The sequence below is a fragment of the Synechococcus sp. MIT S9507 genome (assembly GCF_047304715.1).
GTDB lineage: Bacteria > Cyanobacteriota > Cyanobacteriia > PCC-6307 > Cyanobiaceae > Synechococcus_C.
The window spans coordinates 2088694-2143092 of the sequence record NZ_CP138970.1 but is presented as its reverse complement, the minus strand read 5'-3'; the positions used below and the strand labels follow the sequence as shown (position 1 = coordinate 2143092).

Annotated in this window: 68 protein-coding genes, 2 tRNA genes and 2 pseudogenes (1 of these 72 only partly in view); 56 read left to right on the top strand and 16 right to left on the bottom strand. The window is 52.6% G+C overall.

Translation table 11 applies throughout. The annotated features are described in order from the left end of the window. From SIB83_RS11360 to SIB83_RS11330, 7 genes are all read left to right on the top strand, one after another. Window positions 1–287, top strand: the 3' portion of a protein-coding gene (locus tag SIB83_RS11360; protein WP_413405910.1) for a YceD family protein. The gene continues 262 nt to the left of window position 1, outside the view; 287 of the gene's 549 nt are visible here — the last part of the coding sequence; the start codon falls outside the window, past its left edge; the stop codon is at window positions 285–287. Then, on the top strand, window positions 280–1779 hold the full coding sequence (locus tag SIB83_RS11355; RefSeq protein ID WP_413405908.1) for an AAA family ATPase: 1500 nt from the start codon (window positions 280–282) through the stop codon (window positions 1777–1779). The genes SIB83_RS11360 and SIB83_RS11355 overlap by 8 nt, the downstream gene beginning before the upstream one ends. Before the next feature lie 72 nt (window positions 1780–1851). Next, on the top strand, window positions 1852–2013 hold the full coding sequence (locus tag SIB83_RS11350; protein ID WP_413405906.1) for a hypothetical protein: 162 nt from the start codon (window positions 1852–1854) through the stop codon (window positions 2011–2013). 59 nt (window positions 2014–2072) lie between these two features. After that, window positions 2073–3350 (top strand): serine--tRNA ligase, encoded by a 1278-nt coding sequence (gene serS, locus SIB83_RS11345; protein ID WP_413405904.1) that lies wholly within the window; start codon window positions 2073–2075, stop codon window positions 3348–3350. A 19-nt stretch (window positions 3351–3369) separates the two neighbouring features. Continuing rightward, window positions 3370–4452 (top strand): RIP metalloprotease RseP, encoded by a 1083-nt coding sequence (gene rseP / locus SIB83_RS11340; RefSeq protein WP_413745881.1) that lies wholly within the window; start codon window positions 3370–3372, stop codon window positions 4450–4452. A gap of 43 nt (window positions 4453–4495) precedes the next feature. Then, complete coding sequence (rpsN, locus tag SIB83_RS11335) at window positions 4496–4798, top strand: uS14 family ribosomal protein (RefSeq protein ID WP_413405900.1); 303 nt, start codon at window positions 4496–4498, stop codon at window positions 4796–4798. A 160-nt stretch (window positions 4799–4958) separates the two neighbouring features. Continuing rightward, window positions 4959–7124: a polyribonucleotide nucleotidyltransferase gene (locus SIB83_RS11330; protein ID WP_413745880.1), complete on the top strand. Its 2166-nt coding sequence runs from the start codon at window positions 4959–4961 to the stop codon at window positions 7122–7124. A gap of 9 nt (window positions 7125–7133) precedes the next feature. Here the strand turns inward: SIB83_RS11330 and SIB83_RS11325 are convergent, their stop codons facing one another. Continuing rightward, a complete protein-coding gene (locus tag SIB83_RS11325; protein WP_413745879.1) occupies window positions 7134–8051 on the bottom strand; it encodes a 3'(2'),5'-bisphosphate nucleotidase CysQ family protein in 918 nt (305 codons plus the stop codon). 24 nt (window positions 8052–8075) lie between these two features. Here SIB83_RS11325 and rsmI point away from each other — a divergent pair, with 24 nt between their 5' ends. Both rsmI and SIB83_RS11315 read left to right on the top strand, forming a co-directional pair. Next, entirely contained in the window at window positions 8076–8942 is an 867-nt protein-coding gene (gene rsmI / locus SIB83_RS11320) for a 16S rRNA (cytidine(1402)-2'-O)-methyltransferase (RefSeq protein WP_413745878.1), read from the top strand. Window positions 8943–8966: 24 nt separating this feature from the next. Continuing rightward, the gene (locus tag SIB83_RS11315) at window positions 8967–9194 is read left to right on the top strand and encodes a hypothetical protein (RefSeq protein WP_413405892.1); all 228 of its coding nucleotides are present in this window, start codon (window positions 8967–8969) and stop codon (window positions 9192–9194) included. 1 nt (window position 9195) lies between these two features. On the opposite strand, the gene SIB83_RS11310 is transcribed toward SIB83_RS11315, so the two are convergent. Continuing rightward, window positions 9196–9960: a helix-turn-helix domain-containing protein gene (locus tag SIB83_RS11310; RefSeq protein ID WP_413745877.1), complete on the bottom strand. Its 765-nt coding sequence runs from the start codon at window positions 9958–9960 to the stop codon at window positions 9196–9198. Between the two features lie 67 nt (window positions 9961–10027). On the opposite strand from SIB83_RS11310, the gene SIB83_RS11305 reads away from it, so the two are divergent. The 21 genes from SIB83_RS11305 to SIB83_RS11205 all read left to right on the top strand — a co-directional run bounded on the left by SIB83_RS11305 (window position 10028) and on the right by SIB83_RS11205 (window position 23690). After that, window positions 10028–10101 (top strand) — tRNA-Arg (locus SIB83_RS11305). Window positions 10102–10225: 124 nt separating this feature from the next. Next, window positions 10226–11494, top strand: coding sequence for a hypothetical protein (locus tag SIB83_RS11300; protein WP_413745876.1), 1269 nt, complete (start codon window positions 10226–10228; stop codon window positions 11492–11494). A 215-nt stretch (window positions 11495–11709) separates the two neighbouring features. Then, window positions 11710–12129: a hypothetical protein gene (locus SIB83_RS11295; RefSeq protein ID WP_413745875.1), complete on the top strand. Its 420-nt coding sequence runs from the start codon at window positions 11710–11712 to the stop codon at window positions 12127–12129. 17 nt (window positions 12130–12146) lie between these two features. Next, a complete protein-coding gene (locus tag SIB83_RS11290) occupies window positions 12147–12404 on the top strand; it encodes a hypothetical protein (protein WP_413745874.1) in 258 nt (85 codons plus the stop codon). Next, the gene (locus SIB83_RS11285; protein WP_413745873.1) at window positions 12401–12703 is read left to right on the top strand and encodes a hypothetical protein; all 303 of its coding nucleotides are present in this window, start codon (window positions 12401–12403) and stop codon (window positions 12701–12703) included. The genes SIB83_RS11290 and SIB83_RS11285 overlap by 4 nt, the downstream gene beginning before the upstream one ends. After that, window positions 12700–12942 carry a hypothetical protein gene (locus SIB83_RS11280; protein ID WP_413745872.1) on the top strand — a complete coding sequence of 81 codons (243 nt, stop codon included), beginning with the start codon at window positions 12700–12702 and terminating at the stop codon, window positions 12940–12942. The genes SIB83_RS11285 and SIB83_RS11280 overlap by 4 nt, the downstream gene beginning before the upstream one ends. Beyond that, window positions 12939–13235, top strand: coding sequence for a hypothetical protein (locus SIB83_RS11275; RefSeq protein WP_413745871.1), 297 nt, complete (start codon window positions 12939–12941; stop codon window positions 13233–13235). Before SIB83_RS11280 ends, SIB83_RS11275 begins: the two co-directional genes overlap by 4 nt. Then, window positions 13232–13549 carry a hypothetical protein gene (locus tag SIB83_RS11270; protein WP_413745870.1) on the top strand — a complete coding sequence of 106 codons (318 nt, stop codon included), beginning with the start codon at window positions 13232–13234 and terminating at the stop codon, window positions 13547–13549. The genes SIB83_RS11275 and SIB83_RS11270 overlap by 4 nt, the downstream gene beginning before the upstream one ends. Then, entirely contained in the window at window positions 13546–13839 is a 294-nt protein-coding gene (locus tag SIB83_RS11265) for a hypothetical protein (protein ID WP_413745869.1), read from the top strand. Before SIB83_RS11270 ends, SIB83_RS11265 begins: the two co-directional genes overlap by 4 nt. After that, window positions 13836–14255 (top strand): hypothetical protein, encoded by a 420-nt coding sequence (locus SIB83_RS11260; protein ID WP_413745868.1) that lies wholly within the window; start codon window positions 13836–13838, stop codon window positions 14253–14255. The genes SIB83_RS11265 and SIB83_RS11260 overlap by 4 nt, the downstream gene beginning before the upstream one ends. A gap of 385 nt (window positions 14256–14640) precedes the next feature. Beyond that, entirely contained in the window at window positions 14641–14829 is a 189-nt protein-coding gene (locus SIB83_RS11255) for a hypothetical protein (RefSeq protein WP_066912193.1), read from the top strand. An 80-nt stretch (window positions 14830–14909) separates the two neighbouring features. Continuing rightward, window positions 14910–16415 carry an ATP-dependent DNA helicase gene (locus SIB83_RS11250; protein WP_413745867.1) on the top strand — a complete coding sequence of 502 codons (1506 nt, stop codon included), beginning with the start codon at window positions 14910–14912 and terminating at the stop codon, window positions 16413–16415. Continuing rightward, window positions 16412–18727: a VapE domain-containing protein gene (locus SIB83_RS11245; RefSeq protein WP_413745866.1), complete on the top strand. Its 2316-nt coding sequence runs from the start codon at window positions 16412–16414 to the stop codon at window positions 18725–18727. Before SIB83_RS11250 ends, SIB83_RS11245 begins: the two co-directional genes overlap by 4 nt. 391 nt (window positions 18728–19118) lie before the next feature. Continuing rightward, a complete protein-coding gene (locus SIB83_RS11240; protein WP_413745865.1) occupies window positions 19119–19682 on the top strand; it encodes a hypothetical protein in 564 nt (187 codons plus the stop codon). Window positions 19683–19696: 14 nt separating this feature from the next. After that, window positions 19697–19990 (top strand): hypothetical protein, encoded by a 294-nt coding sequence (locus SIB83_RS11235; RefSeq protein WP_413745864.1) that lies wholly within the window; start codon window positions 19697–19699, stop codon window positions 19988–19990. Further along, the gene (locus SIB83_RS11230; protein WP_413745863.1) at window positions 19987–21465 is read left to right on the top strand and encodes a hypothetical protein; all 1479 of its coding nucleotides are present in this window, start codon (window positions 19987–19989) and stop codon (window positions 21463–21465) included. The genes SIB83_RS11235 and SIB83_RS11230 overlap by 4 nt, the downstream gene beginning before the upstream one ends. 56 nt (window positions 21466–21521) lie before the next feature. Then, the gene (locus SIB83_RS11225; RefSeq protein ID WP_413745862.1) at window positions 21522–21878 is read left to right on the top strand and encodes a hypothetical protein; all 357 of its coding nucleotides are present in this window, start codon (window positions 21522–21524) and stop codon (window positions 21876–21878) included. Then, the gene (locus SIB83_RS11220) at window positions 21875–22246 is read left to right on the top strand and encodes a hypothetical protein (RefSeq protein ID WP_413745861.1); all 372 of its coding nucleotides are present in this window, start codon (window positions 21875–21877) and stop codon (window positions 22244–22246) included. The genes SIB83_RS11225 and SIB83_RS11220 overlap by 4 nt, the downstream gene beginning before the upstream one ends. 130 nt (window positions 22247–22376) lie before the next feature. Then, window positions 22377–22841 carry a hypothetical protein gene (locus SIB83_RS11215; protein ID WP_413745860.1) on the top strand — a complete coding sequence of 155 codons (465 nt, stop codon included), beginning with the start codon at window positions 22377–22379 and terminating at the stop codon, window positions 22839–22841. Continuing rightward, complete coding sequence (locus SIB83_RS11210; RefSeq protein ID WP_413745859.1) at window positions 22838–23317, top strand: hypothetical protein; 480 nt, start codon at window positions 22838–22840, stop codon at window positions 23315–23317. The genes SIB83_RS11215 and SIB83_RS11210 overlap by 4 nt, the downstream gene beginning before the upstream one ends. Window positions 23318–23510: 193 nt before the next feature. After that, entirely contained in the window at window positions 23511–23690 is a 180-nt protein-coding gene (locus tag SIB83_RS11205) for a hypothetical protein (RefSeq protein ID WP_413745858.1), read from the top strand. 163 nt (window positions 23691–23853) lie between these two features. Here the strand turns inward: SIB83_RS11205 and SIB83_RS11200 are convergent, their stop codons facing one another. Further along, on the bottom strand, window positions 23854–24333 hold the full coding sequence (locus SIB83_RS11200; protein WP_413745857.1) for a VapA/VapB family virulence-associated protein: 480 nt from the start codon (window positions 24331–24333) through the stop codon (window positions 23854–23856). A gap of 195 nt (window positions 24334–24528) precedes the next feature. On the opposite strand from SIB83_RS11200, the pseudogene SIB83_RS11195 reads away from it, so the two are divergent. The 6 genes and pseudogenes from SIB83_RS11195 to SIB83_RS11170 form a co-directional block, all read left to right on the top strand. Further along, a pseudogene (locus tag SIB83_RS11195) lies at window positions 24529–25427 on the top strand (IS5 family transposase); the annotation flags it as partial. Between the two features lie 1028 nt (window positions 25428–26455). After that, window positions 26456–26587, top strand: a complete 132-nt coding sequence (locus SIB83_RS11190) for a hypothetical protein (RefSeq protein ID WP_413745856.1) — start codon at window positions 26456–26458, stop codon at window positions 26585–26587. A 308-nt stretch (window positions 26588–26895) separates the two neighbouring features. After that, entirely contained in the window at window positions 26896–27321 is a 426-nt protein-coding gene (locus tag SIB83_RS11185; RefSeq protein WP_413745855.1) for a hypothetical protein, read from the top strand. Window positions 27322–27357: 36 nt separating this feature from the next. Then, on the top strand, window positions 27358–28365 hold the full coding sequence (locus tag SIB83_RS11180) for a hypothetical protein (RefSeq protein WP_413745854.1): 1008 nt from the start codon (window positions 27358–27360) through the stop codon (window positions 28363–28365). Further along, window positions 28365–28607 (top strand): hypothetical protein, encoded by a 243-nt coding sequence (locus SIB83_RS11175; protein ID WP_413745853.1) that lies wholly within the window; start codon window positions 28365–28367, stop codon window positions 28605–28607. The genes SIB83_RS11180 and SIB83_RS11175 overlap by 1 nt, the downstream gene beginning before the upstream one ends. 276 nt (window positions 28608–28883) lie before the next feature. After that, window positions 28884–29036, top strand: a complete 153-nt coding sequence (locus tag SIB83_RS11170; protein ID WP_413745852.1) for a hypothetical protein — start codon at window positions 28884–28886, stop codon at window positions 29034–29036. Between the two features lie 61 nt (window positions 29037–29097). Here SIB83_RS11170 and SIB83_RS11165 read toward each other — a convergent pair whose 3' ends face one another. Continuing rightward, on the bottom strand, window positions 29098–29361 hold the full coding sequence (locus tag SIB83_RS11165; RefSeq protein WP_413745851.1) for a hypothetical protein: 264 nt from the start codon (window positions 29359–29361) through the stop codon (window positions 29098–29100). 59 nt (window positions 29362–29420) lie between these two features. Here SIB83_RS11165 and SIB83_RS11160 point away from each other — a divergent pair, with 59 nt between their 5' ends. Next, window positions 29421–29861, top strand: coding sequence for a hypothetical protein (locus SIB83_RS11160; protein ID WP_413745850.1), 441 nt, complete (start codon window positions 29421–29423; stop codon window positions 29859–29861). 333 nt (window positions 29862–30194) lie between these two features. Here SIB83_RS11160 and SIB83_RS11155 read toward each other — a convergent pair whose 3' ends face one another. Both SIB83_RS11155 and SIB83_RS11150 read right to left on the bottom strand, forming a co-directional pair. Next, window positions 30195–30629 carry a hypothetical protein gene (locus tag SIB83_RS11155; protein WP_413745849.1) on the bottom strand — a complete coding sequence of 145 codons (435 nt, stop codon included), beginning with the start codon at window positions 30627–30629 and terminating at the stop codon, window positions 30195–30197. Continuing rightward, window positions 30626–31360 (bottom strand): DUF1036 domain-containing protein, encoded by a 735-nt coding sequence (locus tag SIB83_RS11150; RefSeq protein WP_413745848.1) that lies wholly within the window; start codon window positions 31358–31360, stop codon window positions 30626–30628. Before SIB83_RS11150 ends, SIB83_RS11155 begins: the two co-directional genes overlap by 4 nt. Before the next feature lie 594 nt (window positions 31361–31954). On the opposite strand from SIB83_RS11150, the gene SIB83_RS11145 reads away from it, so the two are divergent. From SIB83_RS11145 to SIB83_RS11120, 6 genes are all read left to right on the top strand, one after another. Beyond that, the gene (locus SIB83_RS11145; RefSeq protein ID WP_413745847.1) at window positions 31955–32566 is read left to right on the top strand and encodes a cation transporter; all 612 of its coding nucleotides are present in this window, start codon (window positions 31955–31957) and stop codon (window positions 32564–32566) included. A 7-nt stretch (window positions 32567–32573) separates the two neighbouring features. Beyond that, entirely contained in the window at window positions 32574–32843 is a 270-nt protein-coding gene (locus tag SIB83_RS11140; protein WP_413745846.1) for a hypothetical protein, read from the top strand. 115 nt (window positions 32844–32958) lie between these two features. Further along, a tRNA-Ser gene (locus SIB83_RS11135) sits at window positions 32959–33027 on the top strand. 664 nt (window positions 33028–33691) lie between these two features. Continuing rightward, a complete protein-coding gene (locus tag SIB83_RS11130) occupies window positions 33692–34753 on the top strand; it encodes a DUF1800 family protein (protein WP_413745845.1) in 1062 nt (353 codons plus the stop codon). After that, window positions 34753–35868 carry a DUF1501 domain-containing protein gene (locus tag SIB83_RS11125; RefSeq protein ID WP_413745844.1) on the top strand — a complete coding sequence of 372 codons (1116 nt, stop codon included), beginning with the start codon at window positions 34753–34755 and terminating at the stop codon, window positions 35866–35868. Before SIB83_RS11130 ends, SIB83_RS11125 begins: the two co-directional genes overlap by 1 nt. Before the next feature lie 579 nt (window positions 35869–36447). Then, window positions 36448–36891 carry a hypothetical protein gene (locus SIB83_RS11120; RefSeq protein ID WP_413745843.1) on the top strand — a complete coding sequence of 148 codons (444 nt, stop codon included), beginning with the start codon at window positions 36448–36450 and terminating at the stop codon, window positions 36889–36891. Between the two features lie 88 nt (window positions 36892–36979). Here SIB83_RS11120 and SIB83_RS11115 read toward each other — a convergent pair whose 3' ends face one another. After that, a complete protein-coding gene (locus SIB83_RS11115; RefSeq protein WP_413745842.1) occupies window positions 36980–38176 on the bottom strand; it encodes an acyltransferase family protein in 1197 nt (398 codons plus the stop codon). 737 nt (window positions 38177–38913) lie between these two features. Here SIB83_RS11115 and SIB83_RS11110 point away from each other — a divergent pair. The 4 genes from SIB83_RS11110 to SIB83_RS11095 all read left to right on the top strand — a co-directional run bounded on the left by SIB83_RS11110 (window position 38914) and on the right by SIB83_RS11095 (window position 41437). Then, window positions 38914–39258 carry a hypothetical protein gene (locus tag SIB83_RS11110; RefSeq protein WP_413745841.1) on the top strand — a complete coding sequence of 115 codons (345 nt, stop codon included), beginning with the start codon at window positions 38914–38916 and terminating at the stop codon, window positions 39256–39258. 702 nt (window positions 39259–39960) lie between these two features. Then, entirely contained in the window at window positions 39961–40119 is a 159-nt protein-coding gene (locus SIB83_RS11105) for a hypothetical protein (protein WP_413402538.1), read from the top strand. 159 nt (window positions 40120–40278) lie between these two features. Further along, window positions 40279–40413 carry a hypothetical protein gene (locus tag SIB83_RS11100; RefSeq protein WP_413402540.1) on the top strand — a complete coding sequence of 45 codons (135 nt, stop codon included), beginning with the start codon at window positions 40279–40281 and terminating at the stop codon, window positions 40411–40413. A 544-nt stretch (window positions 40414–40957) separates the two neighbouring features. Beyond that, the gene (locus tag SIB83_RS11095; protein ID WP_413745840.1) at window positions 40958–41437 is read left to right on the top strand and encodes a hypothetical protein; all 480 of its coding nucleotides are present in this window, start codon (window positions 40958–40960) and stop codon (window positions 41435–41437) included. Between the two features lie 81 nt (window positions 41438–41518). Here SIB83_RS11095 and SIB83_RS11090 read toward each other — a convergent pair. Both SIB83_RS11090 and SIB83_RS11085 read right to left on the bottom strand, forming a co-directional pair. Next, a pseudogene (locus SIB83_RS11090) lies at window positions 41519–41614 on the bottom strand (hypothetical protein); the annotation flags it as partial. 123 nt (window positions 41615–41737) lie between these two features. Further along, on the bottom strand, window positions 41738–41989 hold the full coding sequence (locus tag SIB83_RS11085; protein ID WP_413747363.1) for a hypothetical protein: 252 nt from the start codon (window positions 41987–41989) through the stop codon (window positions 41738–41740). 222 nt (window positions 41990–42211) lie between these two features. On the opposite strand from SIB83_RS11085, the gene SIB83_RS11080 reads away from it, so the two are divergent. The 4 genes from SIB83_RS11080 to SIB83_RS11065 all read left to right on the top strand — a co-directional run bounded on the left by SIB83_RS11080 (window position 42212) and on the right by SIB83_RS11065 (window position 45811). Further along, window positions 42212–42469, top strand: a complete 258-nt coding sequence (locus SIB83_RS11080; protein WP_413745839.1) for a hypothetical protein — start codon at window positions 42212–42214, stop codon at window positions 42467–42469. 371 nt (window positions 42470–42840) lie between these two features. Continuing rightward, entirely contained in the window at window positions 42841–44004 is a 1164-nt protein-coding gene (locus tag SIB83_RS11075) for a C45 family autoproteolytic acyltransferase/hydolase (protein ID WP_413402549.1), read from the top strand. 80 nt (window positions 44005–44084) lie between these two features. Further along, window positions 44085–44708, top strand: coding sequence for a trimeric intracellular cation channel family protein (locus SIB83_RS11070; RefSeq protein ID WP_413402551.1), 624 nt, complete (start codon window positions 44085–44087; stop codon window positions 44706–44708). An 827-nt stretch (window positions 44709–45535) separates the two neighbouring features. After that, a complete protein-coding gene (locus tag SIB83_RS11065) occupies window positions 45536–45811 on the top strand; it encodes a hypothetical protein (protein ID WP_413402553.1) in 276 nt (91 codons plus the stop codon). Window positions 45812–45832: 21 nt separating this feature from the next. On the opposite strand, the gene SIB83_RS11060 is transcribed toward SIB83_RS11065, so the two are convergent. Together SIB83_RS11060 and SIB83_RS11055 are read right to left on the bottom strand one after the other, a co-directional pair. Beyond that, a complete protein-coding gene (locus SIB83_RS11060; protein ID WP_413745838.1) occupies window positions 45833–46096 on the bottom strand; it encodes a DUF1651 domain-containing protein in 264 nt (87 codons plus the stop codon). Window positions 46097–46223: 127 nt separating this feature from the next. Then, entirely contained in the window at window positions 46224–46355 is a 132-nt protein-coding gene (locus SIB83_RS11055; protein WP_413439785.1) for a hypothetical protein, read from the bottom strand. Here SIB83_RS11055 and SIB83_RS11050 point away from each other — a divergent pair. Beyond that, window positions 46318–46620, top strand: a complete 303-nt coding sequence (locus tag SIB83_RS11050) for a hypothetical protein (RefSeq protein WP_413747407.1) — start codon at window positions 46318–46320, stop codon at window positions 46618–46620. The two genes, SIB83_RS11055 and SIB83_RS11050, sit on opposite strands and share 38 nt — an antisense overlap. 72 nt (window positions 46621–46692) lie before the next feature. Then, window positions 46693–47274 carry a ferritin gene (locus SIB83_RS11045; RefSeq protein ID WP_413745837.1) on the top strand — a complete coding sequence of 194 codons (582 nt, stop codon included), beginning with the start codon at window positions 46693–46695 and terminating at the stop codon, window positions 47272–47274. Between the two features lie 119 nt (window positions 47275–47393). On the opposite strand, the gene SIB83_RS11040 is transcribed toward SIB83_RS11045, so the two are convergent. The 3 genes from SIB83_RS11040 to SIB83_RS11030 all read right to left on the bottom strand — a co-directional run bounded on the left by SIB83_RS11040 (window position 47394) and on the right by SIB83_RS11030 (window position 48307). Next, window positions 47394–47564, bottom strand: coding sequence for a hypothetical protein (locus tag SIB83_RS11040; protein WP_413745836.1), 171 nt, complete (start codon window positions 47562–47564; stop codon window positions 47394–47396). Window positions 47565–47712: 148 nt separating this feature from the next. After that, on the bottom strand, window positions 47713–47910 hold the full coding sequence (locus tag SIB83_RS11035) for a hypothetical protein (protein WP_413745835.1): 198 nt from the start codon (window positions 47908–47910) through the stop codon (window positions 47713–47715). A 187-nt stretch (window positions 47911–48097) separates the two neighbouring features. After that, complete coding sequence (locus SIB83_RS11030; RefSeq protein WP_413745834.1) at window positions 48098–48307, bottom strand: hypothetical protein; 210 nt, start codon at window positions 48305–48307, stop codon at window positions 48098–48100. Window positions 48308–48725: 418 nt separating this feature from the next. Here SIB83_RS11030 and SIB83_RS11025 point away from each other — a divergent pair, with 418 nt between their 5' ends. The 3 genes from SIB83_RS11025 to SIB83_RS11015 all read left to right on the top strand — a co-directional run bounded on the left by SIB83_RS11025 (window position 48726) and on the right by SIB83_RS11015 (window position 51897). Next, window positions 48726–49448 (top strand): Coq4 family protein, encoded by a 723-nt coding sequence (locus SIB83_RS11025; protein ID WP_413745833.1) that lies wholly within the window; start codon window positions 48726–48728, stop codon window positions 49446–49448. 555 nt (window positions 49449–50003) lie between these two features. Then, the gene (locus SIB83_RS11020; protein WP_413745832.1) at window positions 50004–51107 is read left to right on the top strand and encodes a mandelate racemase/muconate lactonizing enzyme family protein; all 1104 of its coding nucleotides are present in this window, start codon (window positions 50004–50006) and stop codon (window positions 51105–51107) included. Window positions 51108–51120: 13 nt separating this feature from the next. Then, on the top strand, window positions 51121–51897 hold the full coding sequence (locus tag SIB83_RS11015; RefSeq protein ID WP_413745831.1) for an SDR family NAD(P)-dependent oxidoreductase: 777 nt from the start codon (window positions 51121–51123) through the stop codon (window positions 51895–51897). A 341-nt stretch (window positions 51898–52238) separates the two neighbouring features. On the opposite strand, the gene SIB83_RS11010 is transcribed toward SIB83_RS11015, so the two are convergent. Beyond that, window positions 52239–53159 (bottom strand): alpha/beta hydrolase, encoded by a 921-nt coding sequence (locus SIB83_RS11010; protein WP_413405346.1) that lies wholly within the window; start codon window positions 53157–53159, stop codon window positions 52239–52241. A gap of 635 nt (window positions 53160–53794) precedes the next feature. Then, window positions 53795–54316 (bottom strand): hypothetical protein, encoded by a 522-nt coding sequence (locus SIB83_RS11005; protein WP_413745830.1) that lies wholly within the window; start codon window positions 54314–54316, stop codon window positions 53795–53797. Window positions 54317–54399 lie beyond the last annotated feature (83 nt).

Genomic DNA, 54399 nt, shown 5'->3' with positions numbered 1-54399 from the left:
AACCCAGCGATGATCATCTCGCCCAGACAGGTCTTGATCCGACCTCACCCGAGGGGCTGATGGAGTGCCTGGACCCACGTGGTGACTTCGAACCGGAACGCTGGATTTACGAACAGCTGAGTCTGCAGATGTCAGTCGTCAATCGCTGTGGGGAGCATTGTCCTGGGATGCCGCAACAACCAGCAGATGGTGCTGCATCCCACGGAGAGAAAAGCCCTGACCCTCGCTGGCAGGCCCTGAAGGATCTGCAGTCGTCGATGCAACGCAACGGGACACACCATGACTGACAACTGGATCGCACAGCTGGATCTGCTGATCCGATCAGGCACACCGTTGATCTGGATCCGCAGCCATGAGGAGGAGCGCGTTGAAACGCTGCTGCGTCAGACCTCGGAGCGACTGCCCGATCGCACCCTGACCTGCTGGGATTTCGTGGGCGGCCTCAGCGGTGCTCTTGGCCAGGAACAGCTGGGTGCCCGTCAGCCCATGGCGGTGCTGCAGTGGCTGCAGGAACGCTCCCCGTCCAGTCCGACCCTTCTGCTGCTCAAGGATGTGCACCGGTTCTGCGAGGACCCGGGCATTGCCCGCATGCTTCGCAACCTTGCCAGCCAGCTGCGAACCACACCACACACCCTGATCGTGACCTGCGGGCAGTGGACACCACCGGCGGACCTTGACGAGGCCCTCACGCTGATGGACCTGCCCTTGCCCCAGGAGCAGGAGCTCAGAACACTGCTCGCCAACATCGCCAGGGCAAGCGGTCGAGCTCTGGAGGCTGATGTGCTCGAGGAACTCACCCATGCCTGCTGTGGTCTCAGTGAAGCCAGGGTGAGGCATGTGGCTGCTAAGGCGCTCGCACAACGTGGATCGCTGAGCCGCGAGGACCTTGTGGATGTGCTGGAGGAGAAACGACTGTCCCTTGCCCGCAGTGAAGTGCTGGAGTTCTGCCGGACGGATGCGACACCTGGCGACATCGGCGGGCTCGAAACCCTCAAGCACTGGCTTGACCAGCGACACCGAGCCTTCAATGACGATGCACGCCGTTTCGGACTTCCTCTCCCGAGAGGAGTACTGCTCGTGGGTCCGCAGGGCACCGGCAAATCACTGACCGCCAGAGCCATTGCCCACAGCTGGTCGATGCCTCTGTTGCGACTTGATGTGGGACGCCTCTTCTCCGGGCTGGTTGGAGCCAGCGAAGCCAGAACCCGCGACATGATTCAGCGGGCGGAAGCGATGGCACCCTGCGTTCTCTGGATTGATGAGATCGACAAAGGCTTCGGCAATGACAGCCGCAGTGACGGCGGCACCAGTCAGCGGGTTCTGGCCACCGTTCTCACCTGGATGGCAGAGAAACGCTCTGCCGTGTTTGTGGTGGCGACGGCGAACGGCGTGGAGCGTTTACCGGCGGAACTTCTGCGCAAGGGCCGTTTCGATGAGATTTTCCTGCTGGATCTGCCTTCCAGGGATGAACGTCTGAGCATCCTCAGCCTTCACCTGCAACGCCGCCGCCCCGGCCTCAATCTGCCGCTGTCAACGGTGGTCGATCGCACGGACGGCTACTCCGGCGCCGAGTTGGAGCAGGTGGTGATTGAGGCGATGCACCTGGCGTTCGCCGAAATCCGTGAACTCACTGAAAGCGACATGATCCTGGCGGCTTCACAGCTTGTACCGCTTTCACGCACGGCAAGGGAACAGATGGAGAGCCTCAAGCAATGGGCCAGTGCCGGGCGGGCCAGGCCAGCATCATTGCGGGCCGTAACGAACCCTGACGCGGCGTAACAATCCATCCCCTCAACCCGAGACAGCCCCAGTCAGCCTCCGTAGGTTCCAGGAACTCCCGAAACACCGGACTTGAACCGTACCTCCGATATCACCACCCAGTTGGCAGCAGCCTGCCTTGGAGCCGGGGTGATCACCACGGTGGCCGTCGCTCAGGGTCAGAACCCTGTCACAGCCTTGGGAATCACTTTGTTCTCAGCTGTGGCTGCAGTGATGGTGGGCCAGGTTTTCTGAGGCAGGACAGAGCTCTGACAGCGGACGCCTAGGCTGCCGGCGCGATCATTCGAATCCCTGTGCTCGATCAGCGTCTGGTGCGAGATAACCCTGAGCTGATTGCCACACAGCTGGGACGCAGAGGCCTGAATGTCGATCTCAGCCCCCTTCAACAGATCGCTCAGCATCAAAGGGATCTTGAACAGCGGCGCAGCACCCTTCAGGCGGAGGGCAACCGCATCGGCAAGGACGTGGGCCAGAAGATCAAAGCCGGAGCTGACCCGAAAGGGGCCGAGGTCTCTGAACTGCGTCAACAGGGCAATTCCATCAAGCAGAAGGTGTCCGTCCTCGAGGACGAGGAAAAGGAACTGTCCTCCAGGTTGAAGACAGAGCTGCTCACCTTTCCGAACCTGCCTTCTGCGGACAGTCCTGATGGCAGGGATGAAACCGAGAACATCGAATTGCGCAGCTGGGGCGTCCCGCGGCAACAGGAAGGTCTCGAAGAACACTGGGCGATCGCAGACCGTCTCGGCCTCCTGGACAGCGAACGCTCAGTGCGCATAGCGCAGAGCCGGTTTGTGACTTTGTTTGGACAGGCCGCACGACTGGAGCGAGCTCTGGTCAACTTCATGCTCGATCTGCACGGCAACAAGGGATATCAGGAGGTGCTGCCACCGGTGCTGGTGAACAGTGCCAGTCTCACCGGATCAGGTCAGCTCCCGAAATTTGCCGAGGAGAGCTTCCGTTGCGCAGACGACGATCTCTGGCTGACGCCCACCGCGGAAGTTCCTGTCACCTCGCTGCATCGCGATGAAATCATTCCGATCGATCAGCTTCCTCTGAAGTATGTGGCTTACAGCCCATGCTTCCGCAGGGAAGCTGGAAGCTATGGCAGAGACACCCGTGGCCTGATTCGGTTGCACCAGTTCAACAAAGTCGAGTTGTACTGGTTCGTGCACCCTGACCACTCCGCTGAAGCTCACGAGCAGATCACAGCTGATGCTGAAGCGGTGCTTCAGGCCCTTGAACTCCCCTACCGGGTGCTCGAACTCTGCACAGGTGATCTGGGATTCTCGGCTTCACGCACTTACGACCTGGAGGTCTGGCTCGCAGGAGCCGGAGCGTACAGAGAGATTTCCAGCTGCAGCGTCTGCGGTGATTTCCAGGCGCGACGCTCCTCAATCCGAACCAAGGAAGGGAAAGTGACCAAGTTGGTTCACACGCTGAACGGCAGCGGTCTGGCGATCGGCCGCACCATGGCGGCATTGCTGGAAAACGGTCAGCAGTCGGACGGCAGTGTGTTGCTGCCCCAGGCGCTGGTGCCTTACTTCGGTGGAGACAGAATCCAGCCAGAATGAACGGATTGAAACGGTTTCCATGAACGTTCTGGCCTCACTGCTGGCTCTGGGGCTGCTGATCGTCATTCATGAAGCCGGGCATTTCTTCGCGGCCCGACTCCAGGGCATTCGTGTCAACGGTTTTTCAGTGGGATTTGGGCCTGCTCTGCTCAAAACCGAGCAGGGTGGCGTGACCTACGCGCTGCGGGCACTGCCTCTCGGTGGATTCGTTTCATTCCCCGAAGACGACGACGAAAGCGACATTCCCAAAGACGATCCGGATCTGCTGCGCAACAGACCGATTCCCCAGCAGATGCTCGTGATCAGCGCTGGCGTGCTGGCCAATCTGCTGCTGGCCTGGTTGGTTCTTGTCGGGCACACAGCCACCACCGGAGTTCCCGGGGAGCCAGGACCTGGTGTGATGGTGATGAGCGTGCAGGGAGGGGAACCGGCAGCTCTGTCGGGGCTCAAACCCGGCGATCGCATTCTGTCGATCGATGCGGTGGATCTTGGCCGTGGCGAGCCCGCCGTGCAGGCTGCGGTTGATCCCATCCGCAACAGCCCCGGCCAGCCACTCACACTTCAGGTGATTCGTGATGGTGTGCTGACGCCGCTTCAGCTCACACCTGCCGATCAACAGGGTGTGGGTCGTATCGGCGCTCAACTTCAGGAGGTGGTCAGCGGCTCCACCCGTCCTGTGCGCTCGCCGCTGGAGGCAGTCAGTGTGTCGAGCCAGCAGTTCAGCGGACTGTTCAGCAGAACGGTCTCCGGCTACGCGGGATTGTTCACCAATTTCGGCGCCACCGCCCAGCAGGTTTCAGGCCCTGTGAAGATTGTGGAGATGGGCGCGCAACTCTCGAGTCAGGGAGGCTCGGGTCTCGCCCTTTTTCTGGCCTTGATCTCCATCAATCTGGCAGTCCTCAACGCCCTGCCGCTGCCCCTGCTCGATGGCGGACAGCTGGTGTTTCTGCTGCTTGAGGGGCTGCGCGGACGTCCGCTGCCGGAACGGTTTCAGCTGGCTGTGATGCAGTCCAGTCTGCTGTTGGTGCTGGGCCTCAGTGTGCTGCTGATCGTGCGTGACACCAGCCAGCTCCCCGTGGTGCGTCAATTGATCGGCCAGTGAAACTGTATGGTTGCTGATTGAACTGCTCCTTTTCAACCGCTGCATGGCCAAGAAGTCGATGATCGCCCGTGACGCGAAGCGCAAGAAGATGGTTGAGCGCTTCTCAGCCAAGCGCAATGCCCTGATGGCCGCCTTCAATGCAGCGGAAGACCCCATGAAGCGCCTCGAGATCCACCGCAAGATCCAGGCATTGCCCCGCAACAGTGCGCCTACCCGCATGCGTAACCGCTGCTGGGCCACAGGCAAGCCCAGAGGGGTCTATCGCGACTTCGGTCTCTGCCGTAATCAGCTTCGCGAGCGTGCCCACAAGGGTGAACTTCCCGGCGTCGTGAAATCAAGCTGGTGATTCACCGAGTCCCGAATCAAAAGTGATGCAGTCAAGGAGGTGTTTGAACACCTCCTTTTTTGATGGATGTCACAGGCCGAATCAAATTGGATTCAGTGGGATTGACGTTCCAATCCTGTGAAGTGCCAGAATCAACCTTGATAGAAAGACATAAACAACAGTGCAAGGTCAGACACAGTCGATCTCCTTTGACGGTCGGGAGATTCGGTTGACCACGGGGCGGTACGCCCCACAGGCCGGTGGCTCGGTGATGATCGAATGCGGTGACACTTCGGTACTGGTCACAGCCACCCAGTCCAAAGGACGGGAAGGCATCGATTTCCTTCCTCTCATCTGCGACTACGAAGAGCGTCTCTACGCAGCAGGGCGCATTCCGGGAAGTTTCATGCGCCGTGAGGGGAGACCTCCCGAGCGCGCCACACTGATCTGCCGCCTGATCGACAGGCCGATGCGGCCTCTCTTTCCCAGCTGGATGAGAGACGACATCCAGATCGTGGCCACCTGCATGTCTCTCGACGAACGTGTCCCTGCGGATGTCTTGTCGGTGACAGGCGCTTCCATGGCAACCCTGCTTGCTGGCATTCCTTTCCAGGGGCCGATGGCCGCGGTGCGGGTTGGCCTGCTGGGTGATGACTTCGTGCTCAACCCCAGCTTCCGTGAGATCGAACGCGGAGACCTCGATCTGGTCGTGGCCGGCACACCTGAAGGTGTGGTGATGGTTGAGGCTGGCGCCAATCAGCTGCCGGAAGGCGATGTGATTGAAGCGATCGACTTCGGATACGAAGCGGTCTGTGAACTGATCAAGGCACAGGAAACCATCCTCAAGGAGGCTGGAATTGAGCAGGTGAAACCGGAGGCTCCCAGCGAAGACACAACGCTTCCAGTGTATCTGGAGAAGGCTTGCAGCAAATCGATTGGTGAAGTGCTCAGCCACTTCGACCAGAGCAAGGCCGAGCGCGACGAAAAGCTCGATGCCATCCGTGAGCAAACCGCTGAAACCATCGAGGGCCTCAAAGAGAGCGACCCGGTGCGCCAGCTTGTTTCAGGGAACGGCAAAGCACTGCCGACCAGCTTCAAAGCCCTGACCAAGAAGCTGATGCGTCAGCAGATAGTGAAGGACGGCAAGAGGGTCGACGGAAGAAGCCTGGATCAGGTGCGTCCGATCAGTGCAGCCGCCGGTGTTCTGCCCAAGCGGGTGCATGGTTCCGGTCTGTTCCAGCGCGGTCTCACTCAGGTGCTGTCGACCGCAACCCTTGGCACACCGAGTGATGCCCAGGAGATGGACGACCTCAACCCCAACACCGAGAAGACCTACCTTCACCACTACAACTTCCCTCCCTACTCGGTGGGTGAGACCAAGCCGATGCGCTCCCCCGGTCGGCGCGAAATCGGGCACGGTGCGCTGGCGGAGCGCGCCATCCTGCCCGTGCTGCCTGCGAAGGACACCTTCCCTTATGTGGTGAGGGTGGTGAGCGAGGTTCTCAGTTCCAACGGCTCCACCTCAATGGGTTCGGTGTGCGGCAGCACCCTGGCCCTGATGGATGCGGGCGTGCCTCTGAAAGCACCCGTCAGCGGTGCCGCCATGGGTCTGATCAAGGAGGGCAAGGAGGTCCGCATCCTCACCGACATCCAGGGCATCGAGGACTTCCTCGGCGACATGGACTTCAAGGTGGCGGGCACGGACAAGGGGATCACTGCCTTGCAGATGGACATGAAGATCACCGGCCTGGCGATCAACACGGTCGCAGAAGCAATCAATCAGGCACGTCCTGCCCGTCTCCACATCCTCGAGAAGATGCTCGAGGCGATTGACACCCCACGCGATGGCATGTCCCCCCATGCCCCTCGCCTGCTCAGCTTCCGAATTGATCCGGAACTGATCGGCACGGTGATCGGCCCTGGTGGACGCACCATCAAGGGGATCACCGAACGCACCAACACCAAGATCGACATCGAGGACAGCGGCATCGTCACCATTGCCTCCCATGACGGGGCGGCGGCTGATGAAGCTCAGAAAATCATCGAAGGGCTGACCCGCAAGGTGAACGAAGGCGAGGTGTTCAGTGGCTCCATCACCCGGATCATTCCGATCGGCGCCTTCGTGGAGATCCTGCCTGGCAAGGAGGGCATGATCCACATCTCCCAGCTTTCAGAGGCTCGTGTCGAGAAGGTGGAAGACGTGGTGAAGGTGGGCGATGAGGTCACCGTTCGCGTCCGCGAAATCGACAACCGCGGCCGCATCAACCTGACGCTGCGCGGTGTGCCTCAGAACGGCGAAGACGCTGAGCCCGAACCTGCTCCCACACCCGTTGCGCCCCTCTCCTGAGGGGTCGCCTCAGACCTGAAAACCAGGATCGATTGTCTCCATGGCCTGTGCCGCTCTCCGTTCGAGATCGGCATGGGCTTTTCCATGGCTGGCAATCAGACAACCGGCCTGACGCACATCGCCTGTGTTGTACGTGAGTGGACGACCGTCCGCATGGGTGAAAGCACCACCAGCTGCCAGCAACACGGCTTCTGGAGCCGCCATATCCCAGTCTTTCGGGGCACTCTTGCCTGATAGCGAGATGTAGAGATCAGTCTCCCCCCGAAGGATGGTGGCCACCTTGCATCCCACACTGCCGACAGCCTTGGAGCCGGCGAGGGGGAGAGCGGCGATCAGCCGCTCCAGGCGATCATCGCGATGACTGCGGCTCGCCACCATGATCAGTTCGCCCTCAGCGGAGCGGTGGCTGAAACCCACGGGGCTGCGAGTGCCGGTGCGGTTTTCACACCAGCTGCCATCACCCACCAGGCCGAACCAGAGTTCATCAGCCTCGGGAAGCAACACCACACCCAGCACCGGACGCTGCCCCCTCACCAGCGCCAGATGGACCGCATATTCACCAGTGCCTTGCAGGAAGTCCTTGGTGCCATCGAGAGGATCAAGAATCCACAGCCATTCGGCCGGCAACGGTTCGCCTGCGGTGAGCTGTTCCTTGGCTGTCTCCTCACTGAGCAAGGTCCAGCCTGCATCGGGGAATGCTGAACGCAGACCATCCAGAAGCCAGTGATTCACGGCCAGATCCGCTGCAGACACCGGTCCCTCTCCACCATCGTCAACACTGAGAGCACGGGAAAAGCCATGGGGCGGCTGCTCCCCGCGGGCATAGGCCCGCAGAATGTCTGCGGCTCCCCAGCACAGAGGACGCAAGGCTTCAAGAAGGCGGTCCTGACTTATGCCGGCAGGCAGGCTCATCGAAGTCGGCATCATGGAGAAGGTCTTGGCGGAGCCATTGTGAAGCAACGCGCCGAACCGGAAGGTGGTGTTCTCTATCTGGTGGGCACACCGATCGGCCATCTGGGCGATCTTTCTCCGCGGGCACGGGCCCTGCTGATCGCCGTGGACACCATCGCCTGCGAAGACACCCGCCACAGCGGCCAGTTACTCACAGCCCTTGGCTCCACAGCGCGTCGCTGCAGCTTTCATCAACACAACACCCAGGGAAGGATTCCTCAGTTTCTGGAGGAACTCGGCAATGGCCACAGCATCGCCGTGATCAGTGATGCAGGGCTGCCGGGCATCAGCGATCCAGGCGAAGATCTGGTGGCTGCCGCACGTCAGGCAGGCCATGCCGTGATCTGCATCCCAGGGCCGTGCGCAGCCACCACGGCACTGGTCAGCAGTGGCCTTCCCAGCGGCCGCTTTTGTTTTGAAGGATTTCTGCCGACCAAGGGGCGCGAACGCCGCGAACGACTGACAGCGGTGGTTGAGGAACAACGCACCACGGTGCTTTATGAGGCTCCGCACAGACTGGTGAAACTGCTGGAAGAGCTCCAGCAACTCTGCGGTGATCAGCGAGCCCTGCAGGTGACCCGCGAACTGACCAAGCGTCATGAACAACAGATAGGCCCCACGGTGATTGCGGCCCTGGAGCATTTTCAGAGGCATTCCCCTCAGGGTGAGTTCACCCTGGTGCTGGGCGGTGCATCCGAGCAGGAGCAGACCTGCCTGAGTGATGAGCAGTGCCTTGAGCAACTGTCAGCACGAATCGAACAGGGCATGAAACCGGCCGATGCGGCCAAGGATCTGGCCAGGATCGCCGGCCGATCACGACGTGAGCTCTACGCACTGCTGCATGCACAGCAGAACCAGGCAGACTGAGGGAAGATTCAAGGAATTCGCGGCATGTTGCTGCGCCTCAGGTTGCTGTTGATCACCCTTGGAGCTGGTTCAGCCTTGCTGGTGGTGCTTTGCCTTGGAGCGCAGAACCTCAGCGACCGCTACAGGCTGAACCTGGGTGTGGGCAGAACAGCCCCTCTTCCTGCAGGGTTCATTGTTGGCGTCAGCACGGTGCTGGGGGTGATCAGCGGCGGTAGCCTCGCGGCGGTGCTGATGCCACAGTCCCAACGGTGAATCAGCTGTCGAGTGAATACAAGGCGCCTTCGAGCACGAGGCGCGTGATTCCCCTGGCGAGCAGATGCCGTGATGTGCGCTCAAACACCTGGGTGTCGGGAACCTTGATCACACGCTGGCTGCGGCCGCACTGGCGCTTGGCAGAACGGGGACTGGAGTAAAGACTCAGTGCCTGACGTGTGAGCTCCTCCGGATTGAGAACACCGAGTTCAGGGAACTCACTGAGCGGTTTTGGATCCAGTTCAACCGTTTTGTCGACGAGCATGTAGACGCTGTCGGGGAGGACACCGGAAGCGAAGGGAAGGCAGCTGACCTGCTCACGGCTCACCTGCGGCAGATCAACGGGCAGAACAGCGATTTCCTGGAACACATTGTCCGCTGAACCGTCAAAGCCGTCGTCATCGCTCACCTCATCAGCGTCGTCATCACCGAAGTCATCGGCATCTTCAAGAGCCAGGTTCGAAGGTCCTTCGTCCTCGACCGGCTGAGCGTCGGTGCTGACGGGAGCGCTTTCAGTGCCGGAACGACTTGCGCTGGAGGCATCCCCAGCAACAGAGGACTCAGGTGATGACGGCACAGAACCGGAACGGGCACGCGCTGACTTGAGTGCGTCGTAATCCTCCTGACTGAGAAGGGTGCGAACCGTGCGGCTGACGGTGTTCGGGCTGATGGCGTAGAAAGCAGCCAAAGCCGAACTGGACTCGCCGGCGCGGTAACGAGCCAAAAGCTCCTGCTTCTGACTGTCGGTAAGCCGGCTGGGTGCCATCGCAGGATTTACGCAGCCGCCAACTTTAAGCGCTGCAAGGAGGATTGGCTGCAACAATGGCGCCATTGCTCCCTTAGCTCAGCTGGATAGAGCAACTGCCTTCTAAGCAGTCGGTCGATGGTTCGAATCCATCAGGGGGCGTCAGTCACACCAAGGCTTCTCAGCCATCCCTGCCCGCCACTCGGCGGGTTTTTTATTGGCGGGACCACTACGGGACCACTTTCTGTGTCATGATTCTGGGAATGGTCCCGCTAAGCAGTAACTCATGGCGCTTGACTTCCGCCCCGTCCTCAAGGAATCCATCAAAAATTCAGGCGTTCCTCGAGGCTGGTCAGTCAGCGAGCACCGAGGGAAGGTGAAGCTTCGTGTTCGCGCTGGAGCCGGTGGCGCGGCTGCGTCATGGACAAAGACACTCCCGATCGCGTGGGAGGTGGGCTGCATCGGTCCCGTGACCGACACCCTGGCCAGCCTCTACCAAGCGACTCAAAGCGACCCGCCGAAGTCCCTGGCGGAGGCCTGGTCCGAGCTCCACCCAGAAGATGCCGATGAGGAACCTGCTTTAGGAGTTCCCTCCACCATCAGCGGAATCAACTGGCAGGCGATCGCCGCGGCCCACTACCGAGATCGGCAGCAAAACGGCAAACAGGTCAGCGACAAGACCATGGTTCTGGAGCGCACCTATTGCGACCAGGCGGTGAAGCTGCTGGCCAGTCCCAAGTCACCTGCAACTCCCTACAAACTGATCGACGCCACGATCACCACCGGCGGCTGGAGCGACAAACCACGCGCCAGGCAGCAATGCGTCGGGGCCGTCACCCGGATGCTCACCTATGCGGTGGCGCATGAGGGCTTGAGTGGTGAGTGGATCATTCCCCAGCACCAAAAGCTGATGCTGGCCGGCAATGGCAAAGCGAAGGATGAACGCGAGGTTGCGATCCTCAGCGACATTCAGATCCTTGAGCTGCTGGATGCTGCACCCACAGAAACCTGGCGCAACGTCCTGCTGGTGATGGCCGTCTATGGGTTGAGGCCTGAGGAGTTGATGCACCTGACGCCAAAGGTGAACCCCACCACCGGCAAGCTCCAGCTCTGGTGCAGCTACAGGAAGGCTGCTGGCGGCCGCACCACCAAGACTGAAACCAAACCACGCTGGCTCCAGGCCATCCCGCTTCAGGGTCCTGATGGTGAGGACTACCCCGCAGGGGACTTGGCAGCACAGATTGATGCTGGCCTGATGCCATTCCCACCACTGAAGGAACGTGGCGCGGCAGTGGCGCAGTACCTGGGGCGACTGAAGCTCTGGAAGGAAATGGCAAAGGCCTTTGAAGAGCAGGGCAAATGGCTGCGGCCCTATTCATTCCGGAACACCTATTCGACCCGTGGACACCTCCGCGGCATTCCAGGGGCATCAATGGCACTGGCCATGGGTCACAGCGACAAGACCCATTCCGCGCACTACGTGACAGCAACCGAGGAAACAACGGCAGAGCTTTTCGATCGAATCCTGGGGGCGGCTGATGCAACCGACTTGTGACAGCTGCAGAAGCTCTGCGAGCTGAGCCTATTTCTCACTTAGACCCCGTATACGAAGCGCCTATCTGATGCTGTCAAATTCACCGTATACGGAGTTTGCATCAACCAAAAACGGCAATTTCCCCGCTTAAGGGTTGTCAAGGGCGGTCAGGGATGGTTAAGGTGCGCTTGGAAATGGGAAGACGCTGTTACAGCCCCCACCGTCCACCTTCGCCAGTGGATGAGCGCGACAGTCGTAAGGCTTGTCCGGAGCGGTCCTTGTTCTCGATGCAGAGAAGTGCAATGGCACGTCTTCGGACAAGTGAATTACTGAAGGTCAAGTTCCGCAATGGAACAGTGATCAAAGTTCAAACCCCTAAAGGCACACTGCCGACGGGAAAACTTGTCCGTGCCTTCCAGAAGGGATGCACTGTTCTGCCCGATGGATCGGTTCACTTCAGTTCAAAGCCGGTGCAAGCCGTGCTGGAGCCTTATTCCGAAAAACTGAAGGAAGCTGCTGAAATCGAACGGCAGATGCAGAGTGTCAACTGGCGACACTGGAAAGAGCAAGGTTTGAAAGACAACGGCTGGATCAAATTCCGCCGCGTTCTACGCAAACTCTTTGCCGCATACGCATTTTCTTCTGCATCGAACTAACCCCTTAGTTCGAGCCCATGTCTTTTACCGCTTCAACGCGGGAGGTGATGCAGGCGCTTGGTGTCAACGACGCCAAGACGCTTCATCGTCGCCGCGAGGACTACAACGACAAGTCCATTCATCCCGACACTCAGATTTTCAAGCTGGGTGTTCACTACCGCCGCAAATCACCCACCAGCCCGCAGGTTGTCTGGGATCAAGAATTAGCGGTCCGCGCTTGGACTGAAGCCACAAAGATCAACCGCAGTCGCTTGGACGATGGAGGTGAGGCATGAGTTTCACCATCGCAATCCAGGTTTCCACTGAGGCGACCTATCGCGTCGAACTTTCTTCCAAGGACGCCAAAGCCATCGGGAAGGATTACGTCGATCCCGGTGAAAAGTGGACTGATGAGGCAGAAATGGCTCTGCAGACCGCTTTTGAAAGCGTCGAAGGCGAGATCACTGAGCTGTTGATCGAAAGCCTTCCGAAACGGATGGGCATCGAAGTTGAGCTCAAACCGCTTGAGCTGAAGCTCGATCACGACCTGAACAGCATCAGCGCCGAGGTCAATTCTGTGGAGGTTCAGCAATGAGCTCCACCTACGACATCAACAGCACCTCGCCGCTGAACAAGCAACCACTGGCTCAAGCCTGCAAGGAGGCAAAGGGGCCAATTGAGTTTCACAGTGCCATCGTCCATACGGCCAAGGGAATCAACGAGCTGGCCGCCTTGCTGGAAGGCGACCCAAACACACGCACAATCGCCGCGGCCACCTATCTGGGGCTGAGTCAACTTGCCGCTGCTGCACTCACCGCGGGGGCTGAGTCATGACCGCCCCGAAGCCCGTCAGTCCTGAACTCCTGAAGTTGGTCGGAGACGTTCTTTACGACGAAATCTGGAACGACGACAGTCCGCCCGAGCAATGCACGCAGCTGGATGGCACAACGGAACACCGCGTTTGGAAGGACTGCCAGCACCTGCTGGATGGTCTGACCGTCCGTGACTTCCAAGTGCTCGTCGATAAGTTCCTGGACGATGAAACCGAAAGGGTTGCGCTCGGCTTGAACCGCATCCAGGAACTGCGTGCCGCAGCTCACCCAAAGGCAAAGGAGGTGAAGTCATGAAAACCTCCGATGTGATCAGCGTGGCCATGTCGCGCCTCGACGGTTGTCGCGCTGCTGCCGTGATGGTTGCCGATGGGCGACTGAATGACGGACTGGTGGATGACAACCGCGCCAGCGGTGCTGATTGGGGGGATCCTGATTTCTCCATCGGTGACGCCGCACAAGCTGCCTTCCTTGGCAGCGGCTGTGAAGAGCTCTCCAGGCATCACCACTTCACCAGTGACAACTGGGAGCAGGACCACCTAATGGCCTTCTGGCACGGCTTCACCAGCGTGGCGAGGGAATGCCTCTGGGCAGGAGGGATCAAACCATGATCACCACTCCCACGCTCTGCCAGGTCGCCTTCGGCCTGGCCAGTCTCAGCCTGTTGCTGCAGCTGGCAGCAGCTATCGGTCAATCCAAGGCCTCTGCCCCAGCACCATCAACACCTTTGGTGCGGACCACCTTCGGTCCGAAAAAGCCCAGCCTGAAACTCACCAGGATGGAGCTGTTGAAGCACGCCCGCGATCTCAAGATCGGGACCGCTAAGTGGCGGGCTCATGCACGAAAGGTGCAGCTGCTCGAAGCAATCCGAGCTCACAACATCGAGCGGAGGGCTGCATGACAAAGCTCACCAAGCCTCAGGCCCGCAAGGTCTTGGGGATTCCACCGAAAGGTGAGTTCACTTTGGAAATGCTCCAATCCGCCTGGAGGGAAGCGGCGAAAGCTGCGCATCCTGACAACGGCGGCACCGACGAAAAGATCATCAAGGTGAACGCTGCCCGTGACCTGCTGCAGCCCATGGCTGTGGAGACACTGGCGGAACCCAAGGCGACAACCAAACGCAAACCGAAGGTGGCCAAGTCCACCGCGGTGCTCACGATCAGTCCCGAGGGTCACCTGTTTGGAGAATCGGATCAGTACGTCGGCAACTGCCGGTCAGTGGCTGCTGCCATTGCCTACTGCGCCGCATCTGGGTGGAGTTACCGCCAGAGCTCTGAGCTCACTGATGGTCAACGCCGTGTTCTGGAGGCGGGCTAATGCCACGTCGCACACTCGACACCGCTGAGCTCTACGACGCTGCACGGTGGGAGCTACTTCGCGCTGGTTACTTTGAATCTCGCGGTGATCATTATCGCGGGCAAGTTCAAGAATGCAGAATGCTGGCTGATCAATACAGCCGAACTTTGCAAGAGCGTGAGCAAGGATGATTTCCTTGCAGTAATCGACTTATCAGCCCCCAATCACGGGGGCTTTTTTGTTGCTTGACCAAGACTAGATTCAGCAAGAATGATTAAGAGTTCTGATCTATTGACTCACCGGGGCGCCCTACACCGCCCTCCGAAAGGATCACTCAAAACAGAGTAATTGCGAGTCACTTTTTAACTCTTAGGGTGACTTTGTTGCATTCATTGCCCATCGAATCATGACCTCTTCCACCATCGACAAGCACTGTCCGGTCGTCGATAGGGAGTTGATCAGCACCAAGTTTCACGCCGGAACAAAAGAGTTCCTCGAAAACTATCGCCGCACTAACGGCCTGCGTTCTCACGCTGAAGCTCTTCGCCAAATCGTTCTGATCGCCGCTGGCGAATTTGAACTGGCCAACAACTGATCACAGGGGGATTCAGCCACGCCCGGAAAAGCACCGGCTGGATCCCTGCCCTCAAAGCAAACCCGTCTAAAGGTTAAACCTTGAAGCAATCTCAATCTAAGGGCATCGGCCCTGACGGCGTTAATGCGTCGTCAATTTCTGAATTCCTGCAACATCAGCAGGATGCTGCTCGCATCGAGCAAATCCAGGCTGAAACTCTCCGTGACGCTGCAGACGAGCTCTGCCTGCAAGCGTCCAAGCCGGTTGGATTTCAAGCCACTTCTGAACAGCAATCCGCCATCAGTGGCATCGCGGCTTTTTGCCGCCAATCAGGTGGTGGAACATTCGCTTCGTTCAATGGCCCCGCAGGATCCGGCAAATCCACAACTTCACGGTTGATCCGTGAATCGTTGATCAATGCTGGTTACACGGTTGGACTTTGCGCTCCAACCCATAAGGCCTGCCAAGTTTTGGCAGATGCCTGCAAGGTCAACAAATCTGAAACCGCAACCTTTGCTTCGCTGCTTGGGTTGCGTGAAAAGAAAACCAAAGACGAGGTTGATTTTGTTCCGCAGCCTGGCTCCAAGCCGCGCCTGGATGAAAACGACATCTGGCTAGCGGATGAAGCATCGATGATGCACCCCAAGCTGCTCAAGTACATCGAGGAGGCAGCTGATTTCTGGACCAAGATCATTTTCATTGGTGATCAAGCCCAGCTCTCTCCCGTCAAATTCGGCAGGGTTTCACCTGCATTGCGCTGCACTCCGCGGTTTGATCTCACCAAAGTGATGCGCCACGACGGTGCAGTGCTTGATGCAGCTACCGCCATCAGGCAAACCACCGGCAGCAAATGGAGAATCCCATTCACCAAATCAATCATTGGTGACTCCAGCTCGATCTTCACCTACGCCGACAAAAAGGAATGGCAACATGCCTTCCTCGAGATGGCAGCCGAACATCACGAGAAAGATGATCCTGATGCGTTTCGCGTCATTGCCTGGACCAACGATGAGGTGAATCGGCTCAATGCCGGCATTCGTCGTCATGTTTATGGCCGCAAGGCTGCTCCGTTCCTCGTTGGGGAACGTGTTGTCACTCACTCAGGGGTCAAGGCTCCTGATGATCACACCGAACTGATCTATGGCTCGAGCCGTGAGCTTTTGATTCGTCAGGCCACACCTGTCGAATTTCTCCATCCAGCCTGCGCCGATGGCAAGCCATTCCTCAGCTGGGAGCTGATCACCCAAACCGATGACGGTGAACCACCCAGAAAAATCAGGGCGATTGATCCCACCCATGAAGGTCGGATGCAGGTGTTCCTCAAGCAATTAAGGGAGCAGGCCTTTGAAAATATGCAGCGTGGCTCCGGCCAACACGCTTGGGATGATTTCTGGGATCTGAATGATTCCTTCGCGCAGTTACAGCCTTATTGGTGCCTGACCTGCCATAAGGCCCAGGGTTCTCAATTCCGCAACGTATTCATCCAAGGTCGCGATTTAGATCGTGCAGCCGGTGGAGCCAACGAACGCCGCCGTCTTTGGTACACCGCTGCTACACGGGCACAGCGTGCCGTTCATGTCATTGCTGATCCGGAGGTGCAGCTGTGACCACTGATTGGGAAGCAGTTCAGGAACACCTGGATTTTCTGGGTCTTGATCCGGATGAATCGCCAATCCTCTTCCGCGCTTGGTGCAAAGGCTTCGGCAAGGACTTTCTGAAAAACGGGAAGCCCATCAGCAAGGCGGTTGATGAACTGCTGGAGAAACGGCCGGAGATGGCGCTGGGATTCGTCGTGAACCCTGGTGGCGGCAAAAAGGCTGACATCACATCCGCAGTTGCTCTTTTCACCGAAGACGACAGCGGCGCATCACTCGACGAACAGATGGTCTCCTGGCAGGGCGTCATGCCTGAACCAGGCCTGTCCGTTTTCTCCGGAAACAAGTCGATTCACCATTACTGGCCACTGCAGCAGGCCATCACCCCTGAGCAGTTCACCATTGCTCAGCGGAGACTCGCGGCGATCATGCAAGCCGCCCATCCAGGCGGTGATGCCGACACCTCACTGGATGACCCATGCCAAGTGATGCGGGTCGCCGGCGCCATTCATCCGAAGACCGGCAATCGTGCCGAAATTCGCCATTCCACCGCCGAGCAGTTCAGCCTCGCTGAGCTCGAGGAATACTTCACCGCTGCAGAAGCACGGTTCAACATTCAGCCCAGCACCACTGCGGCACCATCACGTCGAAACAGGGTGCAAACTGCCGCGGCCGGTGATGGCACTCACTACAAAGACATGACCGCAGCGCAGCGTTATGCCGTTGTGATCGACGCCCTTCAGCATTGCCCTGAACGCGGGAAGCAAGGCACTGGTGGGTATCCCACCGCCATGCGTATCCTTGCGGCGCTCGTGCATGAATTCGGCAGTGAGCAAGCCTGCGATCTGGCAGCACAAGCTGACTGGTCACAAGACAGCGACTGGGAGATCGACAAGGTCGCAGCATCCTTGGAAGCTGATCCACCTGCAGCCGGCAAGCGCAGCAAAATCTGGACCGTTTTCACCATTGCAGCGGAGGATCCCGCCGATCCCAGCAACCCATGGATCTGCCCATGGAGGGAGCAAACCAGCCCGACCAAATCAGACGCTGCACCGGTGGCCACCATCGCCATCGACGACGACAGCGACACCCCCGGCGACGTTGCACTAATCGATCAGTGGGGGGCCGGTTGGGCGCTCACTGATGAAGGCAAAAAGGTGCGCACCATTCTCTGCACCGGTGATGCACTGACTTCTCTTCAGGGAAAACTCCCCAATCGGTTCCTGCGGTTCAACACCGTCACTCGCCTGGTTGAAGCCGGTGGCCATCCCATCCCTGAACCTGAGATGGAACGCCTTTACGGCAAGGCGCAACAGGCTGGCTGGAAGATCCAAAAGGCATCCTGCATCGATGCCGTCTATGCCCTGGCCTGCGCCAATCGGTTCGATCCAATTCAGGATTATCTGAATGTCGTCGCGGCCGATCCCAACATCGAGCCAGCTGACATCGACAAGCTCAGCAGCACCTATCTCGGCACCACTGAACCGCTGTTTGATCGCTACCTGAGGGTTGGCTTGATCGGTGCGGTGAAACGCCGTTTCGAACCCGGCTGCAAGTTCGACACTGTCGTGACTCTCGATGGTGATGGCGGCATCTACAAGTCAGAGTTCTGGATCGTTCTGGCCTCCCCTGACTGGCACTCCAGCAGTGATGCCGAACAGGAAAAGGACTTCCTGCTCATCCTTCATGGGGCATGGATCTATGAACAGGCTGAGCTCGACTACATCGCTGGAAAGAAAGCTGTCGGGCAGCTCAAAAACCTCATCACCACCAGACGTGATGATCTGCGCGTTCCCTTCGGCAAAGGCACCGAAAAGCAGGATCGTGCCGGGATCATGGTCGGCACCGTTAACGGCCCCTTCCTTCGCGGCGATGCTGCACTCCGCCGCAGATTCCTAGTTATCCGATGCCCGCAGTCATTCGATGCCGGTGAACGCATCGACATCGACAAGGTGCGCCGTGATCGCGATCGCATCTGGAAGGCTGCCGTTCTGGCCTATCGCGCAGGGGAACCATGTTTCCTCGATGCAGATGCTGCGGCAGCCGCTAGCAGGCTGAATCTGGAGCTTGCTGAGGATGAACATCCGTGGACGCATTCCATCGCAACCTGGCTTGATCAGCCCATCAATCAAGCAGGGCCACATCACACCAATGACATCCTGCGTGGTGCTGGAATCATTCCAATCGATCGCGCTCCCGATAGGAATCAGCAAATCGAATTGCCCAAGGCCATGGAGCAAATCGGAGGCTGGATCAAAGACCGTGAACCATCACGATATAACGGCAAAAAAGGTCGATATTGGCGCAAAGCCAACGTCCCATGAGATTGGGACAGATTGGGACATTTCAGCCCGACATTGGGACATTTTCAGCTCCTTGGCACCAATGCACTCGCCCAACATTGGGACATTTCCAGGCTTTTGGGGGGAGATTGGGACACTAGATTGGGACGCCTGAAAGCACTGCCACAAAACGTATCTCAGTAAAACGTCCCAATGTCCCAATATAAAAAAGGAAATTATATTTTTTAGTTATTTAGCTGTATTTATAGGTAAAAGAGAAAGTTGAAAAACAGATTGGGACATTGGGACACTTGCCCTAATCAGTCCCGGCATAATGTGATGTATGGGTCAAACAGTTAGCAAACAGCCTCGATCCCGTCAGAGGAAATCTGAGGCTAGAGAAGTCAGAGACATCGCCATTTATCAGTCGCACATGGCTGGCAACTCTGTCCGCACGATTCAAAACGAGTTCTCAATCAAATCCACGCAAACTGTTCATCTCGCAATCGGTCGCGGGAAAGAACTGGTTAAAGAACGCGGCATTGATCTGGATGATCGCCGGATTGAAATTGATCAGCTGTTCAACAACACGCTTGGACACCTCGCTGGTGAAATCCAACGCCAAGCCGATGAAGGTCGCATTCAAACGATCGAACGCAGCGATGGTTCAAAAGAGATCCGCCGCACTAAGGGCATCGACCCCCGCACTGCGGAGGCATTGGCCCGCTCTGCTGACAGATGGGCTCAATTCTTGGGAATCACCGATCGAGCGAACGAGGTGAATCAGCAGGCCACCGTGATCCAGCTGAGTGCACCGGCAGATGGTGCGTCATTCACCGATCGCTGGAGCTCAGGGGAAACGGTCGATGTGACGCCAAGTGGTCCCGCTAGTGGTCCCGCTAGTGGTCCCACTTCAGAGGGTGCCCTTGACAACCCCAGTCAGGGACTTGATGACCACCTGCTTACTAAGCAGATCACCGGGGCAAACGCCTCTTAAACGGAGCTTTTCTGATGATGTTTTCCGGTCCTGATCGTGATCACCAGCAACTTGCCGACCTGCTGACGCCATTTGATGAACCGCTGCCCTTTGACAACCTCGTACCCATCGCCGCGGCCATGTTGCAGGTGGCCATCCAGGCCCAGGGTGGAAGCGTCAGTGATCTGAAGCTGCAGCGTCTTGCATTGGCTGCTCTGTTCGAGCTGGGCATCGAGCACGTTGAAGCTGCTGCCCTTGAAGAGGCTGTGAATGAGGCCTTTCAGCAGATGAAGGCACGCGCCACCAGTCCAGCTGAGGTGAGTGCATGACCACCACTGCAGCACCCGCGGCCACCGGTCCTGAGATCCGCGAACCGACGCTCACGCAGCAGTTGATGCTCGATGCGCCATGGTCCGACGACCTGTGCGTGATCAGCGCTCGAGGCACGGGCAAAAGTTGGGGAATCGCACTGGTGGTGGCCAGGGACGCTGCCCACTTCAAAAGCAAATACAGCTGCCTCATCACCAGGACCACATTCCAGGGGCTCACTGAGCTGCAGGGCCTGCTTTGGCGTTATCTGACCGTGGCTTTTCCAGGCACGAGCTACAGCAGCGGAGACATGACATTCCGCCTGGGCGGCAAGGACATGCCCTACGGAAAGATCGAGCTTGCTTACACCGGTGCAGGCCCAGCTGAGCAAGTGAAGGCACTGGCAAGGCTGCAGGGTCGATCGTTCATCTGCGCGATGCACGACGAGGTGGGCAACCACTTCGACTCGAGCTTTATCGACATGGCAGCGGCCACGTTGAGAGGCCCTGCTGGAGTGCCGACAAGGACCATCCTGTTGGGCAACCCTGGCGGTCCTGCGCACCCATGGCTGCAAGCGAGATATGGGATTCCTGCGGGTTATCCGGAGCCAGGCAAGGCCAGTCGCTTTTGGAGCGAAGACCTGGGCAAATACACGATCTTTGCGAGCTTCACGGCTAGCTCGAATCAGCACCTGGACCTGGATCAATACATCCGGAACATCAAGGTTGCAGCGGCTGATGAACCTGCACTTTTGGATGCCTGGCTGCATGGCCGGCTGGATGTTGACATCGCCGGCGCATTCTTCGGATCGAGCTTTGGTGTGCGGCGCAGCCTGCGTGATGTGCGACCTGGAGGCATCCCACAGCAAGACCTGAAGCGTGCATTCGTCTGCATGGACTGGGGCTGCAGTGCACCGACCGTGGCCTACCTGTGCCTGCCTGACCCAGAGGGTGCGCCCAAAGGTTCAATCTGGCTGCTGGATGAGTTTTATGTGGCGAGTTCCACTGCTGGTGGCCAAAGGGACTGGACCCGCGGCACTTATCTGTCGAATGCTGAGCAGGCGGCGGGAATCATTGAATGGCTGGCCAGGTGGGGGCTGCGGCCAGGCACCACGCGGGTTGTGGCTGACGATGCTGTTTTCAGCGCCACTGGCAGCGACAGGGGTTCAACTGCTGGTGACTTCAAGGCTGCTGGGTGTCCATTGGTGCGTGCGGGAAAGATGAACGCACGGGAGGCCAACGGGCTGGCATTGGTCAGAACGATGTTGCAGGCATCAGGGCGCGACCCGGAGACGCCATGGCTGATGTGGACGCAAGCGTGCCAGGGGTTGATGGCGACATGGCCAACGCTGCCTAGGCATCCGCGGGACGTTGAACGCATTGCTGATGGTTGCGCGAATCACAGCCTGGATGCGGTCAGGTATGGCGTGCAGTGGTGGCGTGCCAAGTGGAAAACAGGAAGCAAGGGTGCACCCCACCCACTGATGTGGAAATGACGCTTTCGCTCGGATGGGGGATGCGGGATTACGGGCCTGAGACTTACGTTGATCCCATGAAAAGAATCATCGCGACCGCTGCGCTGTTTGTTGGTTTATTAGCATTTGACGGTGGCTTTAATGCAGCAAAAAGCCAGCTTCCAAAGCCCGAACTAGAGGCAAAGATTTTAAACAAGGGGCGCGCCATAGGCTGGATCCAAGCACTGTGTGCTCTCACAAATGCTGGAGTATTAAAGACAAAAACATCAACCTCGCTGATATCAGACATGATGGACAGATGGGCTACGCGACCTTCAAAACCCAACCTTGGCGGTGGGAAAAAATATGCGACCATAATTGGCCTTCTTGTGACAACAAAAAACCCCGATTGCCAACCATTAATTCCAAAAAAATACTTACTGAGTAGCCAATGAAATTGCAGGCGGGTGATGTTGTCAGGCTGGCAGGAAGTGTGACGCGTGCTGAATTCGGTTTGGCGTTATGTGATGACGACGGCGAGACATTGGAGATCGATGGTGTTGTGTCTGAAGTGCTGCCGCAATGGGTGAAGGTAACGATCAGGCGAATGGTGCGCCCTGTGAGTTTTTGCGCGCCGGTTGAAGGTGCTGTGATGCGTTTGGTGCGCCCGAATGAAGTGCTGGAAGTGATTGACGGCGAAGCACGACTGTGGCCCAATGCCGCGGCCTTGAAAGGCGTCAGCAATGAACGTGACGGCAAGGCAAGGAAGGTTGCGGCACCAGTGTTTTGGACTGTTGGCGTTGATGAAATACCAACGGACTAACCAAATGGGGGATAAACACCCCTGAAATCACTGCAAGAACTACCAGAACGGGGGATGTGAATTTGATTGATTCCAGAGATGGTGAAGAGGTCCAGGAGGGAAGACCTTCTCTGCTCTAACTGCACAAACTATGGCATTCGAAATACAAAGCCTTTGGGAGCGTGATGAGTTCTATTCAGCTACAGGCGATGTTGCTTCTAATGCAATGACCAAGCCAGGTGCGATAGATCCACAAATGCAAAGGGCTCTGAAAAGATGTAAAAAATTTGTTGGACACGACTGGCTAGGTTTTTGGGTGATGCTCAAATGCTGGCTTGAGAATGGACTCACAGAAAAGGACTTAGCAGGAGATGACTTCAACAAGTTGATCAAGGCTATAAGAGAAAAAGCCTGGAAAGAAATTGCTGCCATTTACTATACTATCGACGAGGTAGAGGCAAAGTTCGGCAGGCTTACTTGCAGCAGTCAAAGGTTCTGCGAAATGTTCGAGTCTATCTCAACTGAAGTATTCGAGAAACACATTAAATCTCTTAGTCCTGAGGAGGTGGATGAATTCAAGCTCATTGGGTTAGCCGACAAGCGAAAGAAGCAATGAAAAGCCTGCTGTTCTTAGCTCTGGCATTGACCTTGGCAGGATGCAAGTATCAGTCGATGGAGCAAGCTGTAGTTGCTTGTAAGGAGTGGGAAGAAAAGAATTGGCAGGTATCACTTTCTAAAATGGAAGAGAAACCACCAGTCAGGCCAGACTTTGAGAAACAAAAAAAGGATGAGCTGGAATCACTAAGCAAAAGAACTAATAAGCAAAAGCCTGTTGTAATTGATCCTTTAAAGCCTGAAACGTTATTGCAAGCAAAACGACAAGTGCTACAAGAGGAGAATGATAGAGCTGCAATTCGACAGAAGTACGATCAGAGAGAGCAAGAGTTCCTCTTATCAAATCAAGAGTATTACAACAAGGCAAGATTGTATGGAAGCTATAGCTGCAGTAACGAACAAAAGACGAATCAAGTCTTAGGCTCTGAAAGCAAGGATGGAAAGCCACGAAGAGTAGTCAAACACTTCCGCTATTGAATCAATGAAAAAACGACTCTTATTGCTTTCACTTCTATTTGCAGCAAGCCCAGCCTTTGCTCGACCGCCGGGGACTTGGTAGGTGACGACTTCGTCGCCATACCTGGCACGATTGAGCGCAGTTGAGCAGAGATAGATAAAACGCATTCGCTAAAATTAGGGAGTCAATTTGGGACATTGCAGCCCGCATTAAATGACTCCAGAAGAAATCAAAATCCTCAACGATTGCTGCCGAATCGCAGGGGTTGACGCATCAAAGATCAGGGCAGAAAACCCGATGTCAAAAAAAGGCAGCACTGCGAGTTTGCTTCAAGCTGCAGCTGCTGAATTTCATAACAAAAGACAGGTCGTGGATTTGCACCGCGAATATTAGCTTACGAAAACCCATATAGGCCTATTTCACCTAATAAATAATCCAGAAATTTAATAATCAATTAAAAAATTAGAATTTCAATCCCAACACAATTCATTAAATCGGCCCCGCTTAATGCAGAGCCGATAATTGAAGCGATATCAAGTATTATTAATCGATTCTTTTATTTTCTTTCCCATTTTCCGGAACCTCCAAAAGGAGTCCCGACAATAGTAGAGGCATTAACTGATTGGAAGCTCCCAAGATTTTTACTGTGCGAGTCAAAAAATACGAATGATGTGTAAGCTGGGGCTGGAATAAGCATAAAACTTACTGTATTTTGTACAAGTTCTGACAAATTATCTGTTGGATATACATATCCAAATAATGCACCACCGCCAGGAGAGGCAAACCCCCCAGCATCACCCGAAAAATTCCACTGATTGCCATTGGGTTCAGTTAAGCTACATTTGCACTGGATATAAAAAACCAAGGAAGTAAGACCACCCTTCGCTGGATAAGGAGAAGCTGCCGCCCCCAACTGCTTAAAGTGTGAAACAGTAGATTCAATTGCATGATCGTCTAGCTTTCCTTTTGTCGCACCAAGGAACTCTTGGATAAGTGCATCTGCATCAGGAACAAGTATTTGAGTGTCAGTCGACATAAGTCAATTAAAGGTTTGAATAATTAAAGTTAATCAAACACACAAAAGCAACACTATTATTTGGTGAAGGTAATATGAAGTCTCACTTAAAAGTGCATTAAAATTGCCTGAGACTCAAGAAGACTAGGGAGACTCTGGAAAACCCCGCCACCCTGCGCGAAAATGGCCGTGTGATCACAGGCGTGGACAGTCTTTATGGGCGGTAAGCAGTTTGGATTCGGTGATTACGAGCAGACCACCGCCAAGAAGCGAACCAAGCGCGAGCGATTTCTGGCTGAGATGGAGGCGGTGGTGCCTTGGAGTGCACTGATCGATCTGATTGAGCCCACTTACCCCAAGACCAGCAGCAAGGGAGGGGGCGCCCGCCCTATCCACTGGAGACCATGCTGCGGATCCATTTGCTGCAGCAGTGGTATGACCTGAGCGATCCGGCAATGGAGGATGCACTCATCGAGGTGGCGACGATGCGCCGCTTTGCCGGCATCGCCTTGATCACCGATCGGATCCCGGATGAGACCACGATCCTGGCGTTCCGGCATTTGCTGGAGGAGAACGAACTCGGTGAGCAGATTTTTGAAGCCGTGAAGGCGCACCTCAAGGCCAACGGGATGGCCATGAAGCAGGGCACGATCATCGATGCCACCATCATCGCGGCACCAAGCACCACGAAGAATGAGAAGCGGGAACGGGATCCTGAGATGCACCAGACCAAGAAAGGCAACCAGTGGTACTACGGCATGAAAGTGCATGTCGGGGTCGACAGCGAGAACGGCCTGATCCACTCAGTGGAAACCACGGCGGCCAATGTGCATGACCTCACCCCAGCCGCTGAGCTGCTGCACGGTGAGGAGACAGTGGTCTATGCAGATGCCGGCTACCAGGGGATTGAAAAGCGACCCGAGATGCAAGGCCGGGGCATCGGCTTCCGCGTTGCCATGCGCCCAGGAAAGCGTCGTGTCTTACCGGATACACCCGAGGGACATGTGGATGACCTGATCGAGACCGCAAAGGCTCATATCCGCGCCAAGGTGGAGCATCCGTTCCGTGTGATCAAGCGCCAGTTCGGCTTTCAGAAGACCCGGCTGCGTGGCCTGGCCCTACCGAGGCCAAAGGCCGAGCGTGGCGGAGCCACTGGAACCGCTGCAAGATCCACGTGCTGGCAGCGCTGTCGAACTTGTATCAGGCCTGACGGCAATTGCTCGCAACAGCCTGACCAGGGGATTGGTATGGCTGAAAGGCGCGATTCAGCCTCAAGAACCAGCCCAAACTGGATGAATACGAGGCCAGAAGTCATCAAAAAATGGTCTCAAAAGCAATGCACGGTCCAAGGCACTCTTCCGTGCTCACTGCCGCCGCTGGACCCCCGTTTATCCAGAGTTTCCTTAGGGAGCCTCTGGGCTACATCACTAGGGTTGCCTGCCTCAGAGCATAAGAGACCGTACAGAGCCTTACAGCCCTAGATCCCTATTTAACGTCGATAGCCACGTAGGACTAGCAACATCAGAGAAGTCATCAAGGTCTGTCAGAGCCGCTTTATCGGTCAGATCAGGGTTAATGCCGGTGTCTCTGAGTATGGATTGAGTAGATGAAAGCAACGCTGCAGGGATAACGCCAGATTCGATGGCTTGGTCTAAAGCTGCTTCTGCAGCCATATAAAGCTTTTCCTGTAGTCGTTCAGCGGCAGAGCGATCAACTCTGGAGTTAGTTTCGTTTGAATATCTAGCCATATTGGATTAGAAATGTTGTGGTGATCAAGGAGTATCTCAATATCAAGAATTAAGCCAGGTGTCGTAACAGCACGATTAAGTTCAATCACATTTGAGTAATCCATAAAATTAAACAATGGGGGTTCTATCATTCAGAATTCCTGCTAAAGTTGCAGCTAATAAAGAGAAGGAGGTGAATGTCAAAGTATCAAACTCATCTGCCATGCAAGTTCTGTGGAGCTTTAGTGGAACTCGACCCTCGATACGCTGGGAGAGCTTTAAGGGCGGGGCAGAAGACAAGTGAGTGTCAGAACTGTCAGAGAGAAAGAATGACTCCACTGCTGCAAGCTCAGACGGACTTTTGGAAGGAGATCCACCGTCACAATCGTAATCTGGGAGATTAAATCCTCAGATCAATGACGAAAGCTGACTGGATCAAGCTCGCGATGCCTGCATCGCTAACCCTGCTGGCGTTGGCGATCATCACGCAACCGGCTGATGTCGAACGCCTTTCCGTCGTCGATACAGGTCACGCAGGGGGCACTTGACACATGGGACATGAACTGCAATTAACCCCAGAGCCAGTTCCAACCCGTAGCCATCTTCGCAATCCACTGAGAATCTTTAGACAAACTCAGATCTGAGGATTCTCAGGATGTTGATTAACACCAAAACAATCACCAGAACCAGAAGGACGGCCTTTAAGGGCTGCTCTAATAGATGCGACTAGAAGCAAATGAATGACATAGCATCCACAACAAAATAAAAAAGGCTGATTCGTATTTGACCAAGAGGAGGAGGAAAAAGCAGAGCAGATTAACTTTTTAACTGCCTAATCTCAGCGCATAATCCACACGTGACGGCACCACTCCTCACGGCTATGTCAGTTAATGTCAGACATTATCCTGCACAAGCAGCCAAATGGCGTATTGATGCAGGCGGCAGTCTGTCAGTCGCGACGTTGTCTGAGGTTCACGCTGGTGGTGAATTAAGCGATGCCGCCAAAAGTGATATGTGGCTGCATGATCCTGAATTTGTTGTCAACAGACAGCGTGAACAGTCATCAGCCGTTGAGAAACAACTGGCATGGCTTGATGCTCAAGCCGACAAGATGCGCCGTGCCAGGGATGGTGACGAGGCTGTAAATCGTCAAAACGCCCAAGCGCAAGCCGCTGCTGAAGCAAGGGTGAAATCTGCAAAAGAAACAGCTGAATTTCAGCGGCGGATTGATCAAAAACGTGAGGCTGATGCCCGCATGGCAGGAGTGTTCTTCAGAGGCTGACCCCATGGCAGAAAGCCGTTTCAAGCGGAAGTGCGCATGAGGGGACAGCGCGAAAGCGCCGCCCCTTTTGACGCAATCGCGGTGCATTTCCACGAGAAAACCAAGGTTCCACTGAAACAACACATCAGGTGGATTCTTGAAGTCGCAGGTTGTGAGGAAGCTGCCGAATTTCTGATTTGCAGGCATGAACTCGGGCTGACCGACAACCACGGACTGCACCGTGACGGCATTGCTGAAACGGTCCTGCTGTCAATGATCCGCTGCCTCCAAAACCAAATGCAGCACGACATTGCGGATTTTCGGCAACGCCTGCTGGACGCAACCAAACCCATCCATCAGAAGCTGCCACCGAAGGGCAAACACGAGATTGTTTCCGCCGACTGGGAAAAGCAGAAGGCACTGATCATCGAAGCCGACAACCAACGCAGGCAGGAACAGGAAGCCACCCGCCAGCGGGTCAGGGCTGCACCAAAGCCAGCACCAATACAGCTGCACCGCAGACGACTGGAACGATCCCTTGATGCAACTCCTATGGAACCTGCAACAGCAACGCCACCAAAGACTTACAGCCGCAAAGCAAAAGGCGAATGCGGCGAACGCATCGGGCGCAAAATCGATCGATTGGTGGCTGCTATCAAGGCAGAGCCAACACCTGCAGAGATCGAACACGAGCGAACATGCGTTTCTGTTTGCTGTGCCCCTGTCACAGATCAGTCGTCGGTGGATCCACCAGCACCAGCCTTTGGGGGCGGGGTTGAACGGGCGCCCGACGATTCCGCCGATGGGGGCATCGGCTTTTCTAATGACGCAACTGCGTGGGATGCGTTCAGTGGCCGCAACCAATGCGTGAACGAAATCACCAACCTGTTGCAAACACTGGATGAGGAACCGCGTTTGCGGTCATCGGCGATGTTGCGTTCACTGTCCCGAGTGCGGGAACAACTGGAGGCAATGCCAGAGCAAACGGGGCTTGATGCCCCGGTTTGCATTCCACTTCAGGACACGTTGGTGCTGCTGACGCAAGCGATGTCCCGGCTGCGCTGATGGAAGATCTTGCAGCTTTTGCCGAAAAAGCAGACCGTGACTGGCAGGAGCGGGCTGATGGTCTGGAAGTAGAGCATCAACAGCTGATGGCTTGGTTGGTGGAACAGTCAGAAAGCGACCCGCTCCTGGTCAACAGCAATTATTTGCGTTTACTTAACGCAGTAGTCCCCCTCACTTTGCCAGCCATAGCGGCAACTTCCGTACTGAGGTCTTGGGTAGTAGCTGCCAGTCTGAACTTGTGATGCGTCATTGGGTACGCAGAAATCCCCTTCGCTCGAATAGCCATAGCGGCAACTTCCGTACTGAGGTCTTGGATATGCCTCAACAGCATTAGGAAAAATAAATGAAGAACCGACTAAGGCAGCACCTGCGAAAAAGGGAAGAAGTTTCATGCGTTGTAAGTGCGGGAAGAGAGCTGTCTCTCTGAGCCAAAGATCCTCTATGCACGCACTTGAACACACATCCCCCAATCGGGGGATTTAAAACCGAGCGATTAATTCCCTTCGGGAGTGTCGGCAATGGTGCTGAACCGTCTGGATGCAATGGAATCGGCCATTGCCGAACACGGCAGCGGATCAAAGCTGGGTCGCCATCTCGGCAACACCAGCAAAAACCCATCACGGTGGATCTGCGACCACCGGAAGCGAATCCAGAAAGCCATAGAGGCTTGATTCAGAGCGTCCCTGCGGGGGCGCTTTTTTTATGCCTGCGACCATCCCGCAGTTGGGAAAGTCAGTTTGGATCTGTTGGCGTGAGCTTCCACACTGCGTTTTCTGGGATCTCAGGGCCAACCTGCAGATCCTCTGGCTCTTTGAAAGTCACCCGCCAGTCGGCCACCCTGCACGGCACGTAGTCAGAACGTTCGATGCGGACACCGCCCAGGACTGAAGGCGCTCCGTAGAACCCGCTCACCCAGAACGACTCGACACCAAGCCCTCCGCGGAACCAAACCCAGCACCGACAGTTCGGCTGGGTGGTGGATTGCTTGGCTGCCACACGGGCTCCCAATAAGCACGGACGCTAATCGCCAAACTGAAACCTGACATCAGCCGCTCATGCCAAAGATCACCACGACCTGCGTTGAGATGACATGTCTGCAGGGGTTGGCTGATCTGGAACGGCTTGAGGGTCCCTGGGTGGAACTGATCGCCGGCAATGACCCAGAGGGAGCAGCGGTCATGCTGCGTTTGTTGCTGGCCCACATGGCCTCGACGAGCAAGCGGCTGCTGGGAGCGATGGTGCTCGATCGGCTGGATGTTGAGGCCGATGCGCTGGAGTGTGCACTTTTGCGGCAGGGAAATACTCGTCTGCAAATTGGTTCCTGTCTAAAGCAGGACCACTTTCAGCCTTTTTCGTGGATGCCTAGGGTGCTTTCTCAATACAACACTTCAGCTATAGCTGGAAAAATGCAGTCTCCGAATGTGAGTTTTATCTCCCTTGCAAGGGGCAGTTCCTTTCGATGCTCAGCCCCCTTAAACATGCCTGTGACACAATAACTTATCAGAGATAAATGTAGAGAGAATTTGCCTTCTCATATTTCTAATAATGCTTTTATATATACAATAGAGGGGCTGCGCCCATTCCTCGCTAAGTACAAAATTCAAGTCAGGTGATGGGACATTGAAGGGGAGCTAACAGGGACCTGCAGGGCTTTCGGCGCCCTGCTAATGTGATGTTGTGCACCAATTAATTGTGAAATTGAGTCCCCCAAAATGCAACCCCCTAAGTTTGCCTTTCCCCTGCATTGCTCGAATCAACAGTACCAATTCACCCCGATGATGAGCGATCTTATTTCAATCTATTCACTCACCTAAAAAGATTTAAACGTGTTAATCAGTCCCAGGCTTTTTAGGCTCTTTGTCTGTACCTAAAAGATACCCTGCTACGGTGCCAAGCAAACCCATTGCTGGAGCAATCTGTTGATTGGAATATCCCGCCACAATTAGGAAGATTGAAGATGAAATAATTAAAACAGTACCAAAGATCCTAAGTACTGACGCTGAAGATTTACCTAGCCTTATAAGGTATGTTGCCAATGCTAAGACAATAAGGCTATATAATAAAATCATTGAGCTAACAGTCATAGCATTTTTTGCTGACCAAATAGGCTTGGCAGCGCTTGACTGTTCTAAAGATATAGATTCAACTTGGGCTTGTATTTTTTGCTCTAATTCTCTGATTTCATTATTTGTGGTTGACACTCTTGGGGTGTCACCGCTTGCAATCAAAGGAAGAGTCTCAGCGATAGTAGATAATTCTTTCATCTTAAATTTCTATCCCTTTCCTTGTATAAGGCTCTTAATCTCTCCTGTTGTCGAGAAAGCGCCTTATCTTTTTCACAATTATTCCCCACAGCTGGTCTCGGATAAGGTTTTTCTTTAAACTTCTTTTTATACAAAGAAATTTGCTTGTATTGACTCAAGACAAGATCAGCTGTTAGAGCGCATTCCACGCTTAGTTCCATAGGAACAAGGAACATCCCGTCTGGTTTCAAAGCCCTTTTAGCTGCTTGAACCTCACTTTCTAGTAATAGAATCTTGCTGTTTATTTCCTCTAACGATTTCTCCGAACTTTTCGGACATGAAAGTGCTTGAGTCCAATTTACTATTTTAGGCCCAATATCAATCTTTCTCATATTGTAACTTTTGTCACCAACTTTTTTACTCAAGTCTTTGCCTTGCCAGCTGATGCCTGTTCCATCGGTTACTTCTGCATAGTAATAAAAGTATCTATTTTTGCTTTCGATATTATTCAGACGAGCAAGCTCTCCAGGCTTAAATGAATACCATGCTTTTGTTCTCCATTGCCCTGCTGGACTTAGATAGTGAATGGCCACTCTAATTGGTGATGAGCAGTTATTTTTAAAGCTTATACTGTTCCTTGCTTTAGACAGATAAAACGAGCTTCGAGGTTGAGTGAATTCTACAAAAGAAAAAGCCGGGATCGCATAAAAAAATAAGCCCATGGAAACAGTTCCTGATATTAAAAAATTCATGGAATTGATTGAGCACCATGGTTAAAATTAATTGCTTAAATCATCCAACTCTCCTGGCAATCTTTCAAGCACCTCTTAAAGTATCTTTGCAAGGTGTGGTTCTGCTTTTAGCTCAATACCGATAGACCTCCATCAAAAAACTTGAATTAAAGATTGCTGAAAAGAATCTGTGAATTCGATATGGGGTTTGAACACAGACGCTTTTTTGATTAAATGACTTGAAATAATATCGGCGTTCTTTGCTTATCTATTGAGGTCATAACACACATATTTCTCGATTTAGAATTCCCTTTAAGGTTTCCATTCTTATTTGTTTGGGAAGACATAATGATGGTGCAATCACCTTACTGCTGCTGGGCAAACTGGGACCTCCAATCAGTTTTTCGTGCCAGAAACCACCAGCCCGAAATCAGAACAGACGTGTCTGCAGGGGGTTCGCTGATCTGGAGGGCTTAGAGGGGTACAGACAGGTCTTGTCACTTGGGATCTCGTATAACAATCGGCTGCACCGCGATCGATTTCCGCCGCTTCGAGTCACCAAATCGGAGCGTGAACCGGGTATTATGCGACAAGCACCATGCAATAAAGAAAATCATGTCTAATTGCGGATGCGGCACGGAACAAGTTGAAAAGCTAGAGCGAAAGACGCTCATATTCTTGCTAGTAATTAACGTCGTTATGTTCCTAGTAGAATTTGTAATGGGCTGGTTAGCAGAATCTACCGGCCTCATTTCTGATTCTCTCGACATGCTCGCCGATGCCGCAGTTTATGGATTATCGTTGTATGCCGTGGGAAGAGGATTCAAAAAACAAATTAAATCTGCTCGTCTCAGCGGATTACTACAGATAACTCTTGGTACTGGTGTGTTGCTAGAAGTACTGCGTCGACTTTTATTAGGAAGCGAACCGGACAGCCTTCGGATTATAGGATTAGGCGTTGTAGCTCTCGTCGCTAACATTTACTGTCTAATGCTTATATCAGGCCATCGTAATTCAGGTGTACACATGCGCGCATCATGGATCTTCTCCACAAACGATGTCATCGCTAATTTAGGCGTTATCTTGTCTGGATTCCTAGTTTGGGTAGTTGGGAATAGATTCCCCGATCTGATTGTGGGCGCAATTATCTCCGCCGTGATCGTGAGGGGTGGGATAAAGATTTTACAAGAGGCTAAACAAGAGAAAAAAGCCCACGCTCGCGCATAACTAGACCATGCCTTCAGACAAGATTCACTGCGTTGAGCTTGTAGCCCTCAAGGCCCTAGCGGATCTGGATCAACTGGAGGGATCGTGGCAATCGAGCATGGAGTCGAGTGATCCAGAAGGGGTCGCGTTGTTGCTGCGCCTGCTGCTGGCCCACATGGCCTCGACGAGCAAGCGACTTCTCAGCGCGATGGTGCTCGATCGGCTGAATATCGAGGAGGGAGCAACTGCTTCGAAAGCAGCCGGTCATCAGGGCCTGCAAAGGCCTGCAGAGGCATGAAGACCGATTGCAAATTAATGAGAGCAGTGCTCTCACTTTTGCGTCAAAACGCGCTTGCAGGGGATTGCGGACGCAGGCACAGATCAACGAGGAAGCAGTCCCTGACTCAAAAACGGCCTTCAGCACTGGGCTCGATTACTGCCTTCTAAGCAGTCGGTCGATGGTTCGAATCCATCAGGGGGCGTCAATCACAACACGGCTTTTCAGCCAATCACCACTAGGCCGGGCGAGACTGACTGCAATGCAGGACTGAGGGCATCAAACCTGCAGCAGGCGCAGATCCTTCAGGAATGGATCAACCGGTGGAGGCTGGTCCCTTTGAAGCTACGACACTTAATGAGACCCAGAACAACATGTTTTCTAAGTTCGGTTTATCCAGCCAACCCCGCAAAGCGAAGTGTCAAGGCAACTTGCAATATTAAAAACGAATTAATGCTTTAAAACTGAATAGGCAAGCATCCAGTGTCGTCAATGGCCGCCAAATTACTAAGATCACAAGTCATACACATGGAGCTAACAATCATCCCAAGAGCAAGCGCTAGTCCTCATTAATTTCAAAACAATGCCTCACCTTCGCCAAAACAGGGAATAAGGGTACTCTCAAGCGAAGCGACCACCTTGTCGTAAGCAAATCTTCTTTTTCGAAGCACTTTTACAAACGCTACCCACAACATCAAACCTCGACAGCATCGAATCTGCCCACAAAAAAACTGTGACAAGATCTGACTGAGACAATTTGCTATTTTCAAGACTTTCATTGTATAGTAAAGCATCTATAAAATCCAAATCCTTGGATATCTCGCCAACTGATTGCAAAGAGTTACCGCGTCGGGAAAGGAGTAATTGCCGTGGCAAGGAAAGGAAAAAAACTACAGAGATATTGGATTCAGGAGCTACTGAATCCAGACACACCAGGCCGCGAAGCTTGGCAAGTTCAACTTTGGCTAGGCATATTTCCTATCAGCTGGAGACAGCTTGGGAATCGCACAGCGCTTTTGTACAAGACAATCTCCACAATCCAAGCTCAGCTTAGAAACAGTTATGTCGATCTTTTGCAGGCGATGTTGCTGGACCCTGCTTTACAGATCTCGCTCAATGGCCTTGCAAATCATTGGCGTAAACCAAATGAGAATCTTGCAAGAGAGCTTTTAGAGCTGTTCTCCCTGGGTATTGGTAACTACAGCGAGTCAGACGTGCAGGAAGCTGCACGCGCTCTTACAGGCTATCGCCTCAAGGATGGAGGAAGAATTGAGATGGTGCCAAGACATCATGATCCAGGGCCGCACACAATTCTTGGAAGAACGGAATCTTTTGATGCAATTAGCCTTGCCTCCTGGCTTGGCCAGCAACCTTCAACTGCCCGTCACGTAGTCAAACGAGTCTGGAGGAGCTGCACAGGAGTAGTGCCTTCGCAAAATCGCTTAGAAGAGCTTTCAAATACATGGCTCAAGAAACAACTTTCAATTCCTTGGCTAATGACTCAATTGCAAGAGTCACCAGAAGCACTAAATAGCCGCAGTGATGGATTGAGATTACTAGATCCAATTGAATTGGTAGTGCGAAGTCTGCAGCTTCTTGGAAGTGACCATCCCGATGCTGTTGAAATCTCCCTACGTGGACTGAAATCCATGGGCCAAGAACTGTTTGCGCCTCCTTCGGTGAAGGGTTGGCCTGTAAATGAAGAATGGCTTAAGCTGCGTTGGCTTCAGGCACGACGACTTACTCTTCAGAAGTTGCTTGCTGATGAGGAAATTTGGGATAGCAGTCAACTGCCCTCAACACTTCAAGTCTCCAATACAAGCTTCCCTCCGCTCAGCCTTCAGCTACCAACCACTGCTACGCGAGAAACTGTTGGAGATCTTTTTGCTGATCCTTCATGGCAGATAGGACTTTCGCCAGTACTACGATAATGTCATACACAAATATCAGCCGCCGCACTTTTCTCAGCGGTATTGCAACATCAGCAGCAGCAGCGATAACAGTTCCAAGATGCTTTGGAAGTAATCTCGACACCGCTCAGAATCAACACAATCACATCTTGTTGCTCTTGCAACTGCAAGGTGGTAACGATGGACTCAACACACTGGCGCCGATTGATGATCCTATTTATCGCCGTGCCCGTCCTAATCTGGCGCTTGGGTCTGAAGCAATCGAACTTGATCGAGGCCTTGCTCTTCATCCCGCACTAGCCCCGCTGGCAAAACTTTGGAAGGAAAAGCGGCTTGCGTTTGCATTAGGGGTGGGTTGGGCACAACCACAGCGGAGCCACTTCAAGGCGCAAGATCAGTGGGCTACAGGCACTAACTCCGGTGAAGGGACTGGTTGGTTGGCGCGCGCTTATGCCCATCGGGCCAAATTCAATTCACTTGTAGCCTTGGACCCTTCAAGCATCACACCTATCGAAGGTGGATCGCTTCTAGCGTTACAGCTGGGGCCTGCACAGATGCGTGGTAATTCCAGATTTAGACAGATGAATAATCTCATTAACACCACAACAAGCCCTGTCCTTAAAAGATTAATCGAATTGGAATTAGCAGGCGCCCAAGAATTAGACCGTCTAAAGCAAGCTCTACCATCGCTACCCGTTGGATTGGATTTGCCACGAAGTAGCCTTGGGCAGCAGGTGAAGCTAGCTCTACAATTGATCGGAAGTGGTGTTTGTCCACCGGTACTAACCTTGGCCCACAAGGGTTACGACACACACGCCAATCAGAAAAATCGGCACAACAGGCAACTGAGTCAGCTTGCTGCTGGACTAACAGCTTTTGAAGCGGGTTTACAACAACTAACAAACCGACCTGATGTCACAATTTTGGCAGTTAGTGAGTTCGGTCGACGATTGAAGGAGAATGGGTATCGTGGAACAGACCATGGCAGTGCTTCGGTGGCGTTGCTGCTTGGCGATCGTGTACCAGCGCAATTCCTCGGGAATTATCCAAATCTTGAAATGTTGGATGCGCGTGGCGATTTGCAACCCAACATCACTCCTCCAGAGCTGTATGAAAAAGTTCTCTCATTACGTTGAAAGAAATTCAAAAGAAGCATCTCTAACTGAAGCCATCAAACTTGATGAATCAGGAATGGATAGACTCGTTGCCGATGGTCTCTTTGATGCTGTGACATTCAATGAGACCCAGAACAAAAATGTTTTCTGAGTTCGGTTTACCCAGCTAACCCCACCACGAGCGGGGTTTTTGCTGTCTGACCACCCGGATCAAACTGGGACAGAATCCTCGGGTCCGACTTTGATCGCTGGAAATTGATGAAGCAGCGCACTGCAACTCTTCTGCTAATCCCCTCTGCGCTAGCTGCGTTGGCGGTGCTCGTGGGTTTCATCGCATTGATCAGATGTGATTCGACCTTGTGGAACCTCTACCCGAGCAAAAACAAGCCATGCCTCATTGATTGATCTCTAGCCCGGATCAAACGGGTCACCACCTGGGCGGGCAACGCTTGCACCCGCCTGACTTCTGCATGGTCTCCCAGGCTTCACTCTTTTCGTGGCCTGGGCTGTGCACACCAATTCATGCAGTGCAGCGTGTCGGAGCGAGCCCAGCCTGTTACGAGAATTGAATAGATTTAGTTCAGCCGTCAGCTGATTGATTTGCGAACAGAGCAATTTCTCTGGATTGCCCTTTTTGCTCTGGCTTTTACTGCTCTTTGTCTTGCGTTCAGCTGGTATGTATCCGGTCGTGACCGACACAGATTACGAGTTATTTCCAGGTTTAATTTCAATCCGGGGCGACGCTGGGGAAGTCAGGCTTTTCTGAGGGTAACTGTTCAAAACAACAGCAGAAAACCCATGACAATCAGTAAAGTCAGAGTCGTTTTTGCGGGAAAAATCTGCGGAGAGCGATTCTTTGATGGTCACCGGGGGGCTCCAGTGAGGGTTGGCGCGGGTGAAGAGGTGTCAACTGTTGTGGAGAAGAATGATCACACAATGCCTCTGCCGGAAGCTACAGATTTTTCACGAAGCAAAGTGTTCGTAACTGATGCCTTGGGAAAAGTGTATGGAGCAACCTATATCAATGAATCCAATTATTTTTAGTTGCTTAATTGGCGATTGCTTTCGGCTTGAGATGTTGTTGGCTGCGCCCATTGAACAATGATTGATATGAATGCCACCTGCTGAATATCTAGAGAATTCCACGACTGATTGGAAGGGCCCGTAGAAAATGAGCCAACATGAAAGACAGGATACTTCCAGCGATAATGAGAAGTGTTAAACTAATTACTGCAGGGAGCTTAGTCAAAGTAAATAAGTAAGTCAGACTCACAAGAATAATTGGATGAAGAATATATGCTCCGTAAGAATCATTGCCAGAATCTGCAATCTGCTTGCCGAATGGAATGACATGAGTTCTAAACCACCAAAGAAGCCAGGAAATCACCCCCCAAGCAACAAACGGAGAAATAATAAGGTATATTGTTTTACCATAAAGTTCTAAAAACGTAGAGCTATCTCCTGTTTTGTCCACCATCTGAGAGGCATAGCAGACCACCCAGATTGTTGCTGCAACAAGTCCAATCAGTCCCCAGGTTTTTGCCTTATCAGCCGGGACTCTCTCTAACCAACATCCTTCGGCAGAAACACATCCTATAGCAAAAAGAATAATATAGGCAGGTAGAAAGCTAAGATTACCAATCCAATAGCCTAGGCCAATTCGAAGCAAGAATTTAGATCCTGAGATCGGCACACCAAGTGGTGCAAAATAAGCAACAATCAGACTACTTATAGCGGCACCTATGGCAACAGCAGCCAAATGACTCGTCCCAGGTAGCTGTCGTTGAGAATTTCTAATAAAATGATAATTACTGCATTTTTTCCAAATTAAATAAGCAACATTAAAAACCATAAGAGTAATTACGAACCACATTGGTCCAGAAATCAGATAAAAACCGTCCAAGCTAAAAAATTTAGCAAATGTATCACCTATCCTCTCCCCCCGCGAAGACTCAGAGATTGCTATGATGAGGGGTGAAAGAATAAACCATGTGACCAGTAAGGGTATGCCGAGCCGCCGCATTCTGTCTTTCATGAACTTCAAAGAGCCTTTCTTTTCGACAGAAATTGGTACAAAATAACCCGAAATAAGAAAGAACATTCCCATAAAGAATGACTGATTAAAGCTAACTACTAGACCTAATAGATCTGAAATCGGGGGGCCAATTGAGTTCTGTTGGATGAACCAACAACAGGTGTTTTTTGCATAAGTAACCATTGAGTGATGCAAAATCACTAGCAACATGAGGATAGTGCGTAATTGATCAAGGAACTGAGTTCGCATTAATTGAATCTCTGGTTTGATACGAATATGATATTGAGAATTCACGTTGAAGTAGATGGGCCATTTACAAAAATAAAAAACTTAATGAAAACATGAAACTCAAAAGACAAATCTCATGACTTCAAAAAGCAATGCAGATCCATGGTAGATGTTATGAAAGTATTCTAAGACGCACTCGGTGAAAGAGTCTAGACCAGTTTGTCTTGAATTAATGATCTCACAAACACTTCAGGATGTTGTGCAATTCGCACGGGAATTGTACAAACAAATACTTTATTCAGCAAATGTGGGAGATGACGCTTTCAAGACATAAACATTAAGGGTGAAATCCAAAAAATATTTGCCGCGGTTAAAGAGTTGGATATGGGATAAACTTTTTACTTGGTTAGACTGTGTTGATATATGCATTTCTGAAGATAGCTGGAGTGATCTAATTGTCACAAGATGAAGGTTGAGAGTCCATTAATAGCCACCTGACTGTTTGGCGTTCTGAAGACAGTCTTGTTGCGCGACTTGCGCAAAGAGACTCTCAGAAATTGGAATTAAAGCCTCATTGGCCATGACGATCAAGGTATTGGCTAACTATTTTCGGTGAACCTTAAACCTTTCCGTTGGCGTGAGCTTCCACACGGCGTTTTCTGGGATCTCAGGGCCAACTTGCAGATCCGCGGCCCAGGCGAATGACATGAGTTGTCAGTGCTTGTGGTTACCGGTGACGTCCCAAAGCTGAAAGCCAAGCTGCTGGCTAGAGAGGAGCAAAGGACACTCAAACAACAACAACAATGATCCGCACCACATTCACCGCAGCAGCACTTGCACTTTGCAGTGTGGTTTCACCAGTAGTAGCTGGAGAGAGACTATTAATACCTTGTCAATACAATGGTGGTAAGTGGACCCAGGTCCATTACATCGACAACCTGGGTAGAAACAATACATTCACTCTCGAATGGGACGACGGTCCCCGCATGACGTACAGATGGCAAAATCCAGATGCACAAGATGGACACTTTAATGTCAAAGATATGCTTGGCGGAAGGTGGGATTACACCAATCATGGCCCCGGCGGTTTCACCCTTGATAATCGTGATAACGGGAACACCATCAAATGCCTCGGAACGAGGCAATGATCCGCACCACACTTATCTCTGCAGCCCTAACCCTCGGAGCCATGGCCGTAAAGGCTGAGGTCATCAATCGGCGCATTCGCTGCCAATACAACGGGGGCAAGTGGACCGAGGTCCATTACACCAATCAAAGTGACGGTGATTTCACTCTGATATGGGATGACAGCCCACGAATGTCATACGTCTGGGATAAGCCTGGGCATGGAACTTATTCATTCATGGTCACTGACAAGTTAGGTGGAAGGTGGGAGGTGGATTATGCCGGAGACCACAGCAAACCTGGAGAAAGTAATATTGGCTTTGTCCTTGCACACTCTGACAACAATAATGTAATCAAGTGCCTAGGTATAAGTAGGAACGCAATGTTCACGCGACCCTAATTTGGGGAAGAAAGAAAGAACTGATCTAAAAGCGACCGCGCTCCCACAAGTAACTAATGATCAACTCTTTAGATAATCAACGGCGCGCCGAGGCCGAGTTCACCAAGATCAGCAAGCAGTCCAAGGGTGCCAGCCGATGACTGATCAATCTGAAAAGCCAACCCGCAGCGGCTAGGGCTGGGAAGTTGATGTGATGCGGAGACTGCTCGCTGAGCAGGAGAAACGCAAACCCGAAAAGGGCCAGCGGCGGCCCCTTCGGTTGTCGTCGTAATTGGCGTTACGGAGCTTGGGGAGCCTCGATCGGTATCAGCGACTCAATGGGAACTTGCTTGATTTCGTCTTTGGCTGCATCTGCAGTGATGAAGCCGCCAACGAATCACTGCACACCCAGGCTGAAAACAAGGCGGCACGGCAACAAAGCAGGCAGCTCATTGATGGCGGCGCTGATGCTGTCGACTGGATAGAGCTTTACGAGCAGAAGTGATTTTCCCCGATCGGTCGGGATCAAATGTTGATCAAGTCAGAGCAATCGAGACCACAACAGGACTGGTGAGACAGCCAACATCACGGCGCGGCTCTTTGTGAGGGGAAGCTGCGTGACGACGAGCCCGGTGACACCGCCACCACCGCCGGGCAGATCGTCATGTCAGCCACGTGTGTGAACAGGATCAAAAGTCGAGTGGATGTCCGCAAGCAACACCAAGAGGGCAATCAGGTCAACGACAACACCAAACGACGCTGCCGCAATGATCAACATCAGGATGTGATCGCTCCCTGAGAACTAGCGATCACGCGACGACGAATCCGGCATTGGAAGACCGCCGGGTAAGTCGTCATGCCTGCCACCCGGTTCAGGCAAATTATTGATGGTGGCCCTGTTGGAACCGGGGAGCCGCACTCCGGGTGGCCACACCTGCAGAACGTGAGCACAGTGATACCGCCGTGCGGTAAGTTTCAGCCTTCAGCTGGCGGCTGTAGAGCTTCGAACTGATCGCCATCAGCATCAGGAAAACACCGCTGATGGACAGAATTACAAAGCTGTCGATGGTCTTTTTCCGCTACAGAGCAAAAACTCTCTCAGAGTTTTAATCCGAGCTGTCCATCAACTTGGACAGTCATCCAATTACTGAGCGGGGCGAGCTGCTTTGAGGAGGCTGAGCGTGAAGCAAGCAGCTCCGAAACTGAGGATCGGAACTAGGAGATCAGAGGTGCCGAACATGAGCTTTCTGCTGATGAACAAATGTTAAGCGGTTCATTGCGGAATGTAAGGCGAATATGCGTAACGGCTTTTGTTGAATGTGCTCTCCGGGTCTAGCTGGACAGTGAATTCGCTCGTGTGGGGGATGCGCCTTCACCAGCCTTTCGGCGACTGTGCCAACAGGAGCAATCAGTCAATGGAAGGTTTCGGGCGTGTTGTTATCGGTTCTGCTGTTGGCGGTCTTCTGGGTGCGGCGGCGTTTTTCACAACTGAAGCGGTTTTGCCGAAACAAGCCGAAGCGGCACCTGCCCACACCGCTGCCAAAACCCTCAAGCATGAGCGGAAGCTCAGTGATAGCCAAACCATCTTGGAGGCGAACCGCCACCTGATCGCCAATGGCTGGCGTCCTGCGCCGCAAAAAACGCCAACGCCGGAGGAGCGGCGCTTGGCCTCTGTACCGCTCGAAAGCCTTTCGACCTGTTCCGCCACGGGTGCTGGCTTCTGCCGCTTTGATTACCGGCGAGATCTGCAGCGGCTGTCGGTGGTGACGGTGCCCAGTGAGCCGGGCCGTCCGTCCGTTGGTCGCGTTATCCGTTGGTGGTGATCAGCGATGTCGAGATGAACACCACCTCGGTGGGCAACGCTTCCAGCCCCCTGATTTCTGCATCGTTTCCCATGCCTCAATTGCATTGTGCCTGAGCATCCTTCTGATGACTGGCTCACCACCACCCCGCAGCGGTCTGGTCTCGACGACAACCCACTGAGCGTGCTGCGTCGGCATGTCGTTTTTGAAGCGGCAGACCTTGCCTTCCTGGTCGTTCATCAACCAGCCGACGCCATTCTTTGGCGCGTGCCTATCGACAAGTGGTCTGTCCTTTTTCGGCATGACGCCACGTTGACCTGCTTAGAAAATTCCAAGAGTCTTTTTCTTGCAGTAACCAGCGCCGATATTCATCCATCCCGACTTGCAAGCTTTGCCATATGTGGGTGCCACCTCGTAATAGATAGGCGAAACACAAGTGGTACCGAGTGTGTTGACGTAACCAAGGGGACATTGCTCATGACCAGGAGCTTTGGGAATTTCCTTCTGAGCTATTGCTGCTGGTGGTACTGATGCAATGGCTAGAGGCAGCAAGGTAAAAAGTGCCTTCTTCATGGACGGGCGATTTCTTGTTTTCGCTTTAGCCAGCTCAATCAGTTGGGGCAAGGTGGTCAATCAGCGCTTTCCGCACAGCATCTTGACTGAACTGACTACCAGCTTTGCTTTGCGCCGATGACAACGCTTGGCATCCCGACCCCATGGCGAAATGCTCCGAGACACGGCAGCTGATTTGACAGTCCTCAGCAGACTGGGACCTGATTTGCGCGGATGCTGCCCATGCCTTCAGACCAGATTCACTGCGTTGAGCTCATTGCTCTTAAAGCCTTGGCGGATCTGGAGCAAATGGAGGGGCCATGGCTTGAGTTGATGCAAACGAAGGATCCGGAATCGGTCGCGTTGGCATTCAGGCTGGCGCTGGCCCATCTGGCGCAGACCAGCAAGCATTTGCAGATGGCTGATGTCATTCAGTCAGCCGAAAAGCGAACAGAAATGCAGAGTCCTGCAGAGAGTTGCAGCGCGTCCGTGACTAGGTGACCACGCGTGGTCACTTTTGGCGAAAACTGTGCCTGCAAGTGTGATCTGCGGCAGGACATTTCGGACTTTCGGCAAAGCTTGCTAGACGCAACGAAACCCACTTATCAGAAGCTGCCACCAAAAGCCAAGCAGAAAATCGTTTCTGCCGATTGGAAAAAGCAGAGGGCATTGATCATCCAGCGTGACAACCAACGCAGGCAGGGAGAACAATGCGATTGGGACAATTCGGCTGCTAATCGAGCTAGTTGGCTTCAGGGCAGGGAAGAGCCACTAGTTCGCAAATATGACTTGCAGAGATTAATCCCTAAAACATAATAAACTTGACGAATTTTGCAGAATTGCTAATTTAATTTAGCGGCGTTAAAGAACCCATGGAAAACGAAAAACTAAAGATTATAGCCACTTCATCAGAAGGAAAGCTATACAACATCAACGGATTTTTGGTCGTCCAGGTATCAGGCAGCGATCAAGAGATGGGTTATCAATACGGTGAGCTGATGAAAGATTATATAAAAAAATCATGGGATACATTAATAGAACCAGGTCGGAAGAAGGGAAGCATCACAGACGAAGATCTCAAGGCTTGGTTCAATAGGGGGTATTCATATGCGTCAAATCGAAATAAAAATTTTTACCATGGCATGGCGAAAGGGTCAGGAATCTCAATAGAGAATATTTGCCTGTTAGATCAATATATGGAGTATGGAATGTATGAGTCAAAATTACACTCTTTTTCAGGATGCTCCTCAGGCTTGGCTTGGGGAAATGATTCTGTAGACGGGAATATGTATACTTCTCGGAATATGGATTGGGCTGAAAGTTTTTTGCCTTTGCCGATTACCCTTTTAGTTAAAAAACCAGAAGGAGGTGACTTTAAATCTGCATCAGTTGCTTGGCCAGGAATGATTGCGGCCTGGACTTCGATTAATGAAAATGGAGTCTATTTTGATCTTCACGATGGTACGAGCATGGGAGGTCAGATAATCGCAATTAACAGACCTTCAACACTAGGTGTAACTGTAGATTTAATTTCCGAATCAGATTCTTTGGATACCTTGTTGGCAAAAGTCAATGGAACAGTTGCAAGCGTATCGCATATTATGACTGTTGCTGACGAAAAAAGAGCAGCCTCTGTTGAGCGGTCATCTTTAGGAGGAAATCGATATCGAACAGAAAATGGAGACTCAATTGCCGTAGTGAATACCTTTTTAAGTCCTGATTGGGGAATAGGCGTGAGAGAGACACTAAGCAACTCTCTTAAGCGATACAAAAACATTAAATATCATCTTGACAAAAACAAAGGCAAGATTAATGACCAAGTATTGAGGAATATTTTTGATTTAACTCTCTTTAATAAAGATGGCACTTTTAATGAAAACGGCGGTCCAACAAAGCCAACAGTGCAAGATGTTGACCTGACAAACTATCAGGCTGTCTTCGACATTGCAAAGCGTAAGGTATGGATGAAAATACCAGTACCAAGCTATTTTATAGATTGGACTGCAGTCGATATAGGTGAGTTGTGGAAAGCATAGCTTCAACTAATAACCCACCCATCCCAAATTAAACACTGCATTGAAGCCATCATCCAACGCCCCGTTCACATAAACAAATTATGCAGCAAACATCGATTTTATTAGAATTTCTAGGAACTATTGCATTTGCGATTACAGCTGTTCTCGCTGGTACTGAAAAAAGGATTGACTTGCTGAGTGCGTGTGTTTTTGCATTGGTCACAGCTGTTGGCGGAGGTACGATTCGCGATGTAATTATCAACCAGCCTGTCTTTTGGGCAACAAGTCAATTCTATATTTGGGTCCCAATACTGTGCGCCGTAATAGCCTTTTTCTGGAAAAAAATATTTATTCGAAAAAGAGTCAATAAGTTGCTTTTATATATGGATGCCGTAGGCATTTCCGTATTTGCTATTCAAGCCTTTGAAAAGGTATGGAATTTAGATTATGGAACTCCCTTGGGGCCAATCATTTTGGGCGTTATAACTGCTATTGGCGGAGGAATAATGAGAGACGTCATGGCAGGCAGATCTAATTTATTGCTATCAAAAGAATTATATGCCATACCAATTTTGATAGGCTGTGTTGCCTATGCTTTCATTCTTAATTACGCCCCCGGATATAGCTTGTATAGCGGCCTTTTTTGCATGGTATTGATTTTTGCAATTAGATGCATAGCAATCGAAGAAAGGCTTACAGTTCCAAAGTGGCTTATTTCAACTTAAGGTAGAGCTATTGATTTGCATTTTCAGTGCAAGCTATTCATCAATTTTGATCTTTTAATAGGTCATCCAAGCTGGTAACGCTGATTGCTTAAGGGTTTATCTCAAAATCAGTCCATGTATCTTTTGACCGATGCATGGGGGCTTTCTTCAGGCATCCGGATATCTTCACAAATCGAGGGACGTCGTTCAGACTGACCTAAGCAACATCGATTTCGTTGACAAGCTTGCCAGCTAAGTCTTGATGGTTGAGCAGATGGCAACTGATGCAGCCGCCGCTGGATGTGAATCAAACGCAATCGGTGCCATCCGTCTCTTAAACGAGCTGGTTGGCTTTGGTGGGCGAAGTAATTGCCAGGCCAAACAGGGTGACTAACAGTCGCTTAAACATAAGGAAATCAAACGATTGAGTGACCTTATTGAAGGCTGAGTTGTGCTTGGTGAGAGAAACATGCGTGTTTTCTATGAATGACCACCAAAATCGTTTAGTTGAATGTCTATTAGCGTTGCCTCTTATCGATTGTTGGCGTCCCTCCCATGAAACGGATTCATAGGGACGTGGATACGCTGTGTTCACCCGATTGGGGATGTGGAGCGGAATGATTCAGGAGAGGTTGGTTTTAGTTGGAAATTCTCGATGGACAAACCAACTAAAAACACAGACTCTTGGGCTGGTGGCATCGCTGTCGCCACTCTGTTGGCACTGGTCTCAGCCGCTGCAATTGCTGCTGTGTCCTACGACTAACAGAAATACAGAGACTGCACCGCGGGCGATGATGTAAGCAGCGACCATTGCTAACTGCACCATCCCGTACAGCGATGATGGACGAATGAAACGCTTTGCACCCATCGCCGCCGTTGCTGTTGGCTCCCTGCTGATGGCGAGCTGCCAGTCAGAGGCGGCTCGAAAGGGGGAGATTTGCGCTCAATGGTCCGTTGCTAGATACGAAAACGAGGCTTTCATCGAGCAAGCGAAGCAGGCATGGAAAGCACTTGGAATTGAAAAAAACTACCCCTCACCAATCGAAGGGGATCCCCTTAAAAAACAGCACCACCTGAATGCTGCCGAATCACTCGATGATTTTTGCGAGTTCTACAAGCCTTGATCCAAACCGGATCAAACGGGGTCACCACTTAGGTGGGCACCGCTTCCAGCCACCTGACTTCAGCATGGTCTCCCATGCCTCGATGGCGTTGTGCCTGAGCATGCGTCTGATCACCGGCTGACCACTGCCGCGTAATGGTCTGGTTTCAACAACGACCCACTGAGCGTGCTGCGTTGGCATGTCGTTCTGGAAGCGGCAGACCTTCTGTTCCTGAGTGTTCATCAACCAGCCGACACCGTTCTTCGGTGGATGGAGGTCAACAAGCGGTCTGTCCTTGTTTGGCATGACGCCACGTTGGCGAAACCTCAACACCAGCTGCTGCTAGCGGGGCTTCAGAGGCTCAGCACCACTTCCCGCATGAGAACGAGATCGCTTGTCTTCATTGCTGCGATCTGATCCAGCGGTTACTGAACTAATCAGTAGCCGCCAAAAGCAGCTCCAACTCTGCAATTCCGCAGTTACAGCCATCCCGCTCGCCATCACATGGCTCCATGTTGGGATGCCCCTTGGCACAGGACTCAGAGCAGAAATGCTGCCCGCCAATCCTAATTGACCTCGATTCTTCAACGCTGCGCTTGCAAAGCGAGCAGTCGCATAAAAGTAAAACTGCAGTCATCACACAACTCTTGGTAACAACTCGTCAGGTCTATTGCATTCAGGGCATCGTTTCTTTGGCGGCTTACCGAACACTTAGCGTTGACTTATCGAAACTGATTCTCAGCGGCAGACTTGCACTCCTGATTGTGATTCTCAAAAACATATCTGCAGTTCTTGAATGTGATTCTCAAAAGCATATTTTGATCCGCTAATGTTCGGTTTTTACGCATATCTTTTGCTGTTTTGTGATGTAGAACTGGTTCATCCCTCCCAGAGGAAGAGACATGACAGCTTCACAAATCCAAGCCCCCATCACTGTCCCCACCGGTCCCGCAGGCCGTGCCATGGCTGAGCCGATGTCAGCCGAAATGCTCGACCTGATGGAAGCCCATCTCAACCTCGAGCGTCAGTCAGCTGCTGATTACTTCGCTGCTGCTGTCTGGTTTGCTGAGCGTGAGCTGACCGGCTTTGCCGAGCATCTCCGTGATGAGGCCAAACAAGAGGAGCAGCATGCCGCCAAGTTCGCTGACTATCTGATCAGCAGAGGTCAGCGCCCTGTGCTCGACACCATCGAGCCACCCCGCCAGCAGTGGACTGGCGTCGAGCAGGTGATTGCCAACGTCTTCCGCATGGAAGCTGATGTCACCGCCTCGGTGCTGCAGCTCTACAACACTGCGGAAAAAGACATTGATCGCCGCACCACCGTCTTCCTTGATCCCATCGTTGACGGCCAGCGTCTCTCTGAGCACGAGGCCGCTTATCTGCTGGGCCGCGTCAAGTTCGCTGCAGGCAACCCTGCTGCCGTGATGATCATCGACGCTGAACTCAGGGAAGACGAAGCCGAGCCCGCCAAGCTTGAAGGCTGATCCACCCTCTGTTCATTCAGCTCAAAGTTCAACCTGCCAACTCCATCCAACAGCCCCGCCCAGTGCGGGGTTTTTTTATTGATTAAACCTCACATTTGTGAGGCTTTGATTTGCTGTGATCAGCCAGCTACAGCTGAAATGCTGTAAAGAGCTTCAGGGGAGCTGGTGGGCATTGGGTCGAGCTTTCCTGCTGCCAATGCTTTGGCGCGGATATACATCTGACTCGATGTAGCTCCAGCTGTTTCCATCGCTTTGGCGACGACATCCCAGTTGCGGATTTCAGTTGACATTGCTGTTCGTTTGACGGTGAGGAAACCATCGCCAGCCAGCTGGTCTACTCGTGACGGTGAAATCCGCCAAGGGACCGAACACGCGAAACGGGATATTCCCAGCTATTGACACCCCGATCAAATGGAGCGGAGATCAGTGAAAGCTGAGTTACGGAGCTTGGGGAGCCTCGATCGGTATCGGTGACTGAATGGGAACTTGCTTGATTCCGTCTTTGGCTGCTCCTGCCGTGATGAAGCCGCCAACGATCACCACCACCAAGCAACCCAGACCACCAATGACTCCAACTGCTGTGATCACAGCGGTGATTTGATCACCTGTGTTCCGTGGATCAGTGCTTGGAACCATTGAGTCAATCCAGCTGCTTCTGTTCTGGCAGGTGCTGGTCCGCGAAGCAAGAAATCATCAAATTCCCTCAAACCAACCGTTTTCGATCTCTGGCCAGAATCAAACTGAGTCACCACCTGGGCTGACAGCGTTTCCACCCGCCTGACTTCTGCATCGTTTCCCAGGCTTCGATGATGTTAGTTGCTGTTCAGAGTGCTTTAAGCTCTAAGCAGAGATTCAACCAGTGCACGTCTAGAATTAATTTTCTCTTTCTGCGTGAAGTGATCATGGAGAGTTCTTTGCGCCGATAAAAATTGATATCCCCGCATTCCTGCAGCAGGATATGATTTTCTCTTTCGTAGAATTCTATGGCTTCAAGTGCGGTTATGTTGTCGATGTAGTCAGAAAAGGTTGTCATTGATTTGTGCCCTGATGGGACTTTTTCGGTCTATTCCGCCTCGATTCCGCTTGGAAGATGGGACAGCCGTCCTTAAAGGTTCGGTTTTAGGACCTTTTCGGACGGGATCCATGGGAGCGAATTCACCGGCCATGACCAGCTGCTGCTCTTGAGGCTGCGGGCTGCACTACTGCTGCAGGAGCAGCGAATTGAACTCCTGAGCAGGTCAAACATGAGGTCGTACTCCTGCAGTCCATGCCTCTCCTCGAGTCCCTGAGATCAGGTGGTGACTCGTCGTGTGAGACCCTCAGATCTGCTTGATGGAAATGCATTTCACATCTGATGCTTTGGCTGATAAACCGACCTCCTTTGTTCGGTTTTGAGTAGTGACTTAGATACTCAGCAGGTCTAGACCAAAAATGCCTCAGAAATTCACGACATGGCTTCTCGAACTGAACTAAAAGAAGACGCCCTCGATTTAGCCTTAGGCATTCTTCAGTTAGCCAGGGATCCTGAGCATGGTTTCAAACACAGCAGACACTTTTCACCAATTTTCAAATGGGATCTGCAGAAAGAATGGCTCAAGGCCTTTTTAAATCATCCCAAGATTAAGCCTCTTGTCGATGAGCAGTTTGACATTCCATGGCCATCATTTGACGCTATGCGTGCGATGCCAGTTGGAAGCCTGGGAAACTGCACTCAGCTAATGTTTAGTCAGCTCGAAATTGATCCGTTACCACCAGTAAATAAAAACCTTAGAAAGGTTGTAGAGACCAATGAAAAGGAAGATTATTTATCCCGCAGGCTTAGAAAATTTCATGACATTTTCCATTTAGCTCTTGGTGTTGACACTTCGGTAGCTGGGGAAGCAGCTGTGCAAAGCTATATCGCTGTTTCACAACGTCAACCGGCAGTCGTCGCGGCTATCTCCGCTTTCATGACTCACAGTTTCTTCTATCCCGATGAACATCGTATGATCTGGGAGGCTATTAACTTTGGCACTCAAGTCGGTCTCGCTGGGGTCTTCCTGGAAGGGTGCCGCTGGGAAGAGGGATGGGAGCGACCTTTAGCTGAATGGAGATCTGAGCTTGGACTTACTTCTTTACTGAAGAACTCCCCTTTTCAGGATGAAATACATCGGTGGGAAACGCTTCCCTCTTGAAAAATCAACACTAATCCTTTAAGTAATAAAGCCCCATGCACCGGACCGACAAAGGCCACATCTGTTAGCCACGCTTGCTACTTATGACTGCGACTGGAACACTTACCTTGAGGCTGGCCATTAATGAAACCAGCGCTCCAGCTAACACTACATTGGAGGAGCAACAGCGCGTCAAGCTGTCTGCTGACCCACTGAAATTGATTGGAACCACACTCAGCAACATCACATGAGCCTGAGCACTGTTCGCAGTCAGCGAACCTCTTGATCCACCTGCGATAAAACCAAGCTGACTTTTGCTTGGGACGATGGCATAAAGAGCACAAACAGTTGAGGCAGGTCAGCATCTTCATTCAAGCGAATGAAGCTGAATAACCTGATGAATGCTGAATCAACTAGTCCAATAAACGAATCGCTCTCTGTTGGGATAAATTCTTATTTTGTATACCTGCTTGCTGTAATTATTGTGAGCTTTGCTGGGCCACTCATATTGCCCAGCGGGACGGGCTTCTCGAACTAATGTTTAATTGCTATAGATGATTCAGGTGCTTTTGGCAATTGACAATAAAAATCAAGGATGTCAGAGCTATCTTGCTCTCTATTCCTTTTGAATCTGCCGGCTCAGGTGAAGGCATCATGCCAACGGCTTGGACAGAACTTGAGTTCTGTCTTGTAAGGATTGAAACTGATCAGGGCCTTATCGGCTGGGGCGAGGCTTTCAGTTATTCCTGCAGCCGATCGGTAGCAGCGTTTATTAGAGAATCTATCGCCCCATTGCTCATTGGCCAGGATTTGCCCGATCCAATCCTCTTCGGAGAAAGTACCCAGCACAAGCTGATTCTTCAGGGGCGCAGCGGTGTGTCGATGTTCGCTCTCTCAGGCATTGATATAGCGCTTTGGGATCTAAAAGCCAAGACAGAGTCGATGAATCTGGCCCAGCTGTTGGGTGGTCGCTGCAGAGAGACCATTCCCTCTTATGCCAGCCTCATTCGCTACGGAAATATTGATCTTGTTGCTGCAACTTGTGAGCATGTTTTAAATATTGGCTTCAATGATTTCAAGTTGCATGAAGTTGCTTTGCCCGTGATTCGTCGAGGAGCTGAATTATTAGGTCAAGACAATGGTCTAATGGTGGATGTGAATTGCAACTGGAACGAGGTTCAATGCCAGGAAGCAATCCCAGAGCTGCTGAATCTGAATGTGAAGTGGCTTGAGGAACCGATCTTTCCCCCCGAAAACGTGCGGGCCCTCGCGCTTCTACGAGACACCGGTATCAGGATTTCTACAGGAGAAAACGCATGCACGGCCTTTGCTTTTGAACAAATCTGTCTCGCTGGAGCATCAGATTTCTTGCAACCCAGTGTGACTAAGGTGGGTGGTGTAAGCGAAGTTCTGAAGATCCTGAAAAACCATGGCGGGTCACTAGGACTTCCTTTTACTCCTCACTCTCCATACTTCGGTCCAGGATTTCTAGCAACTCTTCAACTGGCTGGAGCCGTTGAGAGCACAAGGTTTGTGGAGTATCTATATGTTCAGCCTGAGTGCTGGATTTATGCAGACATGCCCCTCCCTGAGGACGGTATGTTTTGTATTCCAGATGGCGAAGGTCTCGGGATGGACCCAGACCCTCGTGTGCTTGAGCGTTATTTCGTAAACGGTTGAAAACCTGGGGATCATGGACCTTGAATTAAAAGGGAAGGTGGCGCTCGTTACAGGTGGAAGCCGCGGTATCGGTCGTGCAACTGCATTACGTTTTGGTTCCGAGGGATGCAGAGTGGCGATCTTTGCTCGCGGTGAAGAGGGGCTTCATAAAACGCTCGGAGATCTCAAGGCTTTAGGTGTGTTGGTTTTCGGTGTAGTGGCCGACATGTCGATCGCGGGCGAGGCTGCTCGATTCGTTGCTGAGGCAGCCGAAGCGCTTGGAGGAGTGGATATGCTCGTAAATAATGTTGGTGGCTCAACTAACAGCACATTCGCTGAAGCCTCTGACGATGACTGGGTGAAAACCTTCGACCTGAATCTCTTCCACTCAGTGAGGGCGACTCGAGCGTCGTTGCCATACTTTCGCAAGCGAGGGGGCGGCAGCGTCGTCACGATTGCGTCCATATCAGGTTGGAGACCGGCGCCAGAAAAAGTTATTTATGGGGCGACCAAGGCAGCTGAAATTTTCCTATCAGGTTCTTTGGCTTGGGAGCTTTCTTCACAGAATGTGCGCATAAACACTTTATCTCCTGGATCGATCGACTTCCCAGGAGGAATATGGGAACGTTTCAGGAATCAAAATCCCGAAGAGTATGCTGCCTTCGTAAATAGGGAGTTTCCTGCGGGGCGGCTTGGCAAGGCCGGAGAAGTCGCCGACGTCATCGTCTTCCTCTCCTCACCCAAAGCCAACTGGATTAATGGGGCCCACATTCCAGTCGACGGTGCTCAGGGGCGCCCAACAGTCTTCTGACCTAATCCACTAAGCCGAGATCGTGGTTGGATATACGCTTACGTTTAGTCATAACTAGTGAAGTCAAAGAGAACTTTGACCAGATTATCTGTAGTGAATCAATTGGAGATTTCGCTTGGCGAGGTGCAATCCCAATCTGAAAACAGTCGCTGATGTGTGGTTGGCGTATCAGTAAAAATCGCCGACTGGAACCTGAGCAATAACTGATCAAATTCCAGTTGACTAGTGGTAGCCGCATCCACGTTGGATTGAAGGCTTGCGGCAAGACATTGAGAGCAAACTTTCAGAAATCCATTGACCAATGCAGTTCAACAACTGGCCACTGGCTCAGGACAGCTCCGTTAACCATGCCTTTTCACGAAAGTGCCGATCTCCTCAATTGCTGTAGTGGCCTCTGGGAGGTACGGAGCGAATATATGCCAGACATGGGGCATGTCGGGATATACGCAAAGTGTGACGTCGATACCCGCCACACGGGCCTTCTCAACGGCTTGTATCGAGTCGTCAAGAAGAACTTCTGCGTCGCCAACTTGAAATAGCAGAGGTGGAAGGCCTGCAAAGTCGCCGTAAAGCGGCGAGACCAGCGGATCTTCAAGTTTGCTGTTGCCTTGCAAATAGATGTCAGCAGCCCTTCTCATCCCGTCGGGGCCCATTCTGAGGATCGGGTCGCGAGCGGCTCGTGTGCGATGGGAGTTGCCCGTTGCAAGAAAGTCGGTTGCGGGTGAGATCATGACCGCGGCATTTGGGAGCGGCAATCCGCGCTGCTTTATTGCCAGCAGAAGAGAGAGTGTGAGGTTACCGCCAGCTGAGTCACCCGCCACAAACATGCTCCGCGCCGAGCTTGCGCCGCCTGGTCCATTCTCGCGAAGCCAGCCGTAGCAGATGAGGCAGTCGTCGAGGCCCGCAGGGTAAGGATGCTCTGGAGCGAGGCGGTACGCAATGGAGAGAACGGCACAGCCCGTTGTGGCCGAGAGGCGCGCTGAGAGTGGACGGTGTGAGTCAAGACTGCCAGAAGTCCAGCCGCCGCCGTGGATGTAGAGGAGCCGTCGCTTCGGGTCAGCGCCGGAGGCAAGCAGCCATTCGCAGGGCACGTCTTCAACACGAGTCGGGAGCACCTCGGCTTCAAACTCACGCTGTGAAGGGTGCAGTTCACCAAGTCGATTAAGCAGGTGCCGACTGTCTTCGATATCAACAACGGCACTTGCTTCAGCGGCAATGGCCTCAAGGTGCTTGATGACGCTGGCGAGTTCTGGGCTAGGCATCGGCAGATAGTCGACTTTAAAAATAAGACCTAAATAGATGGAAGGTTGAGAGAATTCAGCCTTTACGGGCAATGTTGACCATAGATGTAATTATGAAACATCCCTGGCAGGAGCCCCTTAAGGAGCGACAGACGAGTGTCTTTTGAGTTCGGCTGCATTCGTATCATCACCAACACGAATTGGCCTGATTCCACAACAACCTACTGAGTACTCTCAAAGAGAGCCGTCCTATCTATCGCTAGTAAATTGAGTGGATGCAACTATATGTGCAACAGGTTTTTTCTTCTATGAAAGGTATTGAAAGCGCCAGTAAAGGTTTTTTGGCTAAAAACGAACCACTTCGCTCTGATATCTGTAGTGAGTACTGCACAGCTGCTATTGATCGTAATGGCTTTCGGTTCTGCTCTTTCGACTCTTTGGGCATGGAGAGTGGGCACTTCTCAAAATCAAAGAGAGGACTCGTGATTACTCCTGCTTCTTTGGTTTGGGCAAAGATTCTCAGGCTCTTATTTGGTCGCCAAGTCGACAAGAGCTGATGTTAAGCAGCTGGCAACGAGCAACTTGCTGACAAGATAGGCTGCAATTTTGATGCTGTATGTACCCACTCGGATCAGTGATGTGTTTTCGTTCTGAGCCTACGAGGATGAGTACAGGTGACTTAAAACTGTAAAAGCGATACCTCTTATGGCTGCAATATTCGCAAGCGTGGCGATTTCGGGTTGCAGTGGTGGAATATAAGCCTTGTCCGAGCCAGAACAGTCAGTCCCATCGACTGTCTCTGAAGGCGACTCGCCAGAAGCCACGAAATATGAGATGCACGAAGCATTTTTGGTAATCCCCTTATCGAAAGGGGGCATCGCACAAGATGCTTTGCAACGAATACTTCCGGTAAGTAAACCCTGCAGCGGGCAATGCTTCCACCCACCTGACTTCTGCATGGTTTCCCAGGCTTCGATGGCGTTGTGCCTGAGCATGCGTCCGATGACCGGCTGACCAATGCCGCGTAGCAGTCTGGTCTCGACAACAACCCACTGAGCATGGGCTGTCGGATTGGCATTGCTGAAGCTGCAGACCTTGCCTTCCTGGTCATTCATCAACCAGCCGACACCGTTCTTCGGTGGATGGCGGTCAACAAGTGGTCTGTCCTTATTTGGCATCAGCAGAGTCTGAAAGGACTGGCAGCAGCGCCGTGACTCCTGCAAATTGATCAGGGTTTGAACTGTTGCAGATGTGGGCTGAT

Bases quoted from the DNA above. Each gene is read 5' to 3' on its own strand.
- SIB83_RS11230 (WP_413745863.1), top strand. From the start codon at position 19,987: ATGACCACCACTGCAGCACCCGCGGCCACCGGTCCTGAGATCCGCGAA.
- SIB83_RS11315 (WP_413405892.1), top strand. From the start codon at position 8,967: ATGTTGCTGCGCCTCAGGTTGCTGTTGATCACCCTTGGAGCTGGTTCA.
- SIB83_RS11180 (WP_413745854.1), top strand. From the start codon at position 27,358: ATGAGGGGACAGCGCGAAAGCGCCGCCCCTTTTGACGCAATCGCGGTG.
- SIB83_RS11045 (WP_413745837.1), top strand. From the start codon at position 46,693: ATGACAGCTTCACAAATCCAAGCCCCCATCACTGTCCCCACCGGTCCC.
- SIB83_RS11240 (WP_413745865.1), top strand. From the start codon at position 19,119: ATGGCTGGCAACTCTGTCCGCACGATTCAAAACGAGTTCTCAATCAAA.
- SIB83_RS11060 (WP_413745838.1), bottom strand. From the start codon at position 46,096: ATGCCAAACAAGGACAGACCGCTTGTTGACCTCCATCCACCGAAGAAC.
- SIB83_RS11070 (WP_413402551.1), top strand. From the start codon at position 44,085: ATGCAGCAAACATCGATTTTATTAGAATTTCTAGGAACTATTGCATTT.
- SIB83_RS11255 (WP_066912193.1), top strand. From the start codon at position 14,641: ATGACCTCTTCCACCATCGACAAGCACTGTCCGGTCGTCGATAGGGAG.
- SIB83_RS11355 (WP_413405908.1), top strand. From the start codon at position 280: ATGACTGACAACTGGATCGCACAGCTGGATCTGCTGATCCGATCAGGC.
- SIB83_RS11210 (WP_413745859.1), top strand. From the start codon at position 22,838: ATGAAAAGCCTGCTGTTCTTAGCTCTGGCATTGACCTTGGCAGGATGC.
- SIB83_RS11310 (WP_413745877.1), bottom strand. From the start codon at position 9,960: ATGGCACCCAGCCGGCTTACCGACAGTCAGAAGCAGGAGCTTTTGGCT.
- SIB83_RS11280 (WP_413745872.1), top strand. From the start codon at position 12,700: ATGAGCTCCACCTACGACATCAACAGCACCTCGCCGCTGAACAAGCAA.
- SIB83_RS11220 (WP_413745861.1), top strand. From the start codon at position 21,875: ATGAAATTGCAGGCGGGTGATGTTGTCAGGCTGGCAGGAAGTGTGACG.
- SIB83_RS11140 (WP_413745846.1), top strand. From the start codon at position 32,574: ATGCCTTCAGACAAGATTCACTGCGTTGAGCTTGTAGCCCTCAAGGCC.
- SIB83_RS11110 (WP_413745841.1), top strand. From the start codon at position 38,914: ATGATCCGCACCACATTCACCGCAGCAGCACTTGCACTTTGCAGTGTG.
- SIB83_RS11035 (WP_413745835.1), bottom strand. From the start codon at position 47,910: ATGGTTCCAAGCACTGATCCACGGAACACAGGTGATCAAATCACCGCT.
- SIB83_RS11290 (WP_413745874.1), top strand. From the start codon at position 12,147: ATGTCTTTTACCGCTTCAACGCGGGAGGTGATGCAGGCGCTTGGTGTC.
- SIB83_RS11215 (WP_413745860.1), top strand. From the start codon at position 22,377: ATGGCATTCGAAATACAAAGCCTTTGGGAGCGTGATGAGTTCTATTCA.
- SIB83_RS11010 (WP_413405346.1), bottom strand. From the start codon at position 53,159: ATGCCTAGCCCAGAACTCGCCAGCGTCATCAAGCACCTTGAGGCCATT.
- SIB83_RS11175 (WP_413745853.1), top strand. From the start codon at position 28,365: ATGGAAGATCTTGCAGCTTTTGCCGAAAAAGCAGACCGTGACTGGCAG.
- SIB83_RS11285 (WP_413745873.1), top strand. From the start codon at position 12,401: ATGAGTTTCACCATCGCAATCCAGGTTTCCACTGAGGCGACCTATCGC.
- SIB83_RS11085 (WP_413747363.1), bottom strand. From the start codon at position 41,989: ATGAAGAAGGCACTTTTTACCTTGCTGCCTCTAGCCATTGCATCAGTA.
- SIB83_RS11005 (WP_413745830.1), bottom strand. From the start codon at position 54,316: ATGCCAAATAAGGACAGACCACTTGTTGACCGCCATCCACCGAAGAAC.
- SIB83_RS11025 (WP_413745833.1), top strand. From the start codon at position 48,726: ATGGCTTCTCGAACTGAACTAAAAGAAGACGCCCTCGATTTAGCCTTA.
- SIB83_RS11170 (WP_413745852.1), top strand. From the start codon at position 28,884: ATGGTGCTGAACCGTCTGGATGCAATGGAATCGGCCATTGCCGAACAC.
- SIB83_RS11325 (WP_413745879.1), bottom strand. From the start codon at position 8,051: ATGATGCCGACTTCGATGAGCCTGCCTGCCGGCATAAGTCAGGACCGC.
- SIB83_RS11065 (WP_413402553.1), top strand. From the start codon at position 45,536: ATGAAACGCTTTGCACCCATCGCCGCCGTTGCTGTTGGCTCCCTGCTG.
- SIB83_RS11030 (WP_413745834.1), bottom strand. From the start codon at position 48,307: ATGACAACCTTTTCTGACTACATCGACAACATAACCGCACTTGAAGCC.
- SIB83_RS11200 (WP_413745857.1), bottom strand. From the start codon at position 24,333: ATGTCGACTGACACTCAAATACTTGTTCCTGATGCAGATGCACTTATC.
- SIB83_RS11190 (WP_413745856.1), top strand. From the start codon at position 26,456: ATGACGAAAGCTGACTGGATCAAGCTCGCGATGCCTGCATCGCTAACC.
- SIB83_RS11235 (WP_413745864.1), top strand. From the start codon at position 19,697: ATGATGTTTTCCGGTCCTGATCGTGATCACCAGCAACTTGCCGACCTG.
- rseP (WP_413745881.1), top strand. From the start codon at position 3,370: ATGAACGTTCTGGCCTCACTGCTGGCTCTGGGGCTGCTGATCGTCATT.
- SIB83_RS11080 (WP_413745839.1), top strand. From the start codon at position 42,212: ATGCCTTCAGACCAGATTCACTGCGTTGAGCTCATTGCTCTTAAAGCC.
- SIB83_RS11040 (WP_413745836.1), bottom strand. From the start codon at position 47,564: ATGTCAACTGAAATCCGCAACTGGGATGTCGTCGCCAAAGCGATGGAA.
- SIB83_RS11145 (WP_413745847.1), top strand. From the start codon at position 31,955: ATGTCTAATTGCGGATGCGGCACGGAACAAGTTGAAAAGCTAGAGCGA.
- SIB83_RS11260 (WP_413745868.1), top strand. From the start codon at position 13,836: ATGACAAAGCTCACCAAGCCTCAGGCCCGCAAGGTCTTGGGGATTCCA.
- SIB83_RS11300 (WP_413745876.1), top strand. From the start codon at position 10,226: ATGGCGCTTGACTTCCGCCCCGTCCTCAAGGAATCCATCAAAAATTCA.
- SIB83_RS11150 (WP_413745848.1), bottom strand. From the start codon at position 31,360: ATGAATTTTTTAATATCAGGAACTGTTTCCATGGGCTTATTTTTTTAT.
- rpsN (WP_413405900.1), top strand. From the start codon at position 4,496: ATGGCCAAGAAGTCGATGATCGCCCGTGACGCGAAGCGCAAGAAGATG.
- SIB83_RS11270 (WP_413745870.1), top strand. From the start codon at position 13,232: ATGAAAACCTCCGATGTGATCAGCGTGGCCATGTCGCGCCTCGACGGT.
- SIB83_RS11015 (WP_413745831.1), top strand. From the start codon at position 51,121: ATGGACCTTGAATTAAAAGGGAAGGTGGCGCTCGTTACAGGTGGAAGC.
- SIB83_RS11160 (WP_413745850.1), top strand. From the start codon at position 29,421: ATGCCAAAGATCACCACGACCTGCGTTGAGATGACATGTCTGCAGGGG.
- SIB83_RS11275 (WP_413745871.1), top strand. From the start codon at position 12,939: ATGACCGCCCCGAAGCCCGTCAGTCCTGAACTCCTGAAGTTGGTCGGA.
- SIB83_RS11265 (WP_413745869.1), top strand. From the start codon at position 13,546: ATGATCACCACTCCCACGCTCTGCCAGGTCGCCTTCGGCCTGGCCAGT.
- SIB83_RS11225 (WP_413745862.1), top strand. From the start codon at position 21,522: ATGAAAAGAATCATCGCGACCGCTGCGCTGTTTGTTGGTTTATTAGCA.
- SIB83_RS11100 (WP_413402540.1), top strand. From the start codon at position 40,279: ATGTCAGCCACGTGTGTGAACAGGATCAAAAGTCGAGTGGATGTCCGC.
- SIB83_RS11155 (WP_413745849.1), bottom strand. From the start codon at position 30,629: ATGAAAGAATTATCTACTATCGCTGAGACTCTTCCTTTGATTGCAAGC.
- SIB83_RS11075 (WP_413402549.1), top strand. From the start codon at position 42,841: ATGGAAAACGAAAAACTAAAGATTATAGCCACTTCATCAGAAGGAAAG.
- SIB83_RS11205 (WP_413745858.1), top strand. From the start codon at position 23,511: ATGACTCCAGAAGAAATCAAAATCCTCAACGATTGCTGCCGAATCGCA.
- SIB83_RS11125 (WP_413745844.1), top strand. From the start codon at position 34,753: ATGTCATACACAAATATCAGCCGCCGCACTTTTCTCAGCGGTATTGCA.